Source organism: uncultured Chryseobacterium sp. (assembly GCF_913776365.1).
GTDB lineage: Bacteria > Bacteroidota > Bacteroidia > Flavobacteriales > Weeksellaceae > Chryseobacterium.
Genome location: NZ_CAJYMO010000255.1, coordinates 1 through 43,161, shown reverse-complemented (window position 1 = coordinate 43,161; position 43,161 = coordinate 1). Strand labels below are relative to the sequence as shown.

The 43,161-nt window shown below is 43.6% G+C and carries 36 protein-coding genes and 1 pseudogene; 13 read left to right on the top strand and 24 right to left on the bottom strand.

The window, feature by feature from the left end:
• From QZ735_RS13275 to QZ735_RS13240, 8 genes are all read right to left on the bottom strand, one after another.
• Nucleotides 1–638 (bottom strand): hypothetical protein (locus QZ735_RS13275; RefSeq protein ID WP_294249279.1); only part of this gene is annotated, 638 nt, incomplete at its 3' end.
• Between the two features lie 234 nt (nt 639–872).
• Nucleotides 873–1,931, bottom strand: a complete 1,059-nt coding sequence (locus QZ735_RS13270) for an SH3 domain-containing protein (RefSeq protein ID WP_294249278.1) — start codon at nt 1,929–1,931, stop codon at nt 873–875.
• Between the two features lie 4 nt (nt 1,932–1,935).
• Nucleotides 1,936–3,846 carry a L,D-transpeptidase gene (locus QZ735_RS13265; RefSeq protein ID WP_294249276.1) on the bottom strand — a complete coding sequence of 637 codons (1,911 nt, stop codon included), beginning with the start codon at nt 3,844–3,846 and terminating at the stop codon, nt 1,936–1,938.
• Nucleotides 3,847–3,978: 132 nt separating this feature from the next.
• Nucleotides 3,979–4,458 (bottom strand): hypothetical protein, encoded by a 480-nt coding sequence (locus tag QZ735_RS13260; protein WP_294249274.1) that lies wholly within the window; start codon nt 4,456–4,458, stop codon nt 3,979–3,981.
• Between the two features lie 22 nt (nt 4,459–4,480).
• Nucleotides 4,481–4,972: a DUF4280 domain-containing protein gene (locus QZ735_RS13255; RefSeq protein WP_294249272.1), complete on the bottom strand. Its 492-nt coding sequence runs from the start codon at nt 4,970–4,972 to the stop codon at nt 4,481–4,483.
• Between the two features lie 21 nt (nt 4,973–4,993).
• Nucleotides 4,994–6,070, bottom strand: a complete 1,077-nt coding sequence (locus QZ735_RS13250; RefSeq protein WP_294249270.1) for a hypothetical protein — start codon at nt 6,068–6,070, stop codon at nt 4,994–4,996.
• Nucleotides 6,071–6,494: 424 nt separating this feature from the next.
• Nucleotides 6,495–7,880, bottom strand: a complete 1,386-nt coding sequence (gene mnmE / locus QZ735_RS13245; RefSeq protein ID WP_294249268.1) for a tRNA uridine-5-carboxymethylaminomethyl(34) synthesis GTPase MnmE — start codon at nt 7,878–7,880, stop codon at nt 6,495–6,497.
• Between the two features lie 999 nt (nt 7,881–8,879).
• Nucleotides 8,880–10,649: an aminopeptidase P family protein gene (locus QZ735_RS13240; protein WP_294249265.1), complete on the bottom strand. Its 1,770-nt coding sequence runs from the start codon at nt 10,647–10,649 to the stop codon at nt 8,880–8,882.
• Between the two features lie 436 nt (nt 10,650–11,085).
• On the opposite strand from QZ735_RS13240, the gene QZ735_RS13235 reads away from it, so the two are divergent.
• From QZ735_RS13235 to QZ735_RS13210, 6 genes are all read left to right on the top strand, one after another.
• On the top strand, nt 11,086–11,523 hold the full coding sequence (locus tag QZ735_RS13235; protein ID WP_294249263.1) for a DUF6526 family protein: 438 nt from the start codon (nt 11,086–11,088) through the stop codon (nt 11,521–11,523).
• A 31-nt stretch (nt 11,524–11,554) separates the two neighbouring features.
• Nucleotides 11,555–11,722: a phosphatidate cytidylyltransferase gene (locus QZ735_RS13230; protein ID WP_294249261.1), complete on the top strand. Its 168-nt coding sequence runs from the start codon at nt 11,555–11,557 to the stop codon at nt 11,720–11,722.
• Between the two features lie 9 nt (nt 11,723–11,731).
• Nucleotides 11,732–12,835, top strand: coding sequence for a DNA topoisomerase IB (locus QZ735_RS13225; protein WP_294249259.1), 1,104 nt, complete (start codon nt 11,732–11,734; stop codon nt 12,833–12,835).
• 414 nt (nt 12,836–13,249) lie between these two features.
• A complete protein-coding gene (gene pruA / locus QZ735_RS13220) occupies nt 13,250–14,875 on the top strand; it encodes an L-glutamate gamma-semialdehyde dehydrogenase (RefSeq protein ID WP_294249257.1) in 1,626 nt (541 codons plus the stop codon).
• A 181-nt stretch (nt 14,876–15,056) separates the two neighbouring features.
• Complete coding sequence (locus tag QZ735_RS13215) at nt 15,057–15,287, top strand: cytochrome C551 (RefSeq protein ID WP_294249255.1); 231 nt, start codon at nt 15,057–15,059, stop codon at nt 15,285–15,287.
• A gap of 380 nt (nt 15,288–15,667) precedes the next feature.
• Nucleotides 15,668–15,871 (top strand): hypothetical protein, encoded by a 204-nt coding sequence (locus QZ735_RS13210; protein WP_294249252.1) that lies wholly within the window; start codon nt 15,668–15,670, stop codon nt 15,869–15,871.
• A gap of 95 nt (nt 15,872–15,966) precedes the next feature.
• On the opposite strand, the gene QZ735_RS13205 is transcribed toward QZ735_RS13210, so the two are convergent.
• Together QZ735_RS13205 and QZ735_RS13200 are read right to left on the bottom strand one after the other, a co-directional pair.
• Entirely contained in the window at nt 15,967–16,860 is an 894-nt protein-coding gene (locus tag QZ735_RS13205) for a hypothetical protein (protein ID WP_294249250.1), read from the bottom strand.
• Nucleotides 16,861–17,142: 282 nt separating this feature from the next.
• Nucleotides 17,143–18,072, bottom strand: coding sequence for an AraC family transcriptional regulator (locus QZ735_RS13200; protein WP_294249248.1), 930 nt, complete (start codon nt 18,070–18,072; stop codon nt 17,143–17,145).
• Between the two features lie 233 nt (nt 18,073–18,305).
• On the opposite strand from QZ735_RS13200, the gene QZ735_RS13195 reads away from it, so the two are divergent.
• Nucleotides 18,306–19,475 carry a thioredoxin family protein gene (locus QZ735_RS13195; RefSeq protein ID WP_294249247.1) on the top strand — a complete coding sequence of 390 codons (1,170 nt, stop codon included), beginning with the start codon at nt 18,306–18,308 and terminating at the stop codon, nt 19,473–19,475.
• Between the two features lie 88 nt (nt 19,476–19,563).
• On the opposite strand, the gene QZ735_RS13190 is transcribed toward QZ735_RS13195, so the two are convergent.
• The gene (locus tag QZ735_RS13190) at nt 19,564–20,586 is read right to left on the bottom strand and encodes a 3-oxoacyl-ACP synthase III family protein (protein ID WP_294249245.1); all 1,023 of its coding nucleotides are present in this window, start codon (nt 20,584–20,586) and stop codon (nt 19,564–19,566) included.
• A gap of 72 nt (nt 20,587–20,658) precedes the next feature.
• Here QZ735_RS13190 and QZ735_RS13185 point away from each other — a divergent pair, with 72 nt between their 5' ends.
• Together QZ735_RS13185 and QZ735_RS13180 are read left to right on the top strand one after the other, a co-directional pair.
• Nucleotides 20,659–21,558 carry a CorA family divalent cation transporter gene (locus QZ735_RS13185; RefSeq protein WP_294249243.1) on the top strand — a complete coding sequence of 300 codons (900 nt, stop codon included), beginning with the start codon at nt 20,659–20,661 and terminating at the stop codon, nt 21,556–21,558.
• A gap of 62 nt (nt 21,559–21,620) precedes the next feature.
• The gene (locus QZ735_RS13180; RefSeq protein WP_294249240.1) at nt 21,621–23,210 is read left to right on the top strand and encodes a patatin-like phospholipase family protein; all 1,590 of its coding nucleotides are present in this window, start codon (nt 21,621–21,623) and stop codon (nt 23,208–23,210) included.
• 13 nt (nt 23,211–23,223) lie between these two features.
• Here the strand turns inward: QZ735_RS13180 and QZ735_RS13175 are convergent, their stop codons facing one another.
• From QZ735_RS13175 to rpsA, 5 genes are all read right to left on the bottom strand, one after another.
• Nucleotides 23,224–24,219: an alpha/beta hydrolase gene (locus tag QZ735_RS13175; RefSeq protein ID WP_294249238.1), complete on the bottom strand. Its 996-nt coding sequence runs from the start codon at nt 24,217–24,219 to the stop codon at nt 23,224–23,226.
• An 84-nt stretch (nt 24,220–24,303) separates the two neighbouring features.
• Nucleotides 24,304–25,284 carry a DMT family transporter gene (locus tag QZ735_RS13170; RefSeq protein WP_294249281.1) on the bottom strand — a complete coding sequence of 327 codons (981 nt, stop codon included), beginning with the start codon at nt 25,282–25,284 and terminating at the stop codon, nt 24,304–24,306.
• A 125-nt stretch (nt 25,285–25,409) separates the two neighbouring features.
• Nucleotides 25,410–28,004 carry a T9SS-dependent M36 family metallopeptidase gene (locus QZ735_RS13165; protein ID WP_294249237.1) on the bottom strand — a complete coding sequence of 865 codons (2,595 nt, stop codon included), beginning with the start codon at nt 28,002–28,004 and terminating at the stop codon, nt 25,410–25,412.
• 159 nt (nt 28,005–28,163) lie between these two features.
• Nucleotides 28,164–29,624, bottom strand: a complete 1,461-nt coding sequence (locus tag QZ735_RS13160; protein ID WP_294249234.1) for a T9SS type A sorting domain-containing protein — start codon at nt 29,622–29,624, stop codon at nt 28,164–28,166.
• A 166-nt stretch (nt 29,625–29,790) separates the two neighbouring features.
• Entirely contained in the window at nt 29,791–31,590 is a 1,800-nt protein-coding gene (gene rpsA, locus QZ735_RS13155; protein WP_294249232.1) for a 30S ribosomal protein S1, read from the bottom strand.
• Nucleotides 31,591–32,066: 476 nt separating this feature from the next.
• On the opposite strand from rpsA, the gene QZ735_RS13150 reads away from it, so the two are divergent.
• The gene (locus QZ735_RS13150; RefSeq protein ID WP_294249230.1) at nt 32,067–33,374 is read left to right on the top strand and encodes a DEAD/DEAH box helicase; all 1,308 of its coding nucleotides are present in this window, start codon (nt 32,067–32,069) and stop codon (nt 33,372–33,374) included.
• Between the two features lie 292 nt (nt 33,375–33,666).
• Here QZ735_RS13150 and QZ735_RS13145 read toward each other — a convergent pair whose 3' ends face one another.
• Nucleotides 33,667–34,560 (bottom strand): SMP-30/gluconolactonase/LRE family protein, encoded by an 894-nt coding sequence (locus tag QZ735_RS13145; protein WP_294249228.1) that lies wholly within the window; start codon nt 34,558–34,560, stop codon nt 33,667–33,669.
• Between the two features lie 265 nt (nt 34,561–34,825).
• Here QZ735_RS13145 and ccoG point away from each other — a divergent pair, with 265 nt between their 5' ends.
• Nucleotides 34,826–36,268 (top strand): cytochrome c oxidase accessory protein CcoG, encoded by a 1,443-nt coding sequence (gene ccoG, locus QZ735_RS13140; RefSeq protein ID WP_294249226.1) that lies wholly within the window; start codon nt 34,826–34,828, stop codon nt 36,266–36,268.
• Between the two features lie 2 nt (nt 36,269–36,270).
• On the opposite strand, the gene QZ735_RS13135 is transcribed toward ccoG, so the two are convergent.
• A complete protein-coding gene (locus tag QZ735_RS13135) occupies nt 36,271–37,152 on the bottom strand; it encodes a helix-turn-helix transcriptional regulator (RefSeq protein WP_294249224.1) in 882 nt (293 codons plus the stop codon).
• Nucleotides 37,153–37,313: 161 nt separating this feature from the next.
• Between QZ735_RS13135 and QZ735_RS13130 the strand changes: the two genes are divergently transcribed.
• Nucleotides 37,314–37,658 (top strand): MerR family transcriptional regulator, encoded by a 345-nt coding sequence (locus QZ735_RS13130; protein WP_294249223.1) that lies wholly within the window; start codon nt 37,314–37,316, stop codon nt 37,656–37,658.
• Between the two features lie 129 nt (nt 37,659–37,787).
• On the top strand, nt 37,788–39,092 hold the full coding sequence (locus tag QZ735_RS13125) for a helix-hairpin-helix domain-containing protein (RefSeq protein ID WP_294249221.1): 1,305 nt from the start codon (nt 37,788–37,790) through the stop codon (nt 39,090–39,092).
• Between the two features lie 168 nt (nt 39,093–39,260).
• Here QZ735_RS13125 and rluF read toward each other — a convergent pair whose 3' ends face one another.
• From rluF to QZ735_RS19540, 6 genes and pseudogenes are all read right to left on the bottom strand, one after another.
• Nucleotides 39,261–39,983 carry a 23S rRNA pseudouridine(2604) synthase RluF gene (rluF, locus tag QZ735_RS13120; RefSeq protein WP_294249219.1) on the bottom strand — a complete coding sequence of 241 codons (723 nt, stop codon included), beginning with the start codon at nt 39,981–39,983 and terminating at the stop codon, nt 39,261–39,263.
• A gap of 294 nt (nt 39,984–40,277) precedes the next feature.
• Nucleotides 40,278–40,973: a tRNA pseudouridine(55) synthase TruB gene (gene truB / locus QZ735_RS13115; protein WP_294249217.1), complete on the bottom strand. Its 696-nt coding sequence runs from the start codon at nt 40,971–40,973 to the stop codon at nt 40,278–40,280.
• A gap of 120 nt (nt 40,974–41,093) precedes the next feature.
• Nucleotides 41,094–41,651: an adenylate kinase gene (locus QZ735_RS13110; RefSeq protein WP_294249215.1), complete on the bottom strand. Its 558-nt coding sequence runs from the start codon at nt 41,649–41,651 to the stop codon at nt 41,094–41,096.
• A 160-nt stretch (nt 41,652–41,811) separates the two neighbouring features.
• Entirely contained in the window at nt 41,812–42,630 is an 819-nt protein-coding gene (locus QZ735_RS13105; RefSeq protein ID WP_294249213.1) for an undecaprenyl-diphosphate phosphatase, read from the bottom strand.
• A 96-nt stretch (nt 42,631–42,726) separates the two neighbouring features.
• Nucleotides 42,727–43,026 carry a DUF3098 domain-containing protein gene (locus QZ735_RS13100; protein WP_294249211.1) on the bottom strand — a complete coding sequence of 100 codons (300 nt, stop codon included), beginning with the start codon at nt 43,024–43,026 and terminating at the stop codon, nt 42,727–42,729.
• A 1-nt stretch (nt 43,027) separates the two neighbouring features.
• Nucleotides 43,028–43,161 (bottom strand): annotated as a pseudogene (locus QZ735_RS19540) (ABC transporter permease); the annotation flags it as partial.

Here is a 43,161-nt window from a genome sequence, read left to right as displayed (position 1 = left end):
TAACAGATCCAAAAGCTATAATAGCTCTTTTTTAATTGTCTAGAATTTAAATCTGTACCTATTTTAGTAAAACCATACTTTACTAATCTGTCTGTATCATAATATTCTATTGCATGTCCATATATATTGCTTATTCCTCGTATATGAATAGCTAATATTACATATCTGTCAGTGCCGCCGTCTCTGCCCTTGTCAAACATCTTTTTCGTGAGCTGCAGGCGGATGTAATTTTCATCGCCTGTCAGGATCCAGCTGCTGTCGTAAATCAGGTCATGGGTCCAGAGAAGGTTGTCCTGTTCCCAGACTTTTACCCTGACTTTTTTATGGTTCATGTTCCGGGCCGTGATCTTCATGACCGCCGTGCTTCCTACCCTGGAAGAATGAAGCCTGTTGCCGGCCGCATCCACAAACCCGGCATGCAAAAGTTTTTCCCGGTCGTCACTCCGGCTTTCCCCGCCTATGGTGACAGGGAATTTCGGAGAATCGGGACGGGGCTTTGGCTTTTCCGGAACGGCTTTTACCTTCGGAGGGCGTGCAGCCTTTCTTTCCGGCGTATTGCTTTGTAAAGAATCCGGATGATGCATAGGATTGGCCATATTCACATTCGGGCTGGCTTTCTGTATGTTTCGGCTGACCACATCTGCCGTTACATAATATTCATGGGCCGCTCCTTCACTTCTGTCACCCGGTGCTGTCCACGCATTAATGATATGTATTTTAATCTAAGTACTTGGTCTCAATTAGTTTACATTATTAAAAAACATTTAAATATTTGAAAATAAATATTTTAAGTAAATAATCAGGCAAATATTAATATAAAATATATAGACATGAGTACTAATTAATACATTTATAAATAATGGTCACAAAGATTAATATTTTACTCTGCTTCTATGGACATACCCTTCCTTTCCCTCTTTGGTCTTTACTAAAATCCACTCTCCGGAATTATCTAAAACGCCAATATGCTCTCCTGAATTTATTTTCTGTAATATTTCAGATGACGCGCTTTTATCTTTGCGGAGATTTGTAAATCCGTCGGGATCCTGAATGGTATAAATCTGTACACTATCATTGGTATTAATTATATACTTCTTTAAAGTAGGCAAAATATTAACCTTAAAATATATCGATTCCATTGTATTTAAATGGGTAGTGAACTCATCACTAAAAAATAATTCATATATATTTGTAAACCTGACCGTTTTATTTTCCCATCCCGAATATAAAGACGGAGAAAATTTAATATCTGATTTTGGGAATTTCTTTAATTGTAAACTTAAATTCTTATCCCTTATTTCATTTTCAAATTCTTTATTTAATAATATTTTTTTCTCATTCCCTACAATAAATCCCATATTTTCAGCGAAAAAAAGTTGTGGAACCAGATAATCTTCGCTTTCCGACATGATATAATCAACAATACCCTTATCATTATATTTAGTGCCTTGCTTTATAAAGAAAGCTGGATCTGTAAGAAACAATTCTATCAAATATTCATGTAATAATTCTATTCCATCTAAAGATAATTCAGGAATTTTTGAACATTCTGATAACAGGAAAAAAGCATTGCTGTCTTTTAGTTGCTGAATTCTGATCATTAATAATTTTACAAATAATGTAGTTTTAAAATCGTCTTCATTCTCACGGTTTTTCAAATACCTGAAAAAGTTTTCCCTGTAGTTGTTATCTAATAAATCGTTTATATAAATATCTTCCAAATAAGTTTCTTTATATTTATACTGTTTTAAGCTAATATCATCTGTTTCAAAGAGTGATGTTCTTATAGTTATACCATCTTTTAATCTCTTATTTTCACTTACTTTATTCGTATTGTTGATCATCTGGTGTTTATTATTTTCTTTATTTTGACAATTACTTATAACCGATAAGAATCCTAAAAAAAATATTTTCAATAATTTATGTACCATTTTATTATCTTTTTAAAATTAACTTACCCGGTTTGATGTTTGGATAATTTGTATGATACTCCACCCACCAGTCGTAGAATCTTTTTGCATCGGAATCCCATATCCTAATACAACCATGGGTCCTTAATAAATTTGGATTAGTTCTTGCAGTAAATATTTTAGTTTCCTGTCTTCCTCCATGTATTCTTATTAAAGAACGTCCGCTTTTATCAGCTTCATCTCCTGATCCTTTAATAGGCTCAAATGATAAACGAGGATTTGGTCCGTACGAGGTACGTTTATCTCCAGATGATGAACCCATAATAAATGGTGCTGATGAAATTTGATATGTACCAAATGGTGCATCTGAATCGGTTATATTTCTATTTTCACCTGCTATACCTTCCAGTAAACAGTCAGAAATAGATAGAACTTCTTTCCCATTATGATCATATACTTCAATTTTACCTCTTCGACAATTAGGTCTAACAGGTGTTTTTTCAATATGTTTACATTTACTACCTGTATATTTTTCTGTTACCACCACATTCCAAGTACCTTTAATAGACAACGGTTTAGTAACTAATATTTTCTTATCACATATAAAATTTTGGACTTTATTATTTTTTTCTTTTTCATACCAAATTTGTATATTTTTTGTTATTTCCCAAACATATGTTTTACCACTTTCTTCTTTACCTTCTTTATGAAAAATGGGGTTGGCAGAGTAAGCTACATTTCTCCAATAATTTAAATCTTTTATTAGTTTACCATTTTTGTAAGAAATAGGTAAACTGTTATCAAACACAATATGATTGGGTTCATTTCCTTTACCACAGTCAATAGGAAATAATATTGCCAAATAAAAATCTGATAAAGTATTCAGTTTGCCTTTCTTTTTTGCTAAATACTTCTCAACGTAATCTAACTGATCTATCTGATTCATTTTTATTAAGTGGCTTCTTGTTGTTCCTATATTTTTAGCAGCATCTTTTCCAATTTGTATCAATCCAACATAGCCTTCTTTTTCCTCATTTTTATGTTTTTTGAATGTTCCACAAGTTGGATCAAAAGTTCCACCCGTTTCATGAGCCATTGCTGTCATAAAATTATCGGCATCAAAACCTTGTCTTTTAGAGATTTCAACAACTTTTCTCCTGAATTCACAGCTTACCTTTCCTCCCCAAACCAAATCCCTGTACTGTTCTTTACAGATACACGTGGTACCTGTCTTGGTTTGCTCCGGTTCATCAACCACACTCACGCTCCTCCCTTTCTCCGCTTTCATGGGTACAGCATCCAGTGAAACGGGCAGTACCTCAGAAGTTACGGAGGTTTCATGGTGGATCACCTCGATGAAATAATCCTGCCGGCTGCTGTCCGTACCGCCGTCTCTGGCCTTATCAAACATTTTTTTTGTAAGCTGCAGGCGGATGTAATTTTCGTCGCCTGTCAGTATCCAGCTGCTGTCATAGATCAGGTCATGGGTCCAGAGAAGGTTGTCCTGTTCCCAGACTTTTACCCTGACTTTTTTATGGTTCATGTTCCGGGCCGTGATCTTCATAACCGCCGTGCTCCCCACCCTGGAAGAATGAAGCCTCTTGCCGGCCGCATCTACAAATTCGGCCTGCAAAAGCTGTTCCCGGTCGTCACGCCGGCTTTCCCCGCCTGTGGTGACAGGAAATTTCGGAGAATCGGGATGGGGCTTTGGCTTTTCCGGAACGGGTTTCGCCTTCGGAGGGCGTGCAGCCTTCCTTTCCGGCAGCTTGTTTTGTAAAGGAGGATCCGGATGACGCATAGGATTGGCCACATTCATATTCGGGCTGGCTTTCTGTATGCCTCGGCTGACCACATCTGCCGTCACATAATATTCATGGGCCGCTCCTTCACTTATGTCACCCGGTGCCATCCGCGCATTGGCGATCACAACGGCCATGGTATACGACGGCAGCCTGAACACCACTCCCGCAACCCCTCTGCTATTGACAATCCCCAGCAGAGGAATCAGGTTGATTTTATTCAGGGCATTGACAGCAGGGTTATGTCCCGGCCCCCGAGCATCGTCTTCTCATAGGGTAAAAGCCACCTGCATATTGAACATTTCCACGCAACAGGCCCTTGCGATAACGGTGTCCCGGTAACTCAGGACCTTTCCTTTAGGCAACGGCCGGTAATTGACATCCAGAAGCTCCACTTTCAGGAGTTTCGGTTCTTTTGCCCGCTGCGGATAAACGACCAGCTCCGCCGTATGCTGCCCCTGGCGTGCAACGATCTTGATCCCTCTGTGCATCAGGCTTTTCTGCCCGAAGGTATACGGAACAGTCTGTCCTTCTTTAGCACTTCCGCCTTTCCGCCAGTCTGTTCCGGTCTTCACCATCACTTCCCAGTGTGTTCCGGAAGCCTGTAAAGGGTTTTCATACAGCAGGCCCGACGGGTTCAGCCAATGCTCATGAAGATGGCCATTATTTTCATCGGCGAAAGAAACGGAGTACATTTCTTTCTGCCCGATCACGGGACGGGTATTTCCTGAAATCATTAATTTTCTCATAAGTTGTGTAACTCTGTGTTTATTATATACAGATTCCCGGGTCATCGTCCTGCTCATCCCGGAATTCCCCGTAGTGAAAGACCGGATTGATGTTCCGCTGCTCTTCCGGGTCGGCATTTCTTATGTTCTGACGGGTCATTTCTGACGTCTGCCCATGCTGCATGACAGTAATCTTTCCGCCTGCTGTGCACATCAGTTCGGAAATCTCCGTAACACAGCTTTTTCCCATGACCTTCACTTTATCATAGGTATTCTGCCATTTCCCGGCGGGTGCAAAAACACACGGATTCCCATTCTGCAATGAACAGCTTCCGAAAGGAGCCGTGGAAGGCTGAAAGGCGACGTCTTCTTCCGTTACAGCCAGGTAAGCGGAGGTTCCTTCTTCGTCATTCCAGTAATGTTTCTGATGGGAAGTGACGTTAAAACCGGGAAATGCGGTTCCTTTACTGCACACCGCTTTCCCTCTTGCGACAACGAAGTGCCTGCTGTTGTGGGGTGATGAATTTTCTGACATCGTATGATTGTGTTTATGGATTTAAGAATGATCTGCCGCTCTTTCAAGTAAAAAAACCTCTTTCCCGGTATTCCCATTGGCGAAATTTTTAAAAACGGCTTCTATTCTCCGTAAGGTATAGTCTTTCCTGCTGAACGTATATTCGGAATAATGCTCACAGTCTATGGAATGTTCATCCGGAGCAACTGTTGGGCTATAGTCCGGATCCATAATAAAAAGGTCTTCCAGGCTCCGGGGATCACAGGAAATGCCTGCCTGCCTGATCCTGATGAATCCGTCTCCCGGATGTTCTTTGGGAAGAAGGGTATTCCGGAGCTCAAAGCAGACCGGCTGTGCTTCAGCTATCCAGGGATAAAAGGCACGATAGGCCGGCGAACCGGTCCAGTCCTCCAGTTTCATCTCATAAAATGGACCGAACAGCAATGAGCTCAGTAAAGTACAGCTGAATCTCCCGGAAATTACATCGGGATCTTCAGCCATCTTCTTCAGGGTCCCGATATAGTTCAACGCATAATGGTCTTCAAAGTGTTGTTCTATGGCTTCCCATCCGGAAACAAGCAGTTCCGGGCTGCCGGTCAGCGCTGCTTTGTGAATTTTGCCCTGTGGGGTAACCATCATCCGCACCGGATACAGGTTTTCCATGCACATTCCGGCTAATGTCGAAATCTTGCTGTCTGAAAGGTCCCCGTTTTTCCTGAAATCAGAAGCTGTAAGCAGGTAATGGTAAAGACCGTGTCTTACCCCTTCAAAATCCAGACGGATATCCTGCTCATAGGTACCGGCGATGTCATCATTGAAATAACAGGTCCGGGAAATATGGTACATTCCTTCCCACCCCGGATAGTTCCACGGGAACCTGCCGTCAGCCGGAAAATCATAAAAGCTTTCGTTGTTCTCCCGTATGTTGCGGTTGATTTCGGCCACCTCCTCAGCGGTTGGAATAAAAAACCGGGTCCCTCCAATCAGATTTCCTTCGGAGCGCTCTGCTGCAGGGCAGTGCCGGTTATGGAAATCCAGCAGGTATTCAGGGTTTTCGATACGGAGTTCCTCACACAGTCCGGCAAGGGTTTGTCCTGGAAATAATCTGTACACCATCATTCCTATTTTTTTGTGTCAAATGCAATTTACAAATTTTCCGGAAATGTGGTATCATAAAATATTAATTCTTTCGAGACAAATTACCCATTTAAAACATTGTAAAACAAAATATTAAACGACAAAATGAATTATGTTAAATAGAAAATATCTTGAATCTGTAAAAATCTATTTTGAGGAGCAGGTGCTCTGTTTTTCTATGAACAAACAGATGTATAATTTCTAATAAAGTGACTATTTAATAAAGTATGAGATATGGCAAAGGATAAATGTGCAGAATATTTGATAAATACATTCGGAGCAAAGAAATTATTCACTTCTTCCATTTTCTTACATGAGCAAAAGCCCTCTTTTCAAAAGAAGGCTTTTCACAGTTATCGTAGAACCGAAAGGTTTATAGAATTAATTTGGTTGAAGAGAATGAAATTTATTTCCCGATACAAAACTTCGAAAAAATATTCCCCAGCACCTCATCATTCGTCACTTCCCCTGAAATCTCACCGAGATGTTCCAGCGCATTGCGCAGCTCGTAGGCCAGGAGTTCGGTGGAGATACGGAAGGTGATGGCCTCATGGACTTTGTGGACGGCGTCCATGGATTTGCGGAGGGCTTCGAAGTGGCGCTGGTTGGTGATGACCACATTGTTTTCCGCAGCTTTCAGCTGTTCCACGTAAGAAGACAGTTCGTTTTTAAGATCCTGGATATTTTGGTTTTCGACGGCAGAAATTTTGATGAAATCAAATTCGTGGGTAAGTGCCTGTCGGAAAGTATCTTCTACTTTCTCATATTGGGTCGGCATCACCTCATCGATTTTCGTGGCGCAGATGATCAGTTTCAGGTCATCGCGTACCAACGATTGGATCATTTCGATATCTTCCGAAAAATCGGCGGTTCCGGCATCGGCCAGGTAGACCAGGATATTGGCATTCGCTACCTTTTCCCGGGCTTTTTTTACCCCGATGGCTTCGATTTCATCCATCGTCTCACGCAATCCGGCGGTATCGATCAGGCGGAAAGCATGGCCTTTGATGTGCAACACTTCCTCGATCGTATCCCGCGTGGTTCCGGCAATATTGCTCACAATCGCCCGCTCTTCTTTCAGCAAGGCGTTCAGCAGGGTAGATTTCCCGGCATTCGGTTTTCCGATGATGGCAACGGCAGTCCCGTTTTTAATGGCATTCCCGTACTGGAAGCTTTCGATCAGGGAATTCAGTTTCAGTTCTATTTTGTTGAGGAGCTGCGTCAGGGCCGAGCGGTCGGCAAACTCCACGTCTTCTTCCGCAAAGTCCAGCTCCAGTTCGATCAGCGATACGAAATTGAGCAGGTCGGTCCTCAGAAAGGAAATCTCGTTGGTGATGCCGCCTTTCAGCTGGCTGATGGCCACTTTCCTTGACGCTTCGTTTTCGGAGGCAATCACATCGGCAATAGCCTCGGCCTGAGACAGGTCGATCCGGCCGTTGATGAAGGCCCGCAGGGTGAATTCACCGGCCTTGGCCATACGGGCCCCGTTTTTAATCAGTGTTTCCAGAATACGTTTCCCGATATGCGGCGAGCCGTGAAAGACAATCTCCACGGAGTTTTCGGTTGTAAAGCTCTTCGGCGCCAGGAAAATCGACAGCATCACCTCATCGATCGCCTCTTCCCCATCCATAAAATAGCCGTAATGAATCGTGTGGGATTTCTGTTTGGCCAGATTTTTCCCCGGAAAAGATTTCTGAACCACAGATAAAGCTTCATTTCCTGAAACGCGGATAATTCCCAATGCCCCTACGCCGTTGGCCGTGGCCAGCGCACAAATCGTATCGTTATTCATGCTGCAAATTTACGGTTTTTAATCGCAACCCGCCATACCGTTTGTCTATTGCCGCAATCGGGTGCCGCGCGGGAACCAAATGCCCGGCGGGCGATATGTCCGGCCTTCAGATCATAAAGACTCCTCAATCCGGTGAATATCGGTATTCCCGAATTTTTTCAACCATCGGCTTCTGAATAGATTCAGTTTTTTTCAGGAGCTTGATCCGGCTCTCCGCTCATACTCCTCGCGCCCTTTCTTTCCGGGCTGGGTCCGGGCTTTTCCCGCTGCCTGCTGCGGGGTAACCGCTAGGATCCGGGCTAGGGCGGCAGTTTCCTTCTTTTGCAGCAGCCTTGCCTACATTCTGTTTTTCGCATCAGGATTACAATACGGAACCGTTCAGAGAGGGACTGCAGACTAAACCTATAAGGTTTTTAAAACCTTATAGGTTTAGTCTGGCCATCTCAGGGCCGGAAGATCTGTTTACATTACTGTGCGTGGGCACGGGCGTGACGCCCGCGCCAGCGACAAAGGCTGTTTAGAGCAGACCAAAAATTGACAATTGACCAGCAAAGCGGATTGACCATTGACAAATAAACGGTGAGTTTCGTGCTGCAAGTCAATTCTGCTCCGCAGGTGAATTTCAGACTGAGTTTAAATTGACCATTGACCAGCAAAGTGGATTGACCATTGACCCTTCAGCATAAATAAAACCAAACCTTACATTTCCCCGGAACTGTTTAATAACAGGTTATCTCCTAGCCCCGATAGGAACGGCATCCTTTTTCTGTAAAGGCATCCGGCAGCGGCGAAAAAGATACAGTGGATAGCGGGAATCAGCTCCTGAAAAACAGGCCGGTCCGGAATTCTTTCTTTGTATTCTAACAGGCTTCCCTGACTGATATATCGCCGGAACTGCTGACGAAACCAGTCACCATCGTATATAAAAAGCCGTCAGGAAAATTCCTGACGGCCGGTATGTTGCGCAACGGCTGCCGTTGCATTCTTATCTTCTGTTTTCTAAAGCGGGCTTACCAGCTCCAGGAACCATTCTTTCACTTCTCCTTCCAGGAACGGAGCCAGCTTTTCTTCACAGGTGCTGTGATAGGCATTCAGCCAGGCTATTTCATTTTCAGACAGGATTTCCTTTACAATGGTATCCTTGAAGAACGGGCAGAACGTCAGCGTTTCAAATTCATAGAACGTACCGTGGATGGTCTTCTCAGCTTCTTTCACCGCAATCAGGTTTTCATGACGGATCCCGTATTCGCCTTCCAGGTAGTATCCCGGTTCGTTGGAGCACACCATTCCCGGAAGAAGGTCCTGCGGATTCATATCTTTCCTGATGTTCTGAGGCCCTTCATGGACATTCATGAAGCTTCCGACACCGTGGCCGGTCCCGTGGTTGAAATCTTTTCCTTCCATCCACAGCGGCAGCCTGGCAATGGCATCCAGATGCACGCCCTTTGTCCCTTTGGGGAATTTCACCATCGACAGGCGGATAAGCCCCTGCAGCACCAGCGTGGAATTTCTTTTGAAGTCTTCGGAAACACTTCCCAATGCGAAAGTCCTGGTAATATCCGTTGTTCCTTCCAGGTACTGGCCGCCTGAATCCACCAGGATGCTGGAATCATTCGTCACTTCCTTGCTGCCTTCACTTTTCGCGGAATAGTGCATGATGGCACCGTTGTCCTTGTATCCGACGATGCTTCCGAAACTTTCCCCGACAAAGTTCTCTCCTTCTGCGCGGAAGCCTCTCAGCTTTTCCCCGATGGAATACTCAGTCATTGCTTCTTTTCCGGCCTGGTGGGTAAGCCAATACAGGAACTTTACCATGGCTACCCCATCGCGTACCATAACTTTACGGAAGCCTTCCAGTTCAGCCTCGTTTTTCTGCGCCTTCATCAGGTTTCCCGGAACCGCAGCCTTGATGAACTGATTGTCTTCTTTCAGAAGCTCGAAAATAGACTGGTTGGCCGTAGGGGAAACCAGTACCTTTTCATTCTTGAATTCTTTCAGGCAGTTGGCAAACTCTTCATAAGGTTTCATCTTCACCCAGGCTTCATCAAGCTGTTTTCTGGCATCGACTTCCATTTTCTCAAGATCGGTAAACAGGAATGCTTCGTTCTTGGTGATGACCATATATCCCAGGAACACCGGGTTGCTTTCTACATCGCTGCCTCTCAGGTTCAGGGTCCAGGCCACGTCGTCCAGGCTGGAGATTACGTGTACGGTAGCTTCCTGCTCTTCCATCTTCTGGCGGATGGCTGCAATCTTATCAATTACGGATTTCCCGGCTCTTTCTACCGGATGTACATAGATCGGGTTTTTCGAAGGGGTCCCGCGGTCTTTCCAGATTTCTTTCAGCAGCGGGAGATCAGCGAGGGTAATATTCTTTGCATTTAACTTTTGGGTAAGCAGTTCCCAGTTGACATGGGAAGTGGCCATGGCATTCACCGCTACTTTCCCGTTTTCGGGAATCTCGGAGATGATCCAGTCGATATAATTCGGGGTACCTTCCATCCCGTCTTTGAAGAGATCGATCCCTGAGCCGTCCAGTTCAATAGGGGCCTGGGTGAAATACCGTCCGTCTGTCCAGAGCCCGGCTTTGTCTTTGGTAACTACCACAAAACCTGCAGAGCCGAGGAATCCTGAAAGCCAGGCTCTTTCCTGCCATTCCCGGGGAAGATATTCGCTCATGTGCGGGTCTGCAGAATACACGATAAAGGCATCCACATTATTTTTCTGCATCTCTTCGCGGAGTGCGGCCACTTTTTCCTTTGAAGTCATTTTGTTCTTGTTTTTAAAAAAGTGAAGGTACGAATTTTTAGCGTTTGCCCGGCGGCTGTACCGATTTTAAAAACCAGACTGAATAAATCACGTACGAATATCATATCGGTTATCAATCCGGAACATCGATAAATACAACGCACCTTAAGCAAACCGTAACCTGGTATTTTTCGTGATTCTTAACCGATCCACCAGTGATCCCTGTGCAGAATGGCTCTCTCTGACATCCGGTTCATTCATTATGCAGTATTCTTCAGCCTCATTTCTGCATTTATGTTTTACATTATACTTTTACGTCTTTACATTTATTTTCTTTCATATTATTCAACAGCAGCCTATCTATTCCGGATACTATTGACAATAAGATCCGGTGACTGGTCATCACGTTATTTCACAAAAATTAACATTTTGGAAGGGTTCTTGCATAAGGTGAAATATGGAACACCAGAATTACAGAAACCACCGGAAATTTTATCCTCCGCATCACTTTATTTATCTGCCGTTGCTGCTTATTTTATTGGGAGTCGGCATCTATAAAAGCCTGGATGATGAAACCCACCAGCTTCCCTGGATCCTGTTTTCCGTTTCGGTATTCCTGATCCTGTATCTTGCCATCATGGTACGTCAGCATTACGCGCTTGGTCTTCAGGACAGGATCGTAAGGCTTGAATTTAGGCAACGGTATTTTGAAATTTTCGGGCTGCGGTCCGATTCCGCCGAAGCCGGACTCTCATTCAATCAGATTGCAGCCTTACGGTTTGCCCACGATGATGAATTTAAAGCGCTTCTGGAAAAAGCATTAAAGGAAAATATTTCCGGGGATGAAATTAAGAAATCCATCAGGAACTGGCGGTCAGACCACAGCAGAATTTAATTAATATTATAACAACCAAACATAAACGATCATGAAAAAATGGAGCTTATACAGCATCACGATGCTGAGTTTACTGACATTAACAAGCTGCGAAGCAGTAGAGACAATTTTTAAGGCCGGAATGTGGTGGGGAATCATCGTAGTAGTTGCCGTGATAGCCGTTATTTTATGGCTGTTTTCAAGGGGTAGGAACTCTTAACCAGACCGTATGGAAAATTCAGACTTAGAAATTATTTCCCATCTGAAGCCCTCGAAAATTGTAAAAATTATGAAAGATCCGGTGGCTTCTGCAAAGGCGGTACATCTTATTTATACCTCCGATGCAGAAACAGCCGGTATTACCCGGAAGAAGGCCGGTAAAAAGTATGCGTATTACAGGGATGGGGAAAAGATCAAAAACAAGGAAGAAATTACCCGGATCAACAAGCTGGTCATTCCTCCCGCCTGGGAAAATGTCTGGATTTGCGCTCTGGATAACGGCCATCTTCAGGCTACCGGCATCGATCTGAAAAACAGGAAACAGTACCGCTACCATCCGCTATGGAATGCCCTGAGAAACCATACCAAGTTTTACAGGATGCTGCAGTTCGGCTATGCCCTTCCCAACATCAGACTGCATGTGGAAAAAGACCTTGCATTACGTAATTTTGAAAAACGTAAGATTCTGGCACTCATTGTCAGCCTGATGCAGAGAACCAATATCCGGATCGGTAACAATGCGTATGAAAAACTGTACGGCTCTTTCGGACTTACGACGCTGAAAGATAAGCATGTTAAAATCAAAGGCCAGAAAATCAATTTTTCCTTTAAAGGGAAAAAGGGCGTGATGCACAATATCGACCTGAAGAATAAAAAACTGGCCCGTCTGGTCCAGAAATGCAAAGATATTCCGGGAAAGGAACTGTTCCAGTATATTGACGATGAAGGAAACCGGCATTGTGTAGATTCCGGAATGGTAAACGAATACATCAAGGAAATCAGTGGTGAAGATTTTACGGCAAAAGACTTCAGGACATGGTCCGGAACGGTGAGTGCCCTGATCGCCTTCAAGGAAATCGGGTATGCGGAAACCCATTCCGATTATAAGAAAAAAGTAAAGGAGGCGCTGGAGATGGTAGCTTCCCACCTTGGAAATACCAGCACGATATGCAAAAAATATTATGTGCATCCATTGGTAATCAATCTGTATGAAAACAACACCATCAAGAAATACCTGGATGAACTTGATCAAATCGAGGAAAACGACGGCAAGGCGGATCTGACACATGAGGAAAAGCTGGTGCTGAAAATTCTTGAAAATGAAAAACTCTGACCCATACAGCGGATGATGTCCATTCGCTGCATTGCTTAATGGTCAATCCGCTGCGCTGGTCAGTGGTCAATTTTCAGACTATAAAAATTCACCTGCGCAGCAGAATCGACTCAGAAGGCGGAATTCACCATTCACGCTTTGTCAATGCTCAATCCGCTGCGCTTGTCAATGATCAATTTTAAGACTAGTAAAATTCACCTGCGCAGCAGAATTGACCCGCATGGCGGAATTCACCATTCACTTTGTCAAAAGTCAATCTCTGATAAAGCCGGAATATTCACCTGCGCAGCAGAATTGATCCGCAGAGCGGAATTCACCATGGGTCTGCACGCCAAATTCGCCGTTCTGTCATTGCCATCGGCCGGGATAAATGTTGTAAATTTGCAGAGCAATAGTAAAATAATACAACATCATATGTCTAAAGCAATTTCACAAGTACCGTTTGCGGTAAACGAGCCGGTGAACACCTATGCTCCCGGAACTCCTGAAGTCAAAAGCCTGATCGCCAGATACAAAAAAATGTGGTCTGAAAAATTGGAAATCCCGATGGTTATTAACGGAAAGGAAGTAACCACCGGAGATAAAGTACAGCTTCAGTCCCCTCAGGACCACGCCCATGATTTCGGGTTTTATCACAGGGGAACGATGCAGCACGTGGACGACGCCATCCAGGCAGCACTGGCTGCAAAAAAGCAGTGGAACGAACTGGGTTGGGAACACCGTGCAGCGATTTTCCTGAAAGCAGCCGATCTTCTGGCCGGGCCTTACCGCGACGTGATCAATGCAGCGACCATGATCGGACAGTCTAAAAACGTTCACCAGGCTGAAATTGATGCTGCCTGTGAATTCATCGACTTCCTGAGATTCAACGTGGAATTCATGACGGAAATGTATTCTGAGCAGCCTGTTTCCGACAGCGGGATCTGGAACCGCGTGGAGTACAGACCGCTGGAAGGCTTCTGCTTTGCCGTAACGCCTTTTAACTTTACCGCCATCTCCGGTAACCTTCCTGCCTGTATGGCCATGCTCGGAAACGTAGTGGTATGGAAACCTTCCGATAAACAGATCTATTCTGCAAAAGTAATCATGGATGTCCTTACAGAGGCCGGGCTTCCTGCCGGAGTCATCAACATGATCTTTACCGACGGTAAAGAGACGGCAGAAAAAGTACTGGCACACAGGGATTTTGCCGGACTTCACTTCACCGGTTCCACCAAAGTGTTCCAGGGAATGTGGAAAATGATCGGTGACAACATCCATAATTACAGAACTTACCCGAGAATCGTTGGGGAAACCGGCGGAAAGGATTTTGTAATCGCCCATCCGTCTGCCAATGCAGAAGCCGTGGCGACCGCTCTGGTAAGAGGAGCTTTTGAATACCAGGGACAGAAATGTTCTGCTGCTTCCAGGGCTTACATCCCACAGTCGCTTTGGGCTGAGGTAAAACAGGTAATGGAGACCCAGATCGGTTCCATCAAAGTGGGATCTCCTGAAGATCCTTCCCATTTTGTAAATGCCGTTATTGATAAAAATTCTTTTGAAAAATGCAAAGGCTATATCGATAGAGCCAATGCCTCAGAAGAAGCAAGTGTGGTAATCGGAGGAAAAACCGATGATTCCAAAGGATGGTTTGTCTACCCTACCGTTATTGAAACCACCAATCCCCAGTACGAAAGTATGGTGGAAGAAATCTTCGGCCCGATCCTGTCTGTTTTTGTTTATGAAGACCAGAAATGGGCTGAAACCCTTGAGCTGGTAGATGCTTCTTCTCCTTATTCCCTGACAGGTTCCGTATTTGCACAAGACCGTTATGCGATCAACGAAGCATTCAAAGCACTGGAAAACGCATCAGGAAATTTCTATATCAACGACAAACCGACCGGTGCCGTAGTAGGCCAGCAGCCTTTCGGCGGCGGAAGGGCATCCGGAACCAATGACAAGGCAGGATCTAAAATGAACCTGTTGAGATGGACTTCCGTAAGAAGTATCAAAGAGACCTTTGTCTCTCCTAAAGATTACAGATATCCTTATCTGGGATAATAAAGAAAAAGATCCAGAAGATCGTATTCTATACAAAACCCCGGAACATACATCCGGGGTTTTTCTGTGCCTGTATCTCGTTTTTAATTTTTTATCAAAGTAATAATTTATAAAACTGATATTTACATTTTTCGGAATAGTTATTGATATGCCCATGCTACAAACCAAAAAATAAAATATTATGAAAAAATTAATGTTAACAGCTTTAGTTTTAGGACTGGTTACCGTTAGCTGCGGAACCAAGGAATCTTCCACTTCAACCAACAATTCGGATTCCGTAACCACGGCTACGGACAATACGATGCAGACAGCCCCTGCAACTACCGATACGATGAGCACCTCATCGATGTCAAATCCGGACAGCATGAAAATGAGAACCGATTCATCCGCTACAGCTACCCCTGCGAGATAGGACTCCGGTTTTTATCGAATAATCGTCCATCAGCTTTTGATGGACTTTTTTGTGCTTCTTCCTATCAGCAGCCTTGAAACAGATTCTCCTGTCCGTATAATCCAGACAGCACTTAAAAGCTATTGACCAATCGCCTGTACCAATCAATCATCAACCATCAACCATCAGCCATCAGCCATCAATCATCAATCATCAATCATCAACCATCAACCATCAATCATCAACCATCAGCCATCAACAATCAACAATCAACAATCAACAATCAACCATCAATCATCAGCCAAAATATACTGAGCCCTCCGAAAGAAATGTAAAACGGATGTTTTATCTTTTATCTTTTATCATTATATTTGATTGTACTAAACATTAAAAGAATTATTATGAAAAAATTACTGGCAGGAGCAGTTTTAGGGCTTCTTTTTTTAGGGAGCTGTGCCCAGAACAAGGAAAAAAGGGAAGAATTCAAAGACGAGCGCGACAAAGAATTCATGCGTAACAACCTTGGAGATACGGCGGCTTCCCATTCTGAATCAGCTGCTGCCGACAGCCTGAAAATGAAATCGGACACCGCAACGGCAAGATAAAAAAACCGCAGCCTGCAGCTGCGGTTTCTCTTTAAAAAATCGTCTGAGCCGGTTTTCTATGATTACCTTTTCAGCGGAAATTCTTTTCAGGCTGTTTATTCGCCCAGATAGATAAAGGTGTTTACTACCAGATAAGCAGATCTGTTGTCTATGGATTTGCCGCCGCCGCCGGTAGGTACCGTCGCGGTCCCCGTTACGGTATGGATGTGGGCTCCTGACGGAGCTGTATTGGCGAGCATCCCGATACCTCCCCATGCATTGGAATTGGGATCCAGCTGATAGCCTCCGGCACCGTTGTTGTTTACCGTAGTCCCGCCCAGCAGGAATCCGCCTTCCGCAGCAGAATGGGTATGCGAACCTGCGCTTTGTGCAATTCCCGTGATGGTTCCTGCAAGATTAACGCTGGGAAGGTTGACCTGATCGATCTTTACGTAGTTGTCTCCCCCTTTACTCCCCGGGATTTCGGCTCCGTTCCTGGATTTGAGGACCCGGTCACTGGCATCCGGGATATTCCCGGAAAATCCGAGCTGTGCCGCCGTTGCTTTTGCGGCATCCGGGAGATCATCAACCGGTCTTCCGTCCAGCAGGTACCAGCCTCCGTGGTCTACAGCCAGCATTGAATTTTTAATATCTCCTGCAGACTGGGTCTGGAAATTACGACCGTCTCCATGCATCGTCTTAATCCATACATTTCCATCGAAATAATACAGCCCGGGAGAAGTCATATTGCCGGTTTTTGCACTCGGAGCATTTACAGGGGCCGTTACGAAAACCATGATTCCTTCATGCTGTGCTGTATACTGGCTGTCTGCTGCTTTAAGCTGGTCGCCTGTGAGTCTTGGGGGAAGTATCCCTTCTGCTGTGGAACCGTCGGTTTTTCCCGCTACGACATCCAGGCTTGCCAGAGGCGATGTAGTATTGATACCTACCTGCGAAAATGCAAGGCCTGAAAATACAGAAGCCATAAGGACTGTAAGTGTTGTTCTCATCCGTTTAATTTTTACTAGTTAATGGTTAATGGCGGCTACAGAATACCGGTTTCGTATTTTGAAGGCCTGCTAGTAAACTTTTCTTAGTTTTAGTGTTTAGGTATGTGCTTCCGGAATGCCATCTCTCTGAGACAGCTGGATGTGAATGGTGTTTGATTGATTGGTTGGTTGTTTATATTCCGCAAGACTTCGGCAAATATATAAAAAGGATTGATTACCCCGTAAAAAGGCCTGTCTGTTTTCATGAAAATGATTAATTATTCCTTTCTGCTATCCAGTTGACTAGCCGTTTTCCTGAAAACTGTTATGTTCTGCCTCCAGCTGTTTGATAAAAGCAGAAGGTGAATAATCCGTTACCGTTTTAAATACCGATGCAAATTTACTATGGGAAGAAAAACCGCATTCGTCCGCAAGGATGCTGATTTTATACTGCCGGTATTTTTCATCGTGAATCAGTTTGTCTAAAATATAATTGATCCGCAGCCGGTTGATATAACTTTTAAAATCAGAACTTTTATGGCGGTTTATTACGTTGGAAAGATACTTGGTATTGGTATTAAGTTCACCGGCCAGGTAAGGCAAAGACATATTTTTACTGTTGTATAGTGTTCCTTTTTCAAATGCCATCAGCAATTCCAGCAGTTTGGCTTCGGTCTCTGAGGTCATCAGGGGCTCGCTCCTTTTTTTCAGAAGATCATCGTCCTCTCTTGCTGCTACTTCTTCTATTGAGATGTTCGAAAAAACATGATCCGTAACCCATGCATCCTGTCCCTGAGTTCTGGAATGGCTTCTGATCATATTCCTGATTCTGGAGCGTTGTTTTTTCTGATGCTTTTTGAAGTAAAAATAAAGCCAGGCAAGAAACAGCAATAATGAAGCAATGATGATGTTCTTCAGCATGCCGATACTGTTGCCGGTCTGAAGAACAGCGGCTGCAGAGACGGTAATGAACGCTGAAGTTCCTGCTGTAAGATCTGCCGGTATCCCATGAAAATACGCCGTGTGGTAGTGGGAGCGGAAGACATCTGCTTTCCGGAAAATTTGCGGTACCTCTGTTAAAGCGTTGTATGGAGTAACAGGAGATTTTCCAGTGCCAGGGTCTTGCTGATATACCTGTAATGTAAAAAAGGTAAATAGAAAAAACACGAAAATGTGAAAAATTTTAGCCATAAAACAGTAAACTATGCTCAGGTTATCATTATAATTCATCATTCCGGGTGGTTTTATCAGTTTTCTGCAAAACTAAGAATAATTTATATTTTAATGAAACTTAATAGTATTGATTAATTTTTTTAACATTTTATTAATATAAAGCGAATTTATTCTATAAAAATATCCGTTTAACTTAAATCAGAAAAATAAATCAAATTGATGCTGTAACTATTTTTAAAACAGACAGACTTATGTATCAGCATTATTATTACATTTGTAATTATTAAAGAAATATGAAAAAATTGACAATATTCTCAGCGCTTTTTATCGGAGCAATGGCATTTGCTCAGGGGATTAAATTTGAAGACAGCAATTTTGCAACCATCCTGGCAAAAGCCAAGAAAGAGAACAAACTGATATTTGTAGATGCCTATGCTTCATGGTGCGGACCATGCAAGCTGATGGTAAAAAATGTATTTCCCCAGAAAGCTGTGGGAGAATATTACAATTCACATTTTGTGAATGCCAAAATTGACATGGAAAAAGGAGAAGGCGTGGATCTTGCCAAAAAATACAATGTAAAAGCCTTCCCTACTTATCTTTTTATCGATGGAAACGGAGAGGTGGTGCACAGGACATTAGGTTATGTTGAAGAAAATGACTTCATCCAGTTTGCCAAAGATGCCGGAGACCCGAACAAAAGGCTGACTGCGCTGAAACAGAAGTTTACCGACGGAGAAAAAGACCCGGAGTTCCTGAAAAACCTGGCTGGCCTTACGCTTTACAGTGATGCCGAGTTTGCCGGTAAAGTAATGGAACGTTATTTCAGCGATAAATCCCAGCTTGACCAGGAGGATATCCAGATGCTGCTTTCGGGAATGCAGAGCAGTGACAGCCCTTTGTACAGAATTTTCCAGTCAAGAAAAGCTGACATCACAAAAGTGCTGCCGGAAGCCAAGTATGAAGCCTTTGACAAGAATATCAAGCTGAATGCCGTGGTTAAAAAATCATACAATGCAGACACCAAAACCTGGAATGACAGCTATTTTATGGCAGAGGCCCAAAATTTCATGCCTAAGGAGGAAGCTGCCAAGATTTTAATGCGGGCAAAAGCAGGCAGGGCACTGAAGAATAAAGATATCGCCACTTACGAAAAACTGACGATGGAACTTTACAAAGACACTTCAGCAGCTACTTCTGAAGAACTGAACTCGCTGGCCTGGAATTATTTTGAAAACGTAACCAACAAAGCGTCTCTGGAGAAAGCGGTTGCCTGGGCACAGGAATCGGTAAAGAAAAGTGAAAGTTATGCCAATACCGATACACTGGCTAACCTGTATAACAAAACCGGTGATAAGAAAAATGCCCGAATCTGGGCGGAAAAATCGGTACAGCTGGCAAAAGCTTCCGGTGAAGATGCCTCCGATACTGAAAAACTGCTGAAAAGCTTACAGATCCAGTAAACAAAAAGTGATTATCATATAAAAGAAGACCGTCTCACAGATTTTGAGACGGTCTTTTCTATTCTTAACCTATGCTTTATAAGGCAGTCTAATATTCAAACAAAACACTACCCCAGGTAAATCCGCTTCCGAAGGCAGACAGCAATACCAGGTCACCCCTTCTTATTTTTCCCTGCTCAATTGCCTCGCTCAAAGCAATCGGGATGGAAGCTGCAGTGGTGTTCCCGTATTTCTGGATATTGTTGAAAACTTTATCGTCCGGAAGTCCGAATTTCTGCTGTACAAACTGGGCAATCCGCAGGTTGGCCTGATGCGGGATGAACATATCAAGATCATCAATGGTTTTACCGGCTTTATCCAATGCTTCCTGCATGGTTTCAGGAAACCGGGTAACGGCATGCTTGAAGACAAAATTTCCGTTCATGACCGGATATACTTCCTTATCGGTCACCTGCTCCGGCTCCCTTCTCATCCGGTCGCTCCATCCGTACTTGGAACCCGGGAACTGGGTGCACAGCTCATCGGCAAACTTTCCTTCAGAATGCATATTTACGGCCAGCACGTCACCGGCGTCATCGTTGATGGTGGCAGAAAGCACGATTGCCCCTGCACCGTCTCCGAAAATAACGGAAACTCCCCTTCCCTCATCGGAAAAATCGAGCCCGAAAGAATGGACTTCCGCGCCTACCACCAGGATGTTTTTGTAAGTGCCCGATTTGATGAACGCATTGGCCACACTCATAGCATACACAAAGCCTGAACACTGGTTCCGGACATCCAGTGCCCCGATGGTATCGCAGCCCAGCATATCCTGGAGCAGCACCCCGCAGCCCGGGAAATAATAGTCCGGTGACAGGGTGGCAAATATAATATAATCGATATCCCTGGAAGTGAGACCGGCATTGGCAATTGCTTTTTCGGAAGCTTTGAATCCCAGGTAGGCTGTCGTCTCCTGCGCATCATTGCGGTTTTTACGGTGCCTTCTTTCCCTGATTCCGGTTCTTTCCGTAATCCATTCGTCATTGGTGGTCATTAATTCAGCTAAATCATCATTCGTAACAATGTTATCCGGAACATGGAATCCGATTCCCTTTATTGTACTTTTAATCATATAGTTTTTTAATTTTGGTAAAGATAAAACTTATTTGATACATAGTTTTTAAATTATAAGTATTTTTACCCTATGCCAATTGATACCATTTACAGAGATTCCCGGTGCGAATGGGTAGATGTGGAAGCTCCCACACCGGAAGACCTGCTTTTTCTCCACGAACGATATGAAATCAACAACTTTCTCCTGGAGGATACGCTGGATCCCAATCACCTTCCGAAATATGAAGAGAGCGGCCACATCCGGTTTTTCCTTCTCCGGGAAAGTACCGAGCTGGAACGTAAAAACCTGAATACCATCAGTGATATCAGCACCAAGATCGGCATTTTCCTGCTCGGGAAAACCATCATTACCGTACACCGGATGAAAACCAAAAGTATATCTGAGACCAGGAAGCAGATTTCCGCTCTCAAAAATGATATGACTGCAGAAAACATCGCCCTGAGAATCGCCCTGCTGATCATGAAGAGTTTTGATGATGAATCAGTAAGCCTGTTTGAGACGATGGATAATATTGAAAATGAAATTTTCCTGAAAAATACCAATCACACCAACCAGATCAGAAGATTGTACAAGCTTAAAAGGAAATCCGGGCTGAACTTCAGGGTACTCAGTATTTCCACGGATGCCATCGATAAGTTCAAACTCCTGGGACTGCAGGAATCCGAAATGGTAGACCTTAAAGACAAACACAAGGATGTGGTAGCTGATTTCGATCATCTGAATATCCAGATTACCAACCTTATTTCCATGTTCCTTGCCCTGTCTGACCAGAAAGCCAATCAGGTAATGAAAGTACTGGCGGTCTATTCCGTGTATTTTTTACCGATCACCTTCATTGCCGGAGTGTACGGAATGAATTTCGACAATATGCCTGAACTCCATCACAAATACGGATATTTCCTGACCCTTGGATTAATGGCTGTTGTTGTCTTCTGCACATTTCTCTACGCCCGGAGAAAGCAGTGGTAACTGCCTGCTCTCTCCATAGAATCTGATAAAACATAACCGATACCTCTCACAAAACCATTGCTATGACCCCGGAAACCTTAAACCGAATCCTGGAGGACCCTACCCTTTCCTCCGCATCCCGCGAAAAGCTGGCTGCCCTGTATGCGCATATTTCTCCCAAAGAATTTTCAGACATTCTCGATGCCCGGGGAAACCAATATGTGGAATTCGTGCAGGAGGGCGGCGGGGTCTGGGGCAGCGCGCTTGTCGGATACCTTTACGGTCTTGAAATTTTCGGGATCCGGTTTCTGAAAGTGGCGGGAACGAGTGCAGGCGCTATCAATACCATGCTGATTGCCGCCTGCAAAACCAAGGAAGAAATGAAAAGCGACGTGATCCGTGATATCCTCTTCAATTGGAACTTTGCCGATTTTATGGACGGCAGAGCTTACGTAAAAAAGACCATTCACGCCATGCTGAACAATAAAAATTTCATAAAGATCAATACTTTTCTGATCATCGGAATTCTTGTATTTTTCGGGATTCTTGCGTTTATTTTTCCAACGGATGCCATCTGGGAAACAAAAGTACTTTTCGCCATTCCGCTTTTTCTGGTCCTGATCCTTACCGCCTGCATAGCAAAACTTTACGGCAATCTGCGGAAAAGAAATTCCGGGCTGAATCCCGGTCATGTTTTTACGGAGCAGATGAAAGAAGTATTGACAGGATTCGGCATCCGGACGGTCGCGCAGCTCAATGAGAAATTTGTAAAAACGGGAAAAGCCCTGAACCTGAACTACCGCTATGGCAACACTACCGAATATTACGGGCGGGCGCTGCAGAGTATCGAAGAAATCCGGGAAAACAATAAAAAGCATATCGATGAGATCCGGTACCGTATTTTTTATGATAGTACCGTCAATAATACCTATTATCAGCAGGATCCGTTTTATCTGCTGAAATCGGAATATGTGGTAGTGACTACGGATATCAATGCAAAAGTGAAAGTGCAGCTTCCGACGATGGCCAACCTGTACTGGTCTGAAGAAGAGCTGAAGCACAGCAGCCCGGCAGAATTTGTCCGTGCCTCCATGTCGGTGCCTTTCTTCTTTGAACCGATGCAGAAAAGAATCAACCTGGAAGAAGACTCCGTGAAATATGCCTGGAAATTCTGGATGAATACCCAGCCCGAAAATATTAATCCCGTAGGAATCTTTATCGACGGCGGCAGCATCTCCAATTTTCCGATCGACCTGTTTCACGACACTGATATTTTTTATCCGAGAATGCCGCTGTTCGGTGTTCAGCTTACCAGCGACCCCGACATCCTTTCTGAAAAAAAAGGCAAGACCAGTGAAGAAATACTGAAATCTCCCGTTACCTTTGCCGGGAACATCATTGATACCCTGCGGGGATTCAACGACAAAAGCTTTCTCACCAAGCATACGTTTTACCATCTTTTCAGCATCCAGGCCGTTAACTGCGGGAACAGCAACTGGCTTAACTTTTTTATGAAAAAAGAAGAAAAAGAAGATCTTTTCAACCGCGGATTCCAGGCAGCCCTTGATTTTCTGAACCGTTTCGACTGGGAACAATACAAGTGCGAACGGATGATGCTCTCCATGAAGGAAAAGAAGATCCTGAAAGAAGAAGATACGCCGACAGTGGGATAATATGCAATATTAACTACTTTATAAAATCATACAGTGTTTTCCAGAATGTCTGATAAACTTCAATATGCGGAAGATGCCCTACATTTTCAATTTCCACCAGCTTTGAGCCCTGAATCTGCTGCTGTGTTTTTTTACCCAGCTCCTGATACTGTCCCATTTTAGGCTGCAGCTCTTTCGGTGCCCTGTCTTTTCCTATGGCAGTCCGGTCTCTTGTACCTATGATAAGCAAAGTCGGGACTGTTATATTCTTAAATTCGTAGCATACCGGCTGATTATAGATCATATCGGAAGTTAAGGCGGCATCCCAGGCAACTTTAGGATAATCAGGATGAAGTGTCCAGCCGGCAATAAGGTCCAGCCACGGCTGGTATTCGGACTTCCATTGATTGTCATAATAAAACTTCAGCTGGTAATTTTTATAGGATTCCGCCGTATTCTTCAGTTCTGACTGATAAGCCTGATCAATAGTCTGGTAAGAGGCAAATGTCTTATAATCTTCCAGCCCGATGGGATTTTCAAGGATCAGTTGCTGTACCTTTTCAGGATACATCAGTGTAAACCGGGTTGCCACCATTCCGCCCATGGAATGCCCGAGTACTATGGTTTTATCAATATGGAGTTCATCCAGTATGGCCTTGGTATTTTCTGCCAGCTGGGAAAAAGAAAACTGATAAGTCTGGGGCTTTGAAGATTTACCAAAACCGATCTGATCCGGAATGATCACCCTGAAACCTTTGCCCGAAAGGTCACGCGCTGTCTGTTCCCAGTATGCACCGTTAAAATTCTTTCCATGGAGAAGCATGATGGTCCTTCCATTTGCTACTTTCGGTTGCACATCCATATAAGCCATTTTCAGGGGCTGCTTCTGGGAACTGAGCGTAAGGAATCTTACTTCAAACGGATATCGGTAATCCGTAAGTTCGGCATCCAGCGGTTTTACCTGTGCATCTGCAGTGGCCAACCCAAGTGATATCATAGCTGCTGTCAAAAGGATATTTATATATTTCATGAGGATATTTTACGGCTAAAAATAAGAAAAACCGTTCCAAACGGAACAGTTTTACAGATTATTTTAAAGTTAGCATCCTGTTTCTTACTGCATATCAGGAATACCTGTTCCTTTGCGCGGGGGAAGATTCATCAGTACGATCGCAAAGAGGATCATGGCAATCCCAATCCATTGTACCGCTTCCACCTTTTCACCCAACAACAGGAAAGCCATGGTAACTGAAACCGGAAGTTCCAGTGAAGAAACAATACTCCCAAGCCCAAGGCCGGCTTTGGGGAAGCCGATATTGAACAGGACCGGAGGGATGATCGTTCCGAATAAAGCCAGGATGAGTCCGTACTTCCATAAGATAGAATAGCGGAACGGCCGGATATGTCCGGTATGTTCCGTAAAATTCAGGTACAATGCTTTCAGGCTTTCGAAATGCAAAGGACCAAGTTGTGCTAAAAACAAAAAGATAAAAATAATAACCGATCCTCCGCACAGCATGATGATGCTTTTCCTGAATACCGGCAGGTGGGTAGCCAGGGTGTTGGAGGTAAACATGGTAAGGGTGTAGGAAGCCGCGGCCATCAGTCCCCAGAAAACCCCGTGAAGGTCAAGTTCGATCTGTGTACTGACCAGATTGGTAGCCATCACCGTTCCTGCCAGTACGATGATTACCGATATTACTTTTCTGGCATTCGGCAATTTTCTGGTCAGGAAACTTTCCACCACTACACTGAACCATACGGACTGCATAAGCAGGACAATGGCAATCGAAACATTGATGTATTGAACAGCCAGGTAGTAGAAGAGACTGGTACAGCCCAGTGAAGTTCCGGCCAGGACCAGTTGCCTCGTTTCTTTAGCAGTCGGCGAAGCCAGCGTTTTTTTTGAAGTAACGGTCTGGAAAAAATTCAGCAGCAGAAGGCCTGCAAGGCCTAATACAAACTGGGAGGTCGTTACTTCAGAAGTTGTATATCCTTCTTCATAAGCCAATTTAACGAATGTCGCCAGCATTCCGTATATGCTTGCTCCCAGTCCAACAAACAGTACTCCCTTCAATACATTCTTCTTCATAATTCTTTTTTTTTACAGCCTGCAAAGATACAATTTTCAGGATAAATACTCCGGTACTCTGCTGATCACAAAAAACTCCGGCGCAGGCAAAGCCTGCGCCGGAGTTAAACTCAAATACGGAAATCGTATTATTTATTGATAAGAAGTTTGGAGGCGGTATCGATACCGATTCCTTTTACTTTTACCATATAAGTTCCGTTAACCAGTTTATCCGTAGCGATTGCTTTTTTCGCATCCGGAGAAATTTTATCTTCGGAGGAAACCAGTTTTCCGGACATGTCATAAATTTCAACGCTCACTTTTCCTAAAGTCTTGGTTGGGAAATTGATGAAAAATTCGTTTTTAGCCGGGTTCGGATAGATGGAAATGGTATTGTTTTTCACGTTGCCAACCTCTTCTGTTGCCAATACACAATCTGAAGGCACACTTAAATCCTGAACCTGGTCGTTGATGTTGGTTTTGGATCCTGCAGAAGCATTTACCCCAATTCCTCTTTTGGCAAAAGTCCTCCAGATCATACAACGGTCGGCTCCCTGTGTGGTAGCCTGTTCTGCAGCAAGGATGGCATCCCTTCCTTCAGTAAAGGTTGGATAGCAAGGCTGTAGTTTTAAGGCATCCATTACCAGACGCAGTACCCTGGCACTTCCGCTGTTCGGATTGGCTGTTACATCAGATGCATAACCGTATTTTGCAGCATACTGCCAGTGAAGATCCCATAATGTAGTCGCCCATACAAATCCGATAGAGTGTACATCCGGAACCACCTGTCCGTTTGAATTGGTATATTCCATACCATTGGTATCAGTATACGTATAATCGTTAACGGCAAAATCAGGAGAATATCTGGCCGGCCTGATTCCCAAGCCATCTGTTGCCTGACCTACTGCATAGGTCCCGATTCCTCTCGGCACAGCAGCATTATCGCCAGGTTTGTTTGTCAGCATAAGAGCAAAAAAGTCTGACCATCCCTCTCCCATCTGCTCTTTGTCCGCAGAAGAATTAAGGCACCCGACATTTGTTCCCGTAAGACGGGTGGAAATTCCGTGACCGTATTCATGGGCAACAATCCCATTATCGAAGCTTCCGTCCGGAGTAACACTGGTAGCCGGATCATCTTTAAGAGTAACATTTACTGTCGTATTGGCAGCAAGCTGGTTTTTAATGTATGCACCTTCCGTATTGGTGATAAATACCGATGGGATGGTAATAGTAGCATCAGTACCGGACATTCCTCCTACGGCACCAGCTATATTGTTATAAATAATCACCGCTGTGGCACCTGCATTCTGGGCATTTTTTACTTTAACTGTAAATGCGCAGGTTCCTCTCTCGATCAATCCTATTTTTCCTGTCAGAGAGCCGGCCGGTATGGCAGTACATCCGTCCAGAACGGAAGAAAGCTGTACATTTCCGGTAACCCCGGTAGCATCCAGCGGATTACCGAACTGGGCAGTTCCGGCCACCGGCTGTCTCGGTATCGCCGCACTTGGGCTGTTATAGAAAAACAACCTGTTTACCGGGCTCCACATAAACATCTGCATTCTAGGCCTGCTTCCTTCAGTAGGCGTTGAGAAATTGGCATTATTGGTTCCGCCTCCATCCTGTGCTTCAGCGAGTACATAATCGTTTCCTGTGCCGCCCTGTCCGAAATTATTGTTCTGAAAGTTTTTGGCAGCAGGAGTGAAACCGAAAGTATAGAAAATATCGTGAACTTTATTATTGATATAAAAAAGATTGGTAATAGAAGCATTCTGGTTGGCATACTGGTCTGCATTGATGCTGAACGGGTAATCAAAATTCCTTGAAGCACCTGCATCCGGTGAAAGTCCTGGTAAGTTTGCCGCGCTAACATCTTCGTAAGCGTAGGCATTATTTCCTCTGGTTGTCGTATACCGTGTAGTACCGTCGTAATGCCAGCCTTCCGGGGAAGCGGTCAGGATCCAGGGATTATTTACAATGGATCTGGAACCGAAAGTAGCGGATTCGATAGGCAATGGGAAAACATTATAAGAAGCATTGTCCGGTGCCAGAAAGTAAGTCGCTGCCTGTGAAGTTTTATTGAGCGGACCAATGAATTCATTATGGGCGTGGGAATGATCATGAGAATAAGCATCCTGATGAAAATTGCAGGAAAGGTTCAGGTCCTGCTTGCTAAGGATATCTCCATTGGATGCATCCACAAGAATATTCCAATAGCTGGATGACCCCGGTTCAGGAAACGAAAATTCATGAGCAAGCTTAAGGTTTCCGGCATCTTCCGTATAGACCAGCCTTTGCTTTACAAATTTACCATCCAGCGGATCAGCATCGGTAAAGCTCAAGACAGGATAATTTTCAAGAGCCTGTTTCTGCAGGTTTTGTGCAACTTTTTGCAGTGCAGCCGTCTTATTTACCAAGACAACAGCCGTTGCAGCCGATTTGTAATCTTTAACGAAATTATCTGTATAGTAAACAATTTTATTGTCTTTTACCAATACTGCTCCTCCGGCATTGTAAACAGGAAAGCCATGATAAGTCTGTTGGAATTTCACAACATTTCCTCCCATGGAATTTGAAGGATCAATATTATCAACAACAAAACCGGCAAGATCAGATTTCTTATACTCCCGCAATTTATTTTGAGAAATATAATCTTTAATCAATTTATCATTATCCTGTCCAAAAAGTACAGATGGAAACAATGAAGATACCGCAAATAAAAGGGGTAAAGCTACTTTTTTCATATACACTATTAAAGCCGCTAATCTACAAATAATTAACAATAAAATAATATAATATTTGTATTTTTTATAAAATTATTACCACACGATTTTGTGATATTTTACTGTACAGAAAAAGACCGCCTGGCGGCAGTCTTTTAAAGGATCGGTATAATATGTTTTTTATTTTTTTATAATTTTCTGAGAGTAGATTTCATTGCTGCCAGCCATGACCGTAATAATATAGACTCCCTGTTTCTGTGAAGAGATATCGATCTGGGTCTCTTTCTGGTTTTTCAGTATTGAACTTTGGATTATATTTCCAGAAACATCCATTATATTAACAGTTCCTCTCTCAACAGCTTTGTCCATCAGTATACTGAAACGTCCGTCAGTAGGATTCGGTGTTAGGATCATTCTGTTTACTGTCTCAGTCTTTGTGTAATGATTAGGATCTGCATTGCGGTCCAGCTTGAATTCTTTCCGGTGATTGTTGTTTGTTTTTTGCGCATTACGCGTGCATTCGAAAGTAATGTCATAATTGAAATACGGATAATTATTCCAGCTGGAGGCTGTATAGATCTGGCCACCAACCTCATAAATCATGGTTATCAGTAATTTAAACTGACCATACTGTTCGCTGGCCGGCACTGAAGTAAAATCAGAAACTGAGAGCTGCTGCCAGTACTGGTTAGGTGCTATAAAGTTCGGGCTGAAGGATACCGGAAACTGGTTACCGGTGGCAAGGCTTACGACTGCCAGTTCTAAATTAACAAGATTAGCGCCGTCCGGAAGGTAGTAACTTCCGTATACACTCTGTACGCTGTTGAAGCCCTGACATCCATTCAGTTCGTAGTACATATCCAGGCTTCCTCCTCCTGCATTGGCACAGAAACTATTTGTAATTTGCTGGATCTCACTGTTCGTCAGGACAAAATCTGTTTTTCCGAAGTACAATCGTGGGGAAAGTCCGAAATCCGGATCATCCGTATTGCTTTCCACCGATCCGAAATAAGAACCTCCTGAGCTGGCAATGGAAGCACCGGCTTCCGTAGAAAAGGTATCCGGGCTCATATGTACAACGGCAAATCTTGCTTTTCTATTTTTTTTAAATATAGAAACATTCTTAAAGGCGGCCGGGCTTCCTACCGTAGGATCGAAATAGTTCACCAGGTAAGAACCGTTATCCAGGTTTCCCGTTGCCCTGTCGGCATCACTGAATAAAACAACAGCCAGCGATGAGCTCGGGGCATGATTCAGTTCGGTTTGCGGACTGATAATCTCAGCACTGTAATAATGATCCAAGGCATACCCCATAAGCCCCAACGCTTCATGGAAATGATCGCCCCCATTCATTTTTCTGGTAAAATTCTGGGCTATGCTGATATTATTGGTAAAATCCGATTCAATATAAATTCTCGGAATGAGGGTTGCGTACGTTTTTTCAGCCGTATCGGTACCGTAATGAACCACCGAAACCCTGTTCTTCGGATTACAGGCCAGAATGCTTTCGATCAGCTTCTTGGCGCTCACACTTATTTCATCAAACCGCTGACTGGATATAGAACCGCTGTTATCGATACAGATGACAAAATCGGTTTGGGCCCGGAGGGCAGAGACTGACGTAATAAACGCCAGAAGCACAAGTAAAAATGCTTTTATAGTTAAACTGTTTTTTAATCAGATCAAAAATAATAATTTTTCTCATATGATTGAATAATTAGCAAAAATATTTCTTTTTCTTATTCAACAGTATTGCATAAAAAAACCACTCCGGAGAGTGGTTCTTTATATCAGATGGATTCAGGAATTATTTCCCTTCTTCCATTTTTCTTTTCAGTTCTGCCAATGCATCGATATCCCCTAAAGTGGATCTCTCTTCGTTATTTGAAGAAGATGATGTATTGTTGGATCTGTTGTTAGAAGATTCTCTTGAATTCTTTCTTTCTTCATCTCTGAAGATTCCGGTGTGGGAAACCACTACTCTTTTGAATTCTTTGTTGAACTCGATTACTTTGAAATCAGCTTCTTCTCCTTTTTTGATTTTGGATCCGTCTTCTTTCTCTAATAATCTTGAAGGGCAGAAAGCTTCTACCTCAGCATCCTCAAACTGTACGGAAGCACCTTTATCGTGTACTTCTACCGCTTTACCGGCGTGGATGGTTCCTTCAGCATACTTCGTTTCGAAAGCATCCCAAGGATTTTCCTGAAGCTGCTTGTGGCCTAAAGATAATCTTCTTGCCTGGATATCCAGCTCAAGAACGATTACATCAAGTTTATCACCTACTGCACAGAACTCAGACGGGTGCTTGATTTTCTTAGTCCAGGAAAGATCAGAGATGTAGATCAATCCGTCGATTCCTTCTTCCAGCTCTACGAATACACCGAAGTTGGTAAAGTTTCTTACCGTTCCAACGTGCTGGGAACCTACAGGATATTTAGTTTCGATATTCTCCCATGGATCTTTGTTCAATTGCTTGATACCCAAAGAGATTTTCCTGTCTTCTCTGTCTAAGGTAAGTACTTCAGCTTCCACTTCGTCACCTACTTTTACGAAATCACCTGCAGATCTCAAATGAGTAGACCAAGACATTTCAGAAACGTGGATCAGACCTTCAACACCCGGAGCAATTTCTACGAATGCACCATAGTCAGCAAGAACCACTACTTTTCCTTTTACTCTGTCACCCACTTTCATATCAGCAGAAAGCGCATCCCAAGGGTGAGCTTCCAGTTGCTTCATACCTAACTGGATTCTTGTTTTCTCATCATCGAAATCAAGGATAACCACTTTTACCGTCTGTCCGTCCTCAAGGATTTCAGATGGATGGTTCACTCTGGACCAGGAAAGGTCGGTGATGTGGATCAATCCGTCTACACCTCCCAAGTCGATGAATACCCCGTAAGAAGTAATGTTCTTAACAGTACCTTCAAGAACCTGTCCTTTCTCCAACTGAGCGATGATTTCTTTTTTCTGACCTTCGATATCTGCTTCGATCAATGCTTTGTGGGATACTACTACGTTTTTGAACTCAGGGTTGATTTTCACTACCTTGAACTCCATAGTTTTTCCTACGAACTGATCGTAATCTTTGATTGGCTTAACGTCGATCTGAGAACCAGGTAAGAATGCTTCGATTCCGTGTACGTCTACGATCATACCTCCTTTCGTTCTAGACTTCACAAAACCGTTAACGATTTCACCTGTTTCGTGAAGTTCGTTTACTTTATCCCAAGCTTTAAGCGTTCTTGCTTTTCTGTGAGATAACTGTAACTGTCCGGTTTTGTCTTCTCTTCTGTCCACCATTACTTCTACCTCGTCACCTACTTTAAGGCCTTGGTTGTAACGGAATTCATTAAGAGAAATAACACCTTCGGATTTGAAGTTGATGTCTACGATAGCTTCTTTGTCAGTTAATCTTACTACTTTTCCAACCAATACGTCGTTATCGTCAAGGTTGTTCAAAGATCCGTTGTAGATTTCCTCAAGATCGCTTTTTTCTTTTCTTGCATCAGCATCAAGACCTGATTCGAAAGAATCCCAGTCAAATTGTTCCGGTGCTACGTTTTGGTTTAATAAAACCTCTGCTGAATTTGTCTCTTTTGACATTTTCTGATAAAATTTGTATTCCTTCTTTTTTAACGGTCTGAATCAATGCGGATTAAAAAATACGGAAGTCATTAATTATAAGTTGTTTACTTTTCAAACCTGGCTACCCCAAAAGTGGGTGCAAAGATAATGAATTTTAATGACAATACCTAAAATTAGTCAACATCAGCTGATGAATAAAGATCAGCCGGCTAAAATGCTATCCAGCAACATTTTAAATTCGTTTTTATTCCCGCAATTACGGAGTGGATGCTTTAATCTGATAATAATCTGTATGGACTTCCATTCATAACCTGATTTTTAAAATTCATGTTTCCTCTCTAAATCAGTTTTCGAGGAATGAAAAAGTTTAAGGTTAAATAGTTTTTAAATTCCTGATCAAAATCTATCAACGAAAAATGATTCATAATTACGGTTTCCTATGAAACACAAAATATTGAACTTTAAACCTTGATTTTCTTCACTACCTTTGCATCATGGAATTAGAATCAATTTATCAGAAACTGCAGATTCAGGATATGAATCAGATGCAGAAATCTACTTATAAAGCAACGGAAAATAATCAGGATGTCGTGCTGTTGTCTCCCACAGGTTCAGGGAAAACGCTGGCATTTTTATTTCCTGTTCTCAGAAACCTGAAGAAGAATACGCCCGGAATTCAGACGCTGATCTTAATTCCTTCAAGAGAATTGGGATTACAGATCGAGCAGGTGTTCAAATCGATGGGAACCGATTTTAAAGTTTCGGTCTGTTACGGCGGCCACGATAAAAAGATTGAAGTGAATAATTTAATCCAGGCTCCGGCAGTTTTAATCGGTACGCCGGGAAGAATCGTCTACCATATAAGAAATAATAATTTCGATCCTTCAACGATTAAAACATTGGTATTGGATGAATTCGACAAGGCGCTTGAACTGGGTTTTCATAAAGATATGGAATTCATTTCCCATTCCTTAAAAAATATTTCCCAGAGAATCCTGACTTCCGCAACAGCGATGGATGAAATTCCTGAGTTTACAGGGCTGAAAAATGAAAAAGTGGTTGATTTTTTGAAACTGGCTGAAGCAAGACCTGATATCCAGTTAAAAAAAGTAATGACGATTTCCGAAGAAAAATTGGATACCCTGTTCAATCTCATCTGCAAAATCGGGAATAAAAGAACGTTGATTTTCTGCAACCACCGTGAAGCAGTTGACCGGATTTCTGAACTTCTGCGTGAAAAAGGAATCGACAGGGAGACCTTCCACGGCGGAATGGAGCAGGACGAAAGAGAACGCGCGCTCCTGAAATTCAAAAACGATTCATCCAGGATTTTAATTACTACCGATCTGGCCTCGAGAGGACTTGATGTTCCTGAGGTTGAGTCCATCGTACATTATCAATTGCCGTATAAAGAAGATGCTTTTATCCACCGCAACGGCCGTACCGCGAGGATGAATGCCAAAGGCTTTGTCTATCTGATCATGACTGCGGAAGAAAATTTCCCTTTCATTAAAAATGACACGCCGGAGGAAACTGTTGCAGGATTTACCAAAGTTCCGGAAAAACCGTATTTCCAGACCCTTTACATCAGTGCCGGGAAAAAAGACAAGGTGAATAAAGTGGATATTGTAGGCTATCTGATGAAAAAAGGCGAACTTCAAAAAGAAGAGCTTGGCCTGATTGAAGTAAAAGATACGACTTCCTATGTGGCCGTTTCCAGGAATAAAGTCAATGAGCTGCTGAAAAAACTTTCCAATGAAAGACTGAAAGGAAAGAAAATAAAAATGGAAGTGGCCTACTGATTGCGGAAAAGCACTCAGACCAGACGGTTGCCTCATTAATTAAAAAGGGAAAGTTCATGATCAGGAAATATATACCAAAACGGAACCGCCTGCTGCGATGGGCAGCAAACGGTATGCTGCGCATCGTGATGAATGTTCTGATAGAATTTCTGGGTTCCCTGATTTCAGGCTGACACCGGTTCTTGACAAAAGACTCCATTACACTGAAGTCTGTACTTTATATACAAAGCGGACCTGTATTACCAGGTCCGCTTTTATATTTTACTTTAATGTATTAATTTACACCTACATATCAATGTATGCCTTTCACCTTTGTCGGCAATATATACACGGATTTGCTGGCCGTGATAAACAATACGTCATTGTCTTTTCCTCCAAACGTTACGTTCCCCGTCCAATCTTCGTCGATCGGGATGTGGTGGATTTTTTTCCCTTCCTTATCGAAGACATGGACGCCCTCACCGGTAAGATATACGTTTCCGTGCTTGTCCATCGTCATACCGTCCGATCCCATTTCACAGAACAGCTTTTTTTCCGAAAGCTTGCCTTCCCCTAAAATTTCATATACATAGGTTTTCCCGGCATCGATATCGGAAACATAGAGCTTGTTGAACTTATGGCTTCCGATAATTCCGTTGGGCTGGGTAAAGGTTTCGATTTTGGTCACATTTCCTTCTTTACTTCTGTAATAAAGGCTTTTATGGGGCGTTTCATGTTTAAAATCCACCCAGTAATCCCTCTCATACAAAGGATCGGTAAAATACATGCCTCCGAATTTATCATTCCAAACGTCATTGGGGCCGTTCAGTCTTTTGCCTTCAAAATGGGTAAGCATCACTTCCACTTTTTTATCTTTGGAAATTTTCCAGATTTCTCCTTTATGGTCGGAGCAGGTAATCAGGTTGCCGTCTTTGTCGAAATGCGTTCCGTTGGCTCTGCCTGTCTTGTCCATAAACTCGATAACCTTATTGGTTTTCCAGTCCCAGTAATAAATTTTATCATTCGGCTGATCGGTAAAATAGACATTCCCTTCCTTATCCGAAGCAGGCCCTTCCGTAAACTTAAACTGGTCCGAAATTTTTTCCGGCTTTTTATCCTCATAAAACATATTACTTGTATTTACTGATTTGCAGTTCAGTACTACTAAAACCAAACCAATAGAGCCGGCTTTCAAGATATTTTTCATACCATGTCATTTTAAAGGGTACAATTTACGATAAGACGGAGAAGATTCAAAGTTTATTTTCTCTGCCTGAGTAATTAAAATATTTTATTTGGAATGTCCGAATTATCCTATTTGATAAGAAGATGGTATTAGGAGAGTGTTTATTTAATTCAGAGCTTTGCAAAGAAAAAATAACAGAAATATTTTTCATTCCGAACAGTAAAAATGAGAATTTATTGAATACCATCGAAATTCTCACGGACATTTTCAAATACCTTTCAAAACGATGAATATACCATCCAGCAATTTTCAGGCTCCGGAACTCCCATATGAAGATTTCAGAAATTCAGTGGGAACCATGGACGAAAACGGAAAACGGAAATGGGTCTATCCCCGGAAGCCCAAAGGGAAATACACGGATTACAGGAATTACGTAAGCTATTTGTTACTGGTCTTGTTCTTCGGACTTCCTTTTGTAAAGATCAACGGCAATCCTTTTTTACTGTTTAATGTTATTGACCGGAAATTTTTCATTCTCGGACAGCCTTTTTATCTGCAGGACTTTTTCATTCTGGCTTTGGGAGCTGTTACTTCGGTTATTTTTGTCATGCTTTTCACCGTGGTTTTCGGAAGAATTTTCTGCGGGTGGCTGTGTCCGCAAACCATCTTTATGGAAAGCGTCTTCAGGAAAATAGAATACCTGATCGAAGGTGACCGGAATAAGCAGATGAAGCTTGAACGCCAGGAATGGAACTCAGAAAAAATCCGGAAAAGAATCATCAAATGGTCAGTATTTGCCTTGCTGTCAGTGATCATTACCAATTTCATGTTCATGTACATCGTCGGCTACGAAGAGGTTTTCACCATCATTCTGGAAGGACCGGCCGGCCATTCTTTGAAATTTTTAGGAATGATCGGTTTTGCATCTACGTTTTATTTTGTGTTTGCCTGGCTTCGCGAGCAGGTTTGTACGCTGATATGCCCGTATGGACGGCTTCAGGGTGTTTTGATCGACAAGCAGACCATCAATGTGTATTATGATTTCAAAAGAGGCGAAGGACGTTCGAAATGGAGAAATAATGAAGACCGGAAAGCGCTGGGTAAAGGCGATTGCATCGATTGCCGGCAATGTGTGGTGGTTTGCCCTACCGGAATCGACATCAGGAACGGCCAGCAGCTGGAATGCATCAACTGTACGGCCTGTATTGACGCCTGCGATGAGGTGATGGAAAAAACCGGTCTTCCGAAAGGACTCATCCGCTATGCTACAGAAGCTGAGATTGAAAACCGGGAACCCTTCAGGTTTACTCCAAAAATGAAAGCAACAACTGTTATTTTAACTTTGCTGATCGGATTTCTGGGATTTCTGATGTATGACCGGGGTTCAATGGAAGCCAAGTTTATCAAACCTGCCGGGTCCACATTTTTCATAAAAGACGGAAAAATAACCAATACTTTTATATACACGCTTTTAAACAAATCGAATGACCGGAAAATAGTAACCATAAAAGTAATTGCTCCCGGGAATGCCGAAATCGATTTCTTCGGCCCGGACAATATTATTCTGAAAGGCAATCAGATCCTGAAGGGCAATATCAACATTACATTCCCTGAAAAAGAGATCAGATTTTCAAAACAGAATATGACGATCGGGGTTTTTGATGAAAAAGGAAATATGACGGATTCATTCGATACCGTTTTTGAAGGGCCATTCCAGTTATCTTTTTAAAGTTAGGACTTATACATTTTAATAAATTGCGTCGGCGTCATCCCGGAGGTTTTCCGGAAAACCCTTACAAAATAGGAATATTCTTCGTAACCCAGCCTGAAAGCAATCTCCACCAGGCTTTCATCCAGATACATCAGCATTCTTCTGGCTTCCAGGATTACCCTTTCCGTAATGACGTCGGTAGCGGTTTTCCGGACCACCGTCTGAGTAATGCGGTTGAGATGCTTCGGGGAAATGTTCAGCAGCGCAGCATAAAAAGCAATGGACTTTTCTTCTGTAAAATGTTCTTCCACAAGTCGTTCGAATTCCTGGTAATGCTTGGAATACGAAAGGCTGGCTGATGATACCGAATGGCCGGCGTCCCTGGAAAAATACCGTGTTGACCGGATGAAAATCTGCGACATCAGGGAAAGCATCAGCCCGCTTTTCATCAGGTGCTGAGAATGATATTCTTCCTGCAGAGCATTCATCAGATGAACCGTACTTTCCATTTCAGGTGCATCCAACTGTAATTTCCTGGGAAAACTGACGGATCCGAAAAACGGGAAATGCCTTAACTTCTGATTGACATAATGCATTTCATAAAAATCCTGCGAACAAAAGAAAATATAGCCTTCGATATCTTCTGAAAGTTCCCAACTGTGAACCTGTCCCGGGGACATAAAGAATAAGCTTCCTGCCGAAACCTCGTATTTCAGGAAATCGATTTCGTGAGTCCCGCTTCCGCCGGTAAAAAGGATGGTGGCGTAAAAGTCATGGCGGTGCGCTTTTTCGATATGCCGGTGGCTCGTGGCCAGGTGATTCCGCATCGTACTGAAGTAAAAATCCGGAATATTCCTACCCTGCTGGAAGAGATCGATGTGAAGGACAGAGATAGAATTCATCAGGATTTTATTTTAACCAAAAATAATGAAAACCAACCGATTTTCCCGGAGACCGGGACGGCTTTTATCGCTTGAACGGCAAAATAAGTCCCCGTTATTGCTGCTTCCATTTTTGATGAAATTTAAAAAATTATTTATCTTTGAGCCTTAGGATTCCGATCATGAAGATAAATTTACCTGATAAACTGTATTATTCCATAGGAGAAGTAGCCAAGGCTTTTGATGTAAACACTTCACTGATCCGGTATTGGGAACAGGAATTCCCTATCATCAAACCCAAAAAAAACAAAAAGGGCAACCGCTATTTCACACCTGAAGACATCAGGAACCTGCAGATGATCTATCACCTGGTGAAAGAAAAAGGCTACACCCTGGACGGAGCCAAAGTAGCCCTCACCACCAACAGCAGGATTTCCGAAACGATTACCCTGATCGACCGGCTGGAATTTGTGAAAGCCGAACTGCTGAAGCTGAAGGATTCGCTGACGGAAAAGGATCAGGATTAATTGGTTTTTTAATCATTTTAACCATAACACTTTATTTTTTTAATCTGTTTCAGTCAATAGGAAGACATGCATGATGCAATTGCAGCAGGCATATTGCAAAAGCGCAGTATAATAAGTAAGTTTACTGCGATGAAAAAAATATACTACCGACAGCTGGCGTTCATGGGCGTCCTTATCCTTGCTCTGCTGGCCTTTGAGAGATATACCGGTTCCGGGAAGGAAGACTTTTCCGATGTCCGGTTCCTGGCATCTCCAACGCCATCTTCCTATTCCGCACCTCTTACCGAATTTGACCCCAATGATCTTGATGCCCGCCAATGGCAGCTCCTGGGATTCACCGGAAAACAGGCTGCTACAATTCTCAATTACAAAAAGGTGGTCGGCGGGACCTTTGTTTCAAAGCAACAGTTTAAAAAATGTTTTGCCGTTTCAGAAGAGAAATTCAGAGAACTGGAAAAATACATCCTTCTTCCGGAAACTGCCGGGGAAGCCGGGACACCACAATTTACGGCGGGAAAGAAAAATACCGTTTCCGTTTCCGTGAAATTTAATCCTGACCGGATGACTGCAGAAGACTGGGAAGAAATGGGCTTCAGTGAAAAACAGGCTCTGGCCATCCTGAAGTATAAGGATTACCTGGGCGGAAGCTTTGTGAGCAAGGAAAAGTTCCGGGAGTGTTTTATCATCAGTAGAGAAAACTTCCGCAAACTGAGTCCATACCTGCTGCTGCCGGAAAAAACACCTGAAGATTTCCGCCGGTATGCAGGAAGCCAGGCATCAGGGAAGAAAAAAACCGGTTACCGCCCTTTCGATCCGAATGCATTGGACGCTGAAGGCTGGAAAGCCTTGGGTTTTTCCGAAAAACAGGCCGGAATCATTATCCATTACCGCGACCGGAACCTGGGAGGCCGCTTCAGAGCAGCTGAAGACCTCCAACGATGCTTTGTGGTTTCGCCGGAAAAGTTTGAGGAGATGAAACCGTACATCCGGCTGGCTCCGCCCGGAACTGTCCCCGATACAAAACAGGCAGCAGGGAAACAGCAGGAAACCGATTTTTCAAAAACCGACCTCAATACCATTACTTTCAGACAGCTCGTGGAATTCGGGCTTGATGAAAAAAGTGCAGGCTCCATCATAGGTTTCAGAAGAAAACTGGGCGGCTTCATGACGAAAGACCAGATCCTGACTACCTATAACATCGACACTGAAAAGGTAAAGAAACTGCTGACTGCTGCACCGCTCACTACTGCCGGTGTGCCCAGATACAATTTATCCGATGCACCGGAAGAATGGCTCAGAAACCATCCGTATTTTAAATATTCTGCTGACAAAATCATATTTTACCGGCTCAGCGAAAAAGACGAACGTAAAATCTGGAAGCTGCTGAAACTGAAACCGGAATATGAGGCGAGAATGAAACTGTACCTGAAATGATCTTCATCCTGTCGGGACCCAGGCCATACGGGGCTTTATTTCAGGATGTCACGCATACCTGGTAACCGGATAACGGCAGATTAATATCTTAAAAAACCGGCCTTGTCCGGCGGCATCTGTTGCAGCAGACCATACCGGCGGTATACTTATGCCAGGTCATTTTTCCCGTCAGTCGAAAGTTTTGCTTGAATCCTGTACCGATTGCTGCAGGGTTTCCAGTTCTTCCGGGGTCAGGTCCCGCCACTTTCCGATGGGAAGATCCAGTTTGATGTTCAGCACCCGGATCCTTTTCAGCTTCTTCACTTCATAGCCCAGGTACTCGCACATGCGGCGGATCTGGCGATTCAGGCCCTGCGTCAGTACGATTCTGAAATTCATCTCATCAATTTTCTCCACTTCGCATTTCTTGGTCACCGTGTCGAGGATCGGTACTCCGTTGCGCATTTTCTCCAGGAATTTCGGGGTAATGGGTTTGTCTACCCGTACAATGTATTCTTTCCCGTGATTGTTCCGGGAACGCAGGATTTTATTGACGATATCACCGTCGCTGGTCAAAAGAATCAGCCCTTCACTGGGTTTATCCAGTCTTCCGATCGGGAAAATCCTCTTAGGATGGTTGATATAATCGATGATGTTGTTCTGTTCACGTTTGGTATCGGTAGTGCATACGATTCCTACCGGCTTGTTGAAAGCGATGTATACATGGTCTTCCTCCGTCTCACGGATCGGCTTTCCGTCTACTTCTATAACGTCTTCATCGGAAACCTTGGTTCCCAGCTCGGGAATTTGTCCGTTAATGGTAATTCTTCCTTCTTCCAGGAGCTTATCGGCTGCCCGGCGGGAACAGTATCCTGCCTCGGATAAATATTTGTTGATACGTGTCTTTTCCATTTGTCTTTCCCGTTACCGGTAGTATTTTATTACTGAAAAATTGATACGGTTGTTTGCTTCTTCCTGAAAAGTCTGAAACTTCCCTTCGATTTCCCACTGATTCTGTGAGTACGGTGCCTGCAACCGTTTTTGATTAAGCTGATATAACAGTCAGGCTCCTCTGATCGGGCTACTCCGGCATTTTCAGCTGCACCGGATGATGTTAAAATGCCGGCGATCTTACCTTTTTCTCTTGTGCTGCTGCAAATTTAGTAAGAAAAACAGAATTTCAGCCAGCAGCCGTTCTGAAAACAATCAGCTTCCGAACCGGAAGTCATTTTCCAGAAATTCCGGGGTGGCATCCTCAATATGGTACTCTCCTATTTTCGTTCTTCTCAGCTGGGTAAGGTAGGCCCCCACTCCCAGGTCCTGCCCGATGTCATGCGCCAGGCTCCGAATGTAAGTCCCTTTAGAACAGCCTACAGTAAAACTGACGAACGGAAGATCGATTGTAACCTCACGGATATAAAGGATGGTGGTTTTCCGGGATTTCATTTCTACTTCAGTTCCTGCTCTTGCCAGGTCGTAAGCTCTTTTTCCGTCGATTTTAATGGCCGAAAATACTGGTGGGGTCTGGTCTATTTCACCTATAAATTTTTCCAGAGATGCTGTAATATGTTCTCCGGTAATCTGCGAAATATCCCGGTGAAGAATTTCCGGCTTTTCCGTATCGTAGGATTCGGTCTGTGCGCCTATTTTTATTTCGGTCCGGTACTCTTTCGGGGCATCCTGAATCTCAGGGATCTTTTTGGTGAATTTCCCGCAGCAGACAATAAGAAGCCCTGTTGCCCTTGGATCCAGTGTGCCGGCGTGTCCTATTTTAAACTTCTTAGGCAGGTCAAACTCTCTTCTGAGCTTGTACTTCATTTTGTTGACCGCCTGAAAGGACGTCCAGTCCAACGGTTTGTCGAGTAGGAAAATATGTCCTGATTGTAAGTCTTCTGCAGTCATTTTCAAGTCATCAAATCGGTGATGATTTCAGTTTAAGTTATATTTTATAAGACATTGCGACCGGCTGAAGTATACATCAGCCTGACAGGATCATGCCTTTTTTTCTTATGATGTCAATTTTTACGGAACCAGAATTTTCAATTCGTTCATTTTATGCATAATCAACTGTTCTCTTTCCTGCACCGTCTGTGTGCCTTCTATTCTGAGTACAGGGCTCTGTATCTGTTTAAGCCAGTCGTTATGCGCCTGGAGATTCCGGCCTGTAAGTCCGGTAGCGTGATCATAGCCGGCCGCCCAGTCTATGAATTGCTGATGCTGCGCCGCTCTCTGTTCATCGGTAAAAATAAGATCCCCATACCTTTCCCATTCCCGTTTCTTCAATCTCTCCATTCTTGCTGCAGGCGGAAGATAGAGGAACACCACAAGATCGAAATCAGGCAGCAACCCGTCTCCCCAACGGAAGACAGAACCTCCGAGGATCCAGTGTCCTGTGGTATCCAGATCCCTGCTGAGCATCCGGTTTCTTTCCTCCGGATCCCGTTTCATGGTGAAGGGCGGCTCCGATTTCAGCCAGAAATAGTCATCGCTGTCAAAATAGGCAGTGCCGAGCTTTTGTCCCAGTGAGTGCCCCAGCGTGGTTACTCCGCTTCCTGAAGCTCCGAAAATATGCAGTTTCATTGTTTCTGTTTCTTTTATTATTGATGGGGTGTATCATCCGCAGCCCGACTTGAGCGGAGCTCTTTTTACCGGCGCAAAGCGGCGGTAAAAAAGCGGGAGCGGAAGGCGGATCAGCTGCCCAAAAAATAAAAACAAGACTGATCTTGTCTTTCCGGCCCCTTTATCTGAACCAGTAAAAATAAATCAGTAAAGCAATCCCAACAAAAATACGGTACCAGCCCCAGGGCCTGAACCCGTATTTATTGAGTACCCCGATGAAAGCTTTGATGGCAATCAGGGCTACGACGAAAGCCACGACATTTCCAATGATGAAGACCATCAGATGGTCCTGGGATTCCATGATCATTTCATAGCCTTTCTGCGGATTCGGGGTTTCTTTGCCCCACGTTTTTACAAAGACGGAATATACCGTTACGGCAAGCATCGTAGGGACCGCCAGGAAGAAAGAAAACTCCGCTGCTGCTTTTCTTGTCAGCCCCTGGGTCATTCCCCCGATAATGGAGGCCGCGCTCCGGCTGGTTCCCGGCATCATCGCCAGGCACTGCCAGAATCCGATGGTGACTGCCTTTTTAATGGTAATTCCTTTTTCATCTTCTATCTTCGGATTTTTAAACCATCGGTCAGCGAACAGCAACACCACTCCTCCCAGCACCAGTACCGCAGAAATGGCCACCTGGTTTCCTAAGACCGCTTCAATTTTGTCATCGAACAGATATCCCAGTACCAACGCCGGGATCACCGCAAAAGCCAGTTTGAAATAAAACTGCAGGTTATTCAGGTCAAAAAATTTCTTCCAGTACGCAACCACCACGGAAAGGATGGCACCGAACTGGATGGAAACCTGAAACATTTTCAGGAATTCGGTTTCTTCCAGCCCCATTAAATTGGCTGTGAAACCCATGTGGGCTGTTGAAGAAATCGGAAGATATTCCGTTAAGCCTTCGACAATAGCAATAATGATTGCTTTGAATACATCCATAATTTATTTAAAAATTAAAAGATTAAGAAATCAAGGGCTCCAGACCCTGCGGTCTGAATTTCTCAATTTCTTAATCCTTTCAATAAAAGTTTATTTTTATTTTCTTTTCAGGATCGCGTAGACTTCGATTGCAAACCCGATCACCACCAACAGCGGGGCAATCCTGATCCTGCGGATGGAGAAAATGCCTTCGTTCCAAGCATCCGGATTGAATTTTCCGTCTACCGTGTTGGCATCAGGGCCCATCATCAGGAGAAAGCCGGCCACGATGCAGATAAACCCGATCAGCATCCATTTGAAGTTCTGTTTCCCGAAATAGAACGTATTTTCTTCCGGGGCTTCAGCTGTTTCCTTTCCGAAGCTGTCGGCGGAAAATTTATTTGTTTTTTTGCTCATGTTAAGAATAATATAAGTCGTCAACGTTTGATCTCAGGAACCTCCAGGTGGCCACTACCGTACTGAGTACCGTAATAAAGATCCCGACACCGATAACCAGCAGCACCAGCCAGAAATACTGGTTGTTGTCCTGTA

Excerpts from the sequence above, each read along its gene's own strand:
- QZ735_RS13175 (WP_294249238.1), bottom strand. The coding sequence starts at position 24,219 with ATGAAATATATAAATATCCTTTTGACAGCAGCTATGATATCACTTGGG.
- mnmE (WP_294249268.1), bottom strand. The coding sequence starts at position 7,880 with ATGAATAACGATACGATTTGTGCGCTGGCCACGGCCAACGGCGTAGGG.
- QZ735_RS13240 (WP_294249265.1), bottom strand. The coding sequence starts at position 10,649 with ATGACTTCAAAGGAAAAAGTGGCCGCACTCCGCGAAGAGATGCAGAAA.
- QZ735_RS13150 (WP_294249230.1), top strand. The coding sequence starts at position 32,067 with ATGGAATTAGAATCAATTTATCAGAAACTGCAGATTCAGGATATGAAT.
- QZ735_RS13265 (WP_294249276.1), bottom strand. The coding sequence starts at position 3,846 with ATGGCCGTTGTGATCGCCAATGCGCGGATGGCACCGGGTGACATAAGT.
- ccoG (WP_294249226.1), top strand. The coding sequence starts at position 34,826 with ATGAATATACCATCCAGCAATTTTCAGGCTCCGGAACTCCCATATGAA.
- QZ735_RS13145 (WP_294249228.1), bottom strand. The coding sequence starts at position 34,560 with ATGAAAAATATCTTGAAAGCCGGCTCTATTGGTTTGGTTTTAGTAGTA.
- QZ735_RS13105 (WP_294249213.1), bottom strand. The coding sequence starts at position 42,630 with ATGGATGTATTCAAAGCAATCATTATTGCTATTGTCGAAGGCTTAACG.
- QZ735_RS13230 (WP_294249261.1), top strand. The coding sequence starts at position 11,555 with ATGAAAAAATGGAGCTTATACAGCATCACGATGCTGAGTTTACTGACA.
- QZ735_RS13110 (WP_294249215.1), bottom strand. The coding sequence starts at position 41,651 with ATGAAACTGCATATTTTCGGAGCTTCAGGAAGCGGAGTAACCACGCTG.
- QZ735_RS13180 (WP_294249240.1), top strand. The coding sequence starts at position 21,621 with ATGACCCCGGAAACCTTAAACCGAATCCTGGAGGACCCTACCCTTTCC.
- QZ735_RS13125 (WP_294249221.1), top strand. The coding sequence starts at position 37,788 with ATGAAAAAAATATACTACCGACAGCTGGCGTTCATGGGCGTCCTTATC.
- truB (WP_294249217.1), bottom strand. The coding sequence starts at position 40,973 with ATGACTGCAGAAGACTTACAATCAGGACATATTTTCCTACTCGACAAA.
- QZ735_RS13190 (WP_294249245.1), bottom strand. The coding sequence starts at position 20,586 with ATGATTAAAAGTACAATAAAGGGAATCGGATTCCATGTTCCGGATAAC.
- QZ735_RS13185 (WP_294249243.1), top strand. The coding sequence starts at position 20,659 with ATGCCAATTGATACCATTTACAGAGATTCCCGGTGCGAATGGGTAGAT.
- QZ735_RS13205 (WP_294249250.1), bottom strand. The coding sequence starts at position 16,860 with ATGAGAACAACACTTACAGTCCTTATGGCTTCTGTATTTTCAGGCCTT.
- QZ735_RS13195 (WP_294249247.1), top strand. The coding sequence starts at position 18,306 with ATGAAAAAATTGACAATATTCTCAGCGCTTTTTATCGGAGCAATGGCA.
- QZ735_RS13225 (WP_294249259.1), top strand. The coding sequence starts at position 11,732 with ATGGAAAATTCAGACTTAGAAATTATTTCCCATCTGAAGCCCTCGAAA.
- QZ735_RS13235 (WP_294249263.1), top strand. The coding sequence starts at position 11,086 with ATGGAACACCAGAATTACAGAAACCACCGGAAATTTTATCCTCCGCAT.
- QZ735_RS13200 (WP_294249248.1), bottom strand. The coding sequence starts at position 18,072 with ATGATGAATTATAATGATAACCTGAGCATAGTTTACTGTTTTATGGCT.
- pruA (WP_294249257.1), top strand. The coding sequence starts at position 13,250 with ATGTCTAAAGCAATTTCACAAGTACCGTTTGCGGTAAACGAGCCGGTG.
- QZ735_RS13130 (WP_294249223.1), top strand. The coding sequence starts at position 37,314 with ATGAAGATAAATTTACCTGATAAACTGTATTATTCCATAGGAGAAGTA.
- QZ735_RS13100 (WP_294249211.1), bottom strand. The coding sequence starts at position 43,026 with ATGAGCAAAAAAACAAATAAATTTTCCGCCGACAGCTTCGGAAAGGAA.
- rluF (WP_294249219.1), bottom strand. The coding sequence starts at position 39,983 with ATGGAAAAGACACGTATCAACAAATATTTATCCGAGGCAGGATACTGT.
- QZ735_RS13270 (WP_294249278.1), bottom strand. The coding sequence starts at position 1,931 with ATGGTACATAAATTATTGAAAATATTTTTTTTAGGATTCTTATCGGTT.
- QZ735_RS13165 (WP_294249237.1), bottom strand. The coding sequence starts at position 28,004 with ATGAAAAAAGTAGCTTTACCCCTTTTATTTGCGGTATCTTCATTGTTT.
- QZ735_RS13250 (WP_294249270.1), bottom strand. The coding sequence starts at position 6,070 with ATGATGGTGTACAGATTATTTCCAGGACAAACCCTTGCCGGACTGTGT.
- QZ735_RS13215 (WP_294249255.1), top strand. The coding sequence starts at position 15,057 with ATGAAAAAATTAATGTTAACAGCTTTAGTTTTAGGACTGGTTACCGTT.
- QZ735_RS13260 (WP_294249274.1), bottom strand. The coding sequence starts at position 4,458 with ATGAGAAAATTAATGATTTCAGGAAATACCCGTCCCGTGATCGGGCAG.
- rpsA (WP_294249232.1), bottom strand. The coding sequence starts at position 31,590 with ATGTCAAAAGAGACAAATTCAGCAGAGGTTTTATTAAACCAAAACGTA.
- QZ735_RS13210 (WP_294249252.1), top strand. The coding sequence starts at position 15,668 with ATGAAAAAATTACTGGCAGGAGCAGTTTTAGGGCTTCTTTTTTTAGGG.
- QZ735_RS13135 (WP_294249224.1), bottom strand. The coding sequence starts at position 37,152 with ATGAATTCTATCTCTGTCCTTCACATCGATCTCTTCCAGCAGGGTAGG.
- QZ735_RS13255 (WP_294249272.1), bottom strand. The coding sequence starts at position 4,972 with ATGTCAGAAAATTCATCACCCCACAACAGCAGGCACTTCGTTGTCGCA.